55 protein-coding genes and 2 pseudogenes (2 of these 57 running past the window's edge) are annotated in these 57281 nt (G+C 59.7%); 20 read left to right on the plus strand and 37 right to left on the minus strand.

Annotation, left to right across the window (positions count from 1 at the left end; genetic code table 11):
- The 3 genes from MCB86_RS10415 to rnt all read left to right on the plus strand — a co-directional run.
- Positions 1–135, plus strand: the final stretch of a protein-coding gene (locus MCB86_RS10415) for a PqiC family protein (RefSeq protein WP_045160987.1). It extends 480 nt beyond the left edge of the window; only the last 135 of its 615 coding nucleotides appear in the window; its start codon lies off the left edge, out of view; its stop codon occupies positions 133–135.
- Between the two features lie 150 nt (positions 136–285).
- A complete protein-coding gene (gene pyrC / locus MCB86_RS10420; RefSeq protein WP_239610812.1) occupies positions 286–1329 on the plus strand; it encodes a dihydroorotase in 1044 nt (347 codons plus the stop codon).
- Positions 1326–2000, plus strand: a complete 675-nt coding sequence (gene rnt / locus MCB86_RS10425) for a ribonuclease T (protein WP_239610813.1) — start codon at positions 1326–1328, stop codon at positions 1998–2000. Before pyrC ends, rnt begins: the two co-directional genes overlap by 4 nt.
- A 106-nt stretch (positions 2001–2106) precedes the next feature.
- Here rnt and MCB86_RS10430 read toward each other — a convergent pair whose 3' ends face one another.
- The 8 genes from MCB86_RS10430 to MCB86_RS10465 form a co-directional block, all read right to left on the minus strand.
- Positions 2107–5106: an FAD-binding and (Fe-S)-binding domain-containing protein gene (locus MCB86_RS10430; RefSeq protein WP_239610814.1), complete on the minus strand. Its 3000-nt coding sequence runs from the start codon at positions 5104–5106 to the stop codon at positions 2107–2109.
- Between the two features lie 35 nt (positions 5107–5141).
- Positions 5142–6350, minus strand: a complete 1209-nt coding sequence (locus tag MCB86_RS10435) for an aminotransferase class V-fold PLP-dependent enzyme (RefSeq protein WP_045160983.1) — start codon at positions 6348–6350, stop codon at positions 5142–5144.
- Between the two features lie 69 nt (positions 6351–6419).
- On the minus strand, positions 6420–7607 hold the full coding sequence (locus MCB86_RS10440; RefSeq protein ID WP_239610815.1) for a CoA transferase: 1188 nt from the start codon (positions 7605–7607) through the stop codon (positions 6420–6422).
- Positions 7608–7639: 32 nt separating this feature from the next.
- Positions 7640–8434, minus strand: a complete 795-nt coding sequence (locus MCB86_RS10445; protein WP_045160981.1) for an enoyl-CoA hydratase/isomerase family protein — start codon at positions 8432–8434, stop codon at positions 7640–7642.
- Between the two features lie 52 nt (positions 8435–8486).
- A complete protein-coding gene (locus MCB86_RS10450; protein WP_045160980.1) occupies positions 8487–9773 on the minus strand; it encodes a TRAP transporter large permease in 1287 nt (428 codons plus the stop codon).
- A gap of 49 nt (positions 9774–9822) precedes the next feature.
- A complete protein-coding gene (locus MCB86_RS10455; RefSeq protein WP_045160979.1) occupies positions 9823–10356 on the minus strand; it encodes a TRAP transporter small permease subunit in 534 nt (177 codons plus the stop codon).
- 77 nt (positions 10357–10433) lie between these two features.
- The gene (locus tag MCB86_RS10460; protein WP_045160978.1) at positions 10434–11411 is read right to left on the minus strand and encodes a TRAP transporter substrate-binding protein; all 978 of its coding nucleotides are present in this window, start codon (positions 11409–11411) and stop codon (positions 10434–10436) included.
- 462 nt (positions 11412–11873) lie between these two features.
- Positions 11874–12335 (minus strand): heme-binding protein, encoded by a 462-nt coding sequence (locus MCB86_RS10465; protein ID WP_045160977.1) that lies wholly within the window; start codon positions 12333–12335, stop codon positions 11874–11876.
- 255 nt (positions 12336–12590) lie between these two features.
- Between MCB86_RS10465 and MCB86_RS10470 the strand changes: the two genes are divergently transcribed.
- Positions 12591–13250: a GntR family transcriptional regulator gene (locus MCB86_RS10470; protein WP_045160976.1), complete on the plus strand. Its 660-nt coding sequence runs from the start codon at positions 12591–12593 to the stop codon at positions 13248–13250.
- 192 nt (positions 13251–13442) lie between these two features.
- On the opposite strand, the gene thrC is transcribed toward MCB86_RS10470, so the two are convergent.
- From thrC to ffh, 10 genes are all read right to left on the minus strand, one after another.
- Complete coding sequence (thrC, locus tag MCB86_RS10475; RefSeq protein ID WP_045160975.1) at positions 13443–14852, minus strand: threonine synthase; 1410 nt, start codon at positions 14850–14852, stop codon at positions 13443–13445.
- 85 nt (positions 14853–14937) lie between these two features.
- Complete coding sequence (locus MCB86_RS10480; protein WP_239610817.1) at positions 14938–16242, minus strand: homoserine dehydrogenase; 1305 nt, start codon at positions 16240–16242, stop codon at positions 14938–14940.
- Positions 16243–16354: 112 nt separating this feature from the next.
- On the minus strand, positions 16355–16852 hold the full coding sequence (locus tag MCB86_RS10485) for a GFA family protein (protein WP_045160973.1): 498 nt from the start codon (positions 16850–16852) through the stop codon (positions 16355–16357).
- Positions 16853–16948: 96 nt separating this feature from the next.
- The gene (locus MCB86_RS10490) at positions 16949–17674 is read right to left on the minus strand and encodes a thioredoxin fold domain-containing protein (protein ID WP_045160972.1); all 726 of its coding nucleotides are present in this window, start codon (positions 17672–17674) and stop codon (positions 16949–16951) included.
- Positions 17675–17801: 127 nt separating this feature from the next.
- Positions 17802–18698 (minus strand): site-specific tyrosine recombinase XerD, encoded by an 897-nt coding sequence (gene xerD / locus MCB86_RS10495; RefSeq protein ID WP_239610818.1) that lies wholly within the window; start codon positions 18696–18698, stop codon positions 17802–17804.
- Between the two features lie 283 nt (positions 18699–18981).
- Complete coding sequence (rplS, locus tag MCB86_RS10500) at positions 18982–19332, minus strand: 50S ribosomal protein L19 (RefSeq protein ID WP_021208319.1); 351 nt, start codon at positions 19330–19332, stop codon at positions 18982–18984.
- 43 nt (positions 19333–19375) lie between these two features.
- Positions 19376–20128 (minus strand): tRNA (guanosine(37)-N1)-methyltransferase TrmD, encoded by a 753-nt coding sequence (gene trmD / locus MCB86_RS10505; protein WP_045160970.1) that lies wholly within the window; start codon positions 20126–20128, stop codon positions 19376–19378.
- 5 nt (positions 20129–20133) lie between these two features.
- The gene (rimM, locus tag MCB86_RS10510; RefSeq protein ID WP_045160969.1) at positions 20134–20670 is read right to left on the minus strand and encodes a ribosome maturation factor RimM; all 537 of its coding nucleotides are present in this window, start codon (positions 20668–20670) and stop codon (positions 20134–20136) included.
- Positions 20671–20674: 4 nt separating this feature from the next.
- A complete protein-coding gene (gene rpsP, locus MCB86_RS10515) occupies positions 20675–20926 on the minus strand; it encodes a 30S ribosomal protein S16 (protein ID WP_003282953.1) in 252 nt (83 codons plus the stop codon).
- A gap of 185 nt (positions 20927–21111) precedes the next feature.
- A complete protein-coding gene (ffh, locus tag MCB86_RS10520; protein WP_239610819.1) occupies positions 21112–22488 on the minus strand; it encodes a signal recognition particle protein in 1377 nt (458 codons plus the stop codon).
- A gap of 240 nt (positions 22489–22728) precedes the next feature.
- Between ffh and ccsA the strand changes: the two genes are divergently transcribed.
- Both ccsA and MCB86_RS10530 read left to right on the plus strand, forming a co-directional pair.
- Positions 22729–23529: a cytochrome c biogenesis protein CcsA gene (ccsA, locus tag MCB86_RS10525; RefSeq protein ID WP_045160967.1), complete on the plus strand. Its 801-nt coding sequence runs from the start codon at positions 22729–22731 to the stop codon at positions 23527–23529.
- Positions 23530–23569: 40 nt separating this feature from the next.
- A complete protein-coding gene (locus MCB86_RS10530) occupies positions 23570–24856 on the plus strand; it encodes an HlyC/CorC family transporter (protein ID WP_239610820.1) in 1287 nt (428 codons plus the stop codon).
- 24 nt (positions 24857–24880) lie between these two features.
- On the opposite strand, the gene purT is transcribed toward MCB86_RS10530, so the two are convergent.
- From purT to MCB86_RS10550, 4 genes are read right to left on the minus strand one after another with little or no spacing between them, the layout of a single operon-like run.
- Positions 24881–26062 carry a formate-dependent phosphoribosylglycinamide formyltransferase gene (gene purT, locus MCB86_RS10535; protein WP_045160965.1) on the minus strand — a complete coding sequence of 394 codons (1182 nt, stop codon included), beginning with the start codon at positions 26060–26062 and terminating at the stop codon, positions 24881–24883.
- A 56-nt stretch (positions 26063–26118) separates the two neighbouring features.
- Complete coding sequence (locus MCB86_RS10540; RefSeq protein WP_045160964.1) at positions 26119–26310, minus strand: DUF1289 domain-containing protein; 192 nt, start codon at positions 26308–26310, stop codon at positions 26119–26121.
- Positions 26307–26831 carry a gamma carbonic anhydrase family protein gene (locus MCB86_RS10545; RefSeq protein WP_045161105.1) on the minus strand — a complete coding sequence of 175 codons (525 nt, stop codon included), beginning with the start codon at positions 26829–26831 and terminating at the stop codon, positions 26307–26309. The genes MCB86_RS10540 and MCB86_RS10545 overlap by 4 nt, the downstream gene beginning before the upstream one ends.
- 2 nt (positions 26832–26833) lie before the next feature.
- On the minus strand, positions 26834–27448 hold the full coding sequence (locus tag MCB86_RS10550; RefSeq protein ID WP_239610821.1) for a CoA pyrophosphatase: 615 nt from the start codon (positions 27446–27448) through the stop codon (positions 26834–26836).
- 220 nt (positions 27449–27668) lie between these two features.
- Here MCB86_RS10550 and MCB86_RS10555 point away from each other — a divergent pair, with 220 nt between their 5' ends.
- From MCB86_RS10555 to MCB86_RS10570, 4 genes are all read left to right on the plus strand, one after another.
- Positions 27669–28223 carry an NUDIX hydrolase gene (locus tag MCB86_RS10555; RefSeq protein WP_239610822.1) on the plus strand — a complete coding sequence of 185 codons (555 nt, stop codon included), beginning with the start codon at positions 27669–27671 and terminating at the stop codon, positions 28221–28223.
- A gap of 26 nt (positions 28224–28249) precedes the next feature.
- Complete coding sequence (locus MCB86_RS10560; RefSeq protein ID WP_045160961.1) at positions 28250–28750, plus strand: L,D-transpeptidase family protein; 501 nt, start codon at positions 28250–28252, stop codon at positions 28748–28750.
- A 77-nt stretch (positions 28751–28827) separates the two neighbouring features.
- Positions 28828–29277: a MarR family transcriptional regulator gene (locus MCB86_RS10565; RefSeq protein WP_045160960.1), complete on the plus strand. Its 450-nt coding sequence runs from the start codon at positions 28828–28830 to the stop codon at positions 29275–29277.
- Between the two features lie 140 nt (positions 29278–29417).
- The gene (locus tag MCB86_RS10570; protein ID WP_045160959.1) at positions 29418–29846 is read left to right on the plus strand and encodes an organic hydroperoxide resistance protein; all 429 of its coding nucleotides are present in this window, start codon (positions 29418–29420) and stop codon (positions 29844–29846) included.
- Positions 29847–29919: 73 nt separating this feature from the next.
- Here the strand turns inward: MCB86_RS10570 and MCB86_RS10575 are convergent, their stop codons facing one another.
- The 6 genes from MCB86_RS10575 to MCB86_RS10600 form a co-directional block, all read right to left on the minus strand.
- Positions 29920–30237: a YqfO family protein gene (locus MCB86_RS10575; protein WP_045160958.1), complete on the minus strand. Its 318-nt coding sequence runs from the start codon at positions 30235–30237 to the stop codon at positions 29920–29922.
- Positions 30238–30439: 202 nt separating this feature from the next.
- Positions 30440–34336, minus strand: a complete 3897-nt coding sequence (gene purL, locus MCB86_RS10580; RefSeq protein ID WP_239610823.1) for a phosphoribosylformylglycinamidine synthase — start codon at positions 34334–34336, stop codon at positions 30440–30442.
- Positions 34337–34518: 182 nt separating this feature from the next.
- Entirely contained in the window at positions 34519–35295 is a 777-nt protein-coding gene (locus MCB86_RS10585) for an amino acid ABC transporter ATP-binding protein (RefSeq protein WP_045160956.1), read from the minus strand.
- An 11-nt stretch (positions 35296–35306) separates the two neighbouring features.
- The gene (locus MCB86_RS10590) at positions 35307–36404 is read right to left on the minus strand and encodes an amino acid ABC transporter permease (RefSeq protein ID WP_239610824.1); all 1098 of its coding nucleotides are present in this window, start codon (positions 36402–36404) and stop codon (positions 35307–35309) included.
- A gap of 10 nt (positions 36405–36414) precedes the next feature.
- Positions 36415–37599, minus strand: a complete 1185-nt coding sequence (locus MCB86_RS10595; RefSeq protein ID WP_239610825.1) for an amino acid ABC transporter permease — start codon at positions 37597–37599, stop codon at positions 36415–36417.
- Between the two features lie 88 nt (positions 37600–37687).
- Positions 37688–38716, minus strand: coding sequence for an amino acid ABC transporter substrate-binding protein (locus tag MCB86_RS10600; protein ID WP_045160953.1), 1029 nt, complete (start codon positions 38714–38716; stop codon positions 37688–37690).
- Between the two features lie 346 nt (positions 38717–39062).
- On the opposite strand from MCB86_RS10600, the gene MCB86_RS10605 reads away from it, so the two are divergent.
- From MCB86_RS10605 to rhlB, 3 genes are all read left to right on the plus strand, one after another.
- Positions 39063–39719 carry an alpha/beta fold hydrolase gene (locus MCB86_RS10605; RefSeq protein WP_239610826.1) on the plus strand — a complete coding sequence of 219 codons (657 nt, stop codon included), beginning with the start codon at positions 39063–39065 and terminating at the stop codon, positions 39717–39719.
- Between the two features lie 211 nt (positions 39720–39930).
- Positions 39931–40866: a GGDEF domain-containing protein gene (locus tag MCB86_RS10610; protein WP_239610827.1), complete on the plus strand. Its 936-nt coding sequence runs from the start codon at positions 39931–39933 to the stop codon at positions 40864–40866.
- A 119-nt stretch (positions 40867–40985) separates the two neighbouring features.
- The gene (gene rhlB, locus MCB86_RS10615) at positions 40986–42389 is read left to right on the plus strand and encodes an ATP-dependent RNA helicase RhlB (RefSeq protein ID WP_045160950.1); all 1404 of its coding nucleotides are present in this window, start codon (positions 40986–40988) and stop codon (positions 42387–42389) included.
- Positions 42390–42567: 178 nt separating this feature from the next.
- Here the strand turns inward: rhlB and moaE are convergent, their stop codons facing one another.
- From moaE to dmeF, 5 genes and pseudogenes are all read right to left on the minus strand, one after another.
- Positions 42568–43023 carry a molybdopterin synthase catalytic subunit MoaE gene (gene moaE, locus MCB86_RS10620; protein WP_239610828.1) on the minus strand — a complete coding sequence of 152 codons (456 nt, stop codon included), beginning with the start codon at positions 43021–43023 and terminating at the stop codon, positions 42568–42570.
- Between the two features lie 2 nt (positions 43024–43025).
- Positions 43026–43274, minus strand: a complete 249-nt coding sequence (locus MCB86_RS10625; protein WP_239610829.1) for a MoaD/ThiS family protein — start codon at positions 43272–43274, stop codon at positions 43026–43028.
- Positions 43271–43740: pseudogene (gene moaC, locus MCB86_RS10630) on the minus strand (cyclic pyranopterin monophosphate synthase MoaC). Before moaC ends, MCB86_RS10625 begins: the two are co-directional and overlap by 4 nt.
- Positions 43741–43866: 126 nt before the next feature.
- Positions 43867–45255, minus strand: a complete 1389-nt coding sequence (locus tag MCB86_RS10635; protein WP_239610830.1) for a PhoH family protein — start codon at positions 45253–45255, stop codon at positions 43867–43869.
- Positions 45256–45512: 257 nt separating this feature from the next.
- The gene (gene dmeF / locus MCB86_RS10640) at positions 45513–46493 is read right to left on the minus strand and encodes a CDF family Co(II)/Ni(II) efflux transporter DmeF (RefSeq protein WP_239610831.1); all 981 of its coding nucleotides are present in this window, start codon (positions 46491–46493) and stop codon (positions 45513–45515) included.
- Between the two features lie 135 nt (positions 46494–46628).
- Between dmeF and yaaA the strand changes: the two genes are divergently transcribed.
- The 3 genes from yaaA to MCB86_RS10655 all read left to right on the plus strand — a co-directional run bounded on the left by yaaA (position 46629) and on the right by MCB86_RS10655 (position 50198).
- Complete coding sequence (gene yaaA, locus MCB86_RS10645; protein WP_239610832.1) at positions 46629–47405, plus strand: peroxide stress protein YaaA; 777 nt, start codon at positions 46629–46631, stop codon at positions 47403–47405.
- A 749-nt stretch (positions 47406–48154) separates the two neighbouring features.
- Positions 48155–49600, plus strand: coding sequence for a mannose-1-phosphate guanylyltransferase/mannose-6-phosphate isomerase (locus MCB86_RS10650; protein WP_045160944.1), 1446 nt, complete (start codon positions 48155–48157; stop codon positions 49598–49600).
- Between the two features lie 388 nt (positions 49601–49988).
- Positions 49989–50198 (plus strand): hypothetical protein, encoded by a 210-nt coding sequence (locus MCB86_RS10655; RefSeq protein ID WP_239610833.1) that lies wholly within the window; start codon positions 49989–49991, stop codon positions 50196–50198.
- Positions 50199–50273: 75 nt separating this feature from the next.
- Here MCB86_RS10655 and MCB86_RS10660 read toward each other — a convergent pair.
- From MCB86_RS10660 to purU, 3 genes and pseudogenes are all read right to left on the minus strand, one after another.
- Positions 50274–51739: pseudogene (locus tag MCB86_RS10660) on the minus strand (helicase HerA-like domain-containing protein).
- 66 nt (positions 51740–51805) lie between these two features.
- The gene (locus tag MCB86_RS10665; RefSeq protein WP_045160941.1) at positions 51806–52006 is read right to left on the minus strand and encodes a hypothetical protein; all 201 of its coding nucleotides are present in this window, start codon (positions 52004–52006) and stop codon (positions 51806–51808) included.
- A gap of 27 nt (positions 52007–52033) precedes the next feature.
- Entirely contained in the window at positions 52034–52885 is an 852-nt protein-coding gene (gene purU / locus MCB86_RS10670) for a formyltetrahydrofolate deformylase (protein ID WP_025240687.1), read from the minus strand.
- Between the two features lie 435 nt (positions 52886–53320).
- Here purU and mvaT point away from each other — a divergent pair, with 435 nt between their 5' ends.
- Positions 53321–53698, plus strand: coding sequence for a histone-like nucleoid-structuring protein MvaT (gene mvaT / locus MCB86_RS10675; protein ID WP_045160939.1), 378 nt, complete (start codon positions 53321–53323; stop codon positions 53696–53698).
- An 87-nt stretch (positions 53699–53785) separates the two neighbouring features.
- Here mvaT and sbcB read toward each other — a convergent pair whose 3' ends face one another.
- Positions 53786–55213 carry an exodeoxyribonuclease I gene (gene sbcB / locus MCB86_RS10680; RefSeq protein WP_239610834.1) on the minus strand — a complete coding sequence of 476 codons (1428 nt, stop codon included), beginning with the start codon at positions 55211–55213 and terminating at the stop codon, positions 53786–53788.
- Between the two features lie 276 nt (positions 55214–55489).
- Between sbcB and MCB86_RS10685 the strand changes: the two genes are divergently transcribed.
- The 3 genes in view from MCB86_RS10685 to MCB86_RS10695 are tightly spaced (each overlapping or abutting the next) and all read left to right on the plus strand, a layout consistent with a single transcriptional unit that may run on beyond the window.
- Positions 55490–56191, plus strand: coding sequence for an RDD family protein (locus MCB86_RS10685; protein ID WP_045161102.1), 702 nt, complete (start codon positions 55490–55492; stop codon positions 56189–56191).
- Positions 56188–57171 (plus strand): stage II sporulation protein M, encoded by a 984-nt coding sequence (locus MCB86_RS10690; protein WP_239610835.1) that lies wholly within the window; start codon positions 56188–56190, stop codon positions 57169–57171. Before MCB86_RS10685 ends, MCB86_RS10690 begins: the two co-directional genes overlap by 4 nt.
- On the plus strand, positions 57158–57281 hold the beginning of the coding sequence (locus tag MCB86_RS10695) for a DUF4129 domain-containing protein (RefSeq protein ID WP_239610837.1). The gene runs 1448 nt beyond the window's last position; the window shows 124 of its 1572 coding nt (coding positions 1–124); its start codon is at positions 57158–57160; the stop codon falls past the right edge of the window. The genes MCB86_RS10690 and MCB86_RS10695 overlap by 14 nt, the downstream gene beginning before the upstream one ends.

Consider the following 57281-nt stretch of genomic DNA (forward strand, 5'->3'; position numbering starts at 1 on the left):
CACCAGCAGGCGGGCGTCGAGCTGGACAGCCTTGTGCTGGCCCACCAGCGCGCCATCGCCGGGCTGGCCGACAGCATTGCCCGGACGGCTCGGCATTGGGCAACGAATCCCAATGGCGATTGCCCGCGGCCCTGATGCCGGCCATGCGCCCACCATTGCGGTTCTTCGCGGCGCCCTGGCAACTTCACTGTTCCGCCCGATCGGCGCTTATAGTTTCAGGGGCTGAAGCGAGCCACCGAATTTTCCGGTAGCATTTGCGCACGTTTTACCCGCCTGGAACCCTGCATGTCTGACCGACTGACACTACTGCGCCCCGACGATTGGCACATTCATCTGCGCGACGGCGCAGCGTTGCCGTACACCGTGGCGGACGCCGCACACCAGTTCGCGCGCGCGATCATCATGCCGAACCTGGTTCCGCCGGTTCGCAATGCCGCGGAAGCGCAGACCTACCGCCAGCGGATCCTCACCGCCCGCCCAGCCGGAAGCGTATTCGAGCCGCTGATGGTGCTCTATCTCACCGATGGCACGCAGCCCGACGACATCCGCGCCGCCAAAGCCAGCGGCTTCGTTTATGCGGCCAAGCTTTACCCCGCCGGCGCGACCACCAATTCGGCGTCGGGCGTAACCCGCATCGACAACATCTTCCCGGTGCTGGAGACCATGGCCGAAATCGGCCTGCCGCTGCTGGTGCATGGCGAGGTCACGCGCTCCGAGATCGACATCTTCGATCGTGAGAAATATTTCATCGACGAACAGCTGAGTCGGATTACCGAGCGTTTCCCCAGCCTCAAGGTGGTGTTCGAACACATCACCACCCGCGACGCGGTGCAGTTCGTCGAGGCGGCCAGCGCCAATGTCGGCGCGACGATCACCGCCCACCATCTGCTCTACAATCGCAACCACATGCTGGTCGGCGGCATCCGTCCGCACTTCTTCTGTCTGCCGATCCTCAAGCGCAACATCCATCAGGAAGCCCTGCTCGACGCGGCCACCAGCGGCAATCCGAAGTTCTTCCTCGGTACCGACTCAGCCCCCCATGCCCAGCATGCCAAGGAAAGTGCCTGCGGTTGTGCCGGCTGCTACACCGCCTTTGCGGCGATCGAGCTGTATGCCGAGGCGTTCGAGCAACGCCAGGCGCTGGACAAGCTGGAGGCCTTCGCCAGCCATTTCGGTGCGGACTTCTATGGCCTGCCGCGCAACACCGAGCAGATCGCCCTGGTCCGTGAATCCTGGAGCGTGCCGGCCAACCTGCCATTCGGCGAGCACAACGTGGTGCCCCTGCGCGCCGGCGAAACCCTGCAGTGGCGGTTGGAGACAAGCGCATGAGTGACGAGCAGTTCGACGACGAACTCGAAGGCAACGTCCCTGGCAAGCCGCGCTCGCCCATGGCAAGGCGCTTTCGTGGCTTCCTTCCGGTTGTGGTGGACGTCGAGTGCGGCGGCTTCAATTGCGCCACCGATGCGCTGCTGGAAATCGCCGCGGTGACCATCGGCATGGATGAGCAGGGCCTGCTCTATCCACAGGAAACGCTGTTTTTCCGGGTAGAGCCCTTCGCTGGGGCCAACATCGAGGCCGCAGCGCTGGAATTCACCGGCATCAAGCTGGACCATCCGCTACGGATGGCGGTTCCTGAATCTCAGGCGCTGAACGAAATCATCCGCAGTGTACGCAAGGCGGTGAAGTCAGCCGGCTGCAAGCGCGCCATTCTGGTTGGTCACAACAGCAGCTTCGATCTGGGCTTCCTCAACGCGGCCATTGCGCGCTGTGACATCAAGCGCAACCCGTTCCACCCGTTTTCCAGCTTCGACACCGCCACCCTCGCCGGCCTCGCCTATGGCCAGACCGTGCTGGCCAAGGCCTGTCAGGCGGCTGGAATCGATTTCGATGGACGGGAAGCTCACTCGGCTCGCTACGACACCGAAAAGACCGCCGAGCTGTTCTGCGGCATCGTCAATCGCTGGAGAGAAATGGGCGGCTGGGAAGAGTTCGACGACTGAAGCGGACACTACCCCTGCTCGCCCAGCCGGGCATTGGCCGGCCCTCGCGCTAAATCCCGGGCGATCCGGCGTTGATATCGCGCGGGAGATCGCCCGCGTTGATACATCACGCCAATGCCCGCTCCAGCACCCTCGCCACATGCAAGGCTTCACGCTGGGCCCCGTCATGAATCTGGTGACGACAACTGGTCCCGTCGGCCACTATCAGATCCTCCGCTTGCGCCTTGCGCACCGCCGGCAACAACGCTAGTTCGGCCATCTGCACCGAAGCATCGTAGTGCTCGCGCTCGTAGCCGAAACTACCGGCCATCCCGCAGCAGGAGGTTTCGACGGTTCTAACCTCCAGATCCGGTATCCAGCGCAACACCTGCTCCACCGGCCGTAGCGCATCGAACGCCTTCTGATGGCAATGACCGTGCAGCAGCGCGCGCGATGCGTCCAGCCTCTTGAGTTGGAGCTGCAGATTACCGGCCGCCTGCTCCCTGACTAGAAACTCCTCGAACAGGAAGGATGCCTTGGACAGCATCTTGGCCTGCTCGCCGTAACCGTAGCGGAGGAATTCGTCGCGCATGGTCAACAGGCACGAAGGTTCAAGCCCGACGATGCTCACGCCACGTTCGACGAACGGCAGCAAATAGTCGAGCGTGCGCCGGGCCTCCGCCTTTGCTTTGCCGATCTGCCCCGACGCCAGGTAGGTGCGTCCGCAGCACAACGGCCGCTCTCGTGGCGCCTGGTTGAAGTGGACCCGATAGCCAGCCGCCTCGAGGACACGACAGGCGGCCCGCGCGTTCTCCGGTTCCATGTAGTTGTTGAAGGTATCAACGAATAGCAGGGCCTCCCGCGTATGCGTCGAACGGCTTGTCGGAGCGGTCGCCAGGAAGTTGCCCGCGAAGCGTGGCAGCGCACGCTGGCCAGCCAATCCCAAGGAGCGCTTGAGCCATTGCGACAGCAGCGGCATGCGCTCGACGATGTCCGTCAGGCCAGCCAAATGCCTGGCGTACGGTGCATAGCGCGGCATTTGCGCCACCAGGCGCTCACGCAGCGGCATCGGATGGGCTTTCGCCCAGGCTGCGCGGGCTTCGATTTTCATCTTCGCCATGTCGACGCCCGTCGGGCATTCACGCTTGCAGCCCTTGCAGGAGACACACAGATCGAGCGCAGCCTTGACGTACTCGCTGGCCAACCCATCGGGACCCAGTTGGCCGGATAGCGCCAATCGCAATGTGTTGGCACGGCCGCGGGTCAGATGCTGCTCATCGCGTGTCGCTCGGTAGCTGGGGCACATTGTGCCCGCATCGAACTTGCGGCAATGACCGTTGTTATTGCACATCTCCACGGCGCCGATCAGCCCACCGGTCGGATCGGCGCCGCTGCCGGGCGCACTCTGCTCGCCGGTAAGTGGATCGCGCAACACATTCCAGTCCGACCAGTCGAGCACCGGCGTCACCGGAATCGGCTGATAGGTTTTGGGGAAACGGAAGTAGCTGTGATCGTCCATGCGCGGGGTATCGACGATCTTGCCCGGGTTCAACAGGTTGTCCGGATCGAACAGCTGCTTAACCTCTTTGAACGCGGCATTGAGCTGCGGGCCGAACTGCCATGCCACCCACTCCCCGCGGCACAAGCCGTCCCCATGCTCGCCGGAAAAGGCCCCCTTGTAGGCACGCACCAGCGCCGATGCTTCTTCGGCGATGGCGCGCATCTTTTGCGCACCGTCGCGGCGCATGTCGAGAATCGGTCGCACGTGCAAGGTGCCAACACTGGCGTGGGCGTACCAGGTGCCCTCGGTGCCATGTTTGTGGAACACCTCGGTGAGCTTGGCGGTGTATTCAGCCAGGTGCTCCAGCGGCACGGCACAGTCTTCGATGAAGGACACCGGCTTGCCGTCTCCCTTCATGCTCATCATGATGTTCAGGCCGGCCTTACGTACGTTCCACAGGGCTGTCTGCTCCACCGCTTCGGTCATTTTGACCACGCTGCCGGGCAGACCGAGGTCAGCCATCAGCTCGCTCAGTCGGCCGAGCTGTTCCTGCAGACCGGCGACCTCCTCGCCCGCGAATTCAACCAGCAACAATGCCTCCGGCTGGCCGATCAATGCCTTCTCGATCACCGGCTTGAAGGACGGGTTTTCCATCGACAGGTCGATCATCGTGCGATCGACCAGCTCGACCGCTGTTGGGTCGAGCGTCACGATGTGCTGGGTCAGGTCCATGGCCTGATAGAAGGTCGGGAAGTTCACCACGGCCAGTACTTTGTGCTGGGGTAGCGGCACCAGTTTGAGCTTGATCCGCCGGGTGATCGCGAGCGTACCTTCTGAGCCGATCAGCAAATGGGCCAGGTTGACCTGCCCATTCGAATCGTAAGGAAGCGGGTTTTGGCAGTCGAACAGATCAAGGTTGTACCCGCCCACGCGGCGCAGCACCTTCGGGTAATACTCTCGAATATTGCGCTGCTCGCGCTCGGCAATTTGCTGCACCTCGCGGGCGATCTGGCGTACCCGATCGCCCTGCGCCAGCTCATGGAGCAGACCGAAGCGCGCCTCGCTGCCATCCGCCAGCAACGCATCGATGCCTAGAACGTTGTGCACCATGTTGCCGTAGCGAATGGAGCGCGAGCCGCAGGAGTTGTTGCCGGCCATGCCGCCCAGGGTGCATTGGGCCGAGGTCGACACGTCCACCGGAAACCACAAACCATGTGGCTTGAGCCAGCGATTCAGGTCGTCGAGCACGACCCCTGGCTCTACCACCACGGTCAGGGCATCCGCATCGAATTCGACGATCTGGTTCAGCCAACGGCTGGTATCGACCACCAGGGCATCACCCACCGTCTGCCCGCACTGACTGGTGCCGCCACCGCGCGCCAGCAGCGGCACCTTGGCATCTCGGGCGATATCCAATGCGACCAGCAAATCATGCTGATGGCGCGGAATCACCACGCCGACCGGCGTAATCTGGTAGATCGAAGCGTCCGTCGCGTAGCGACCACGTGACGCCGGATCGAACAGTACGTCGCCGGCGATCTCGCGCCGCAAGCGCTCAGCCAAGGCCGACGAGCGCTCCGATGACACCTTGCTCGCCGTTATTCTGGGTTCGGTAAACGAAGTCATCACGACCTCCCATGTCTGCCATCAAAGGGGAAATGTCAGTGCGACTCGTCTAGCGGGTTCGCTGCGAAGTAGTCCAGTGCGGCGAGCACCCCGCTGCCCGTGAGCGACACGCCGGACATCTTCAGGCCAGCCTCGCAACCACCGAGCGTGGCGATCAGGGTGAGGTCGTTGCAGTCACCGAGATGACCGATGCGGAACATCTTGCCCTTCGCCTTACCCAGCCCGGTCCCTAGCGAAAGGTCGAAACGGCGATAGATCAGGCTGCGCACCTCGTCGGCATCCACCCCCTCCGGCATCACCACACCGGTCAGCACCGGCGAATAGACGCTTGGCTCCTGACACTGCACCTCCAGGCCCCAGGTCTCGACGGCCTTGCGAACCCCGGCCGCCCAGCGCTGATGCCGCGCAAAGACATGATCGAGGCCCTCTCCCAGCAACATGTCGAGCGCTTCGTTCAGCCCGTACAGCAAATTGGTGTTGGGCGTGTAGGGCCAATAGCCGCTGCGGTTGAGCTCGAGTATTTCGTCCCAGGCCCAGAAGCTTTTCGGCAATTTCGCGCTGCGGCTGGCTGCGATCGCTTTTTCCGAGACCGCGTTGAAGCTGATACCCGGGGGCAGCATCAAGCCCTTCTGCGAACCGGAAATGGTCACGTCCACGCCCCAGGCGTCGTGCTGATAATCAGCGCAGGCCAGGCCGGAAATGGTATCGACCAGCAGCAGTGCCGGATGCTTGGCCGCATCGATGGCGCGGCGCACCGCCGCGATATCGCTGGTCACACCGGTGGACGTCTCGTTGTGCACCACGCAGACGGCCTTGATCGTGTTGCCGCTGTCTTCCTTCAAGCGCCGCTCGATCATTTCCGCCTGCACGCCACGGCGCCAGCCTTCATAACCCGGCAACCCGATGAATTCAGGCTCGAGCCCCAACCGTCGCGCCATTTTTTCCCATAGGGTGGCAAAGTGGCCGGTTTCGAACATCAGTACCCGGTCACCTGCCGACAGCGTATTGACCAGCGCCGCCTCCCACGCGCCGGTACCGGACGCGGGGTAGATCACCACTGGCTGCTGGGTCTTGAACACTTGCCGAACCTTGCTCAGCAGTTCGCGACCCAGGGCGCCGAATTCAGGACCACGGTGATCGATGGTCGGCAAGCTCATGGCGCGCAAAATACGATCCGGTACTGGAGAAGGCCCCGGGATCTGTAGGAAATGGCGACCGGACGGGTGGAAATCGAGCTTCAGCATGACGGTTCTCCAGGACGCTTGATCTTGTATTTTGAGTTTTGAATTCAATACCACATAGAACTAAACAGTTCAGCGGATGCAGCCCTCACTACGTAGCCGGCTGATGTCTTCGCCGGTCATACCGATTTCATGCAGTACCTCGTCGGTGTGCTCGGCAAACAGCGGAGCAGGTCGGCGAATCCGTGAAGGCGTGCGGGAAAACTTCGCGGGAAAGCCAATGGTTTTCATATTGCCGATCACAGGGTGGCTGACCTCCTGAACCATGCCGCGCTCCAGGTAGTGTTCGTCGTGCATGGCCTGCGCGAAATCATTGATCGGCCCTGCCGGCACCCCTGCCGTCTCGCACAGGCCGAGCCAATGCGCCATGGACTGCTGGGACAGGATCGCTTCGAGGATCTCTTCGAGCGCCTCGACGTTGCGCGCGCGGTCGCTGTTGGTGACGAAGCGCTCGTCGCCAAGCAGGTCCTCGCGCGCAATCACGTCGCGACACAGGCGTTCCCAGGTCCGCTGATTGGCGCAGCCAAGCATCAGGTAGCCGTCTCGAGCCTTGACTGCCTGATAAGGCGCGGAGATGCGATGACGCGATCCCGTGGGCTGCGGCACGGTACCCTCGGCGAAGTAGGCGGCCGCTTCCCAGGCGAACCAAGGCAGCCCGCATTCGGTAATAGCGATGTCAATGTGCTGTCCTTCACCGGTGCCCTGCTTGTGAATATAAGCAGCAAGAATCGAATAGATAGCGGTGAGGCCAGCGCCGATGTCATAAACCGCAATGCCGGTTTTCAAGGGGCGCTTGCCAGGCTCGCCAGTCATAGACATCAGGCCGCTCATTCCTTGCGCTACAAGATCGAACCCGCCTTTGTTGCGGGAGGGACCGGTCTGGCCATAGCCTGAAATCGAGCAATAGATGATCCCGGGATTCAGGGCACGGATCGTCTCGTAATCGATTTGAAGCGACTGCGTCACTCCCGGCCGGTAGTTCTCGACGATGACGTCCGCATCCAAGGCCAGCCGATAGAAAACGTCCCGGGCCCGCTCGTCCTTGAGATTCAGCGAGATGCTTTTCTTGTTCCGGTTGATCTGAAAAAAGCAGGTGGACTCGCCGTTGACGTAGGGCCCCATTTGTCGGCTGTCGTCACCACCATTGGCTTTCTCGACCTTGATGACCTCGGCTCCGAGGTCACCCAGCACCATGGTGCAGTAAGGGCCCGCCATGATTTGCGAGATATCCAGGATTTTCACGTTGCTCAGCGGAAGCATGCTTGGTTCTCCAACACGGGGATCGGCAAAAGCTACTCACCGGTCCATTCGAACGGGGTCTTGCTGACGAATTTGTCGACCGCAGCCTTGAAGTCACGGCTGCCGTAACAGGCGCGTATCCAGTCATCGCTGGCGTCCGCCGGCGTACGCCGGTGCGCCAGTACTCGGTTGATGGTCTCCTTGGTCGCCTGCACGGTCAGCGGTGCGCGACCGGCAAACGCCTGCGCTTTGCGAGCAACCTCCGCGCTGATAACGTCGGGCTCGAATACAGCGCTGACCAGTCCGGCCGTTAACGCCTCTGGTGCTTCGATAAGTTCGGCCGCCATCAGCACCTCCTTCGTGCGAGGTACGCCGAGCAGATCCATGAGACGTGATACGTTGGTCACCGAGAGGCAGTTGCCCAGGGTCTCGGCGATCGGAACACCAAACTTCAGCGACGGTGTGCAATATCGAAAATCGCAGGCCAGCGCGATGGCCGCGCCGCCGCCGACACAGAAGCCTTCGAGCAAGGCAATGGTCGGCTTGCGCAGGTTCTCCAGCCCCGCGATTACGCTATCGATGCGGCGCTCGTAATTCACGCCCGCCTCGCCGCCTTCGAACTCAGCGAATTGCTTGATATCGGTGCCGGCCACGAACGCCTTCCCACCGCAGCCATGAAACACCACGGCGACGACGTTCGAGTCCGCCTCCAACTCCCGACACAAGCGCTCCAGCGCGTCGTACATTTGCCAGGTCATCGCGTTACGGCTCTCCGGCCGGTTGAAGCCGACCCAGGCGACGCCTTGGTCGACACGACAGTCGACTTGTCCTTGAGACACGTCACTCATCTTTGTCTCCTCCTGCCCGCCGCCTGCTTGGCAGTGGGGCATCAAATAGCGGTCAGGCGCCGTAGATCAGGTTCACCAGCGCCAAGGCAAACGCAGGCACATAGGTATTGATCAGCAGGATCACGAAGAGCACACCGAGGAACCACAGGTTGGTCCGGGAGGTGGCCCAGATATCGGACTTTGCGATCGAGCAGGACGCGATCAGCACGCTGGCAACCGGTGGTGTCTGTTGCCCGATCGCCAGGTTGAGCGTGACGATCAGCCCGAAGTGGATCGGGTCGATGCCGACAGCCAGCACCAGCGGCAGCACGATAGGGACGACCAGAATGATCGCCGCCGCTGAGTGCAGAAAAACACCGAGAATCAGAAAGATGATGTTGAGTAGCGCCAGAATCACATACTTGTTGCTGGTCCACTCGCTGATGGAACTGGCCAACTGCTGTGGCAGTTGCGTTTCGGTCAGGTAGAGTCCCACCACCGCGGAGCTCGCTACCAGCAACATGACCACCGCGGTTTGCACGCCGGCGTCCAGGCACGCCTTGTAAAAGGTGCGCAGCGTGAACTCGCGATAGACGAAGGCGCTGATGAAGATCGCCACCACCACCGCCAGCGCAGCTCCTTCGGTGGCCGTGACGATCCCGCCAAAGATGCCTCCGAGGATGATCACCGGAATCGACAGCGCCCAGATCGCTCCTTTGAACGCCTCCCACAACCGCTTGGTCTGGAACGCTCCCTCGGACGGAAAGTCGTTCTTCCTAGCCAGGTAGTAGCACATGCCTGCCAACCCCATCGCACCAAGCAATCCAGGGAAGATGCCGGCAACGAACATCTTCACCACCGACTCTCCCGACATTACGGCGTAGAGAATCATCGGAATCGACGGCGGCAGAATGATCGCGAGACTGGCGGCCGAGGACGACAACGCGGCGGAGAATTCCTTTGAATAGCCCTTGCTGGTCATCGCCGGGATCATGATGCTGCCGATAGCCGATACGCCCGCGACCGCCGAGCCGGAAATCTCCGCGAAGAAGATCGAGGCACCGATGGTCACCATCGACAAGCCGCCCTTGATGAAGCCGAGCATCGCCGAGGCCAGGTCGATCAGGCGCCGCGAGATGCTCGAGGCGTTCATGATCGCGCCGGCCAGGATGAACAGCGGAATGGCGATCAGCGGGAAGCTGGTCGTGCCGTCGAACATCACCATGCCGATATTCGGAAGGGCCAGTGCGCCGTAGCTGGAGAAGATCGCCACCGCACCGACGATGCCCAGCGAAATGGCGACCGGGACATTGATCAGGATGAGCAGTATCAACCCTGCGAACATGTAAAAGATGGTCATCGTTATTCTCCCGAGCGCCGCAGCAGGCACTCGCTCTGGATTGTCCCGGTCATGCCTTCGCGGGCCTGACCCCCGCTTCTTCCAGCTCGTGATCGACGAAACCATCGCCTTTCGCGCTTTCGATCACCTCAGGCAGGCGCAGGATCTCGGCAATGATGAAAAGCACCGAGCCAATGGGCAGCACCGATTGCGTCAGTTGCAGCGAAACGTGCGTGAGGCTGACCAGTGAAGACCCCTCCAGGATGAGCACCACCTGCGTGCCGGTGTAGGCCAGCAGCACGAAGAACCCGATGGTGATCGCCTCGGCGAGCAGAGCGATCGGCACGCGCAGCTTCGGCGGGAAGTAATTGACCACGGTGGGGCAACCGATGTGGGCGCCCTTGGCCGCCGCCAGGGCGGCACCGTAGTAGGTGAGCCAGGCCAGGCCGACCGATGCCACCTCGTCGTACCAGCTGAACGGCGAGCCAGCCAGTCGCGACGCAAAGCCAACCGTAACGACCAACGTCAATGCGATCACATTGGCAACCACGATGATTTCCAAAAACTTGGAAAAGCCCTTTCTGAAAGCGGTGAAAAACCCCATCGGCTCTCTCCGGTCGGCCTGTAGCACCGCAGCGCTCAGGCGTTAGTCAGGATGCGATCTCTGCGACAGGCAGGTGGCTACATCTGGCGAAGCTGTTCGACCTCGTCGAGCATTGCCTGGCCACCTTCGACCTCTTCGGCGAACTTCGCGTAGATATCCTTGGAGCCGTCGATGAAGGCCTGCTGGTCCACCTCGTTCACCTCCATGCCTGCCTCCTTCATTTTCTTGACGAGGCTTTCATCCAGCGCTGCGCCCTGCTCCAGCGCGAAAGCTTCGGCTTCCAGCGCCGCCTCGCTCAGAACCTTCCTGACGTCCTCAGGAAAGCGCTGCCAACTGGCGCCCGCGAGAACGAAAGCCGGGGTGTAGACATGGTTGGACAGGGAGAGGTACTTCTGGACTTCGTGAAAGCGCTGGGAATAGATCTGCACCAGAGGGTTTTCCTGACCATCCATGGCGCCGGTCTGCAGCGCCACGAAGGCTTCGGAGAGCGCCATCGGAGCCGGGTTGGCGCCGTAGCTCTTGAACATTTCGACCCGCCATATCCCGTTGGGCGTACGCAACTTCAAGCCTTTCAGATCGGCCGGTACGACGATCGGCCGGGAGTTGTTGGTGATCTGCCGAACTCCGTTTTCCCATACGCCGATGATCCGGTAACCCTTGCCTTCGGCGGCCTTGTACATCACGTCGCGAACCAGCTCGTCGCGAACGCGCTGCATGTGCTCGCGATCGGTGATCAGGTAAGGCATTTCGAACAAGGAAAACTCCGGCGCCACGCTGCTCATCACCGTCGAGGGCAAAGCCAGATCGAGCGAACCCAGTTTGAGCTTGTTGAGCATCTGCGAATCGCTACCCAACTGGCTGGAGCCATAGGTCACCACCTTGGCTTTACCCTTGAGCTTCTCATTGACGGTCTCGGCGAATTTATTGGCGGTGATTTCGAACAGGGAACCCGGCCCACCCACGTGGCCGAATTTGATCTGTAGTTCGGCCGCCTGCACTGCAGAGGTGGCGAGACCTAACAGGGATGCGATCAAGGCTGTCTTCAAGACTTTCATGCTGACCTCCACTCTTGTTTTTATTGAGGCGTACCGCAAAACCTTCTTTCACAATCGGGCTGACCCATTGCTCCAACGACAGCGCCGGCAGCGGCGGGAACCGGCTAACGGGACGTGAACAACAAAAATGAATTCATTATTCATAACCCGATCCAGACCTTAGACCAGCTTTTTGCGGTACGCCAGAAACGAGCCAAGAAAAACTGCCACCGTCCGTCCGCTCCTCCCAAACGGGCGGGCGGATCCAGGCGAAAAAAGAAGGTGGGGGCCAGCGCTCTATCGCCATCTGGCCAGGGGAGCTCAAGAAGCCCCCCGCCGGAGATCAGTCAGCCCAAGCAGGCTGAACGGGAGGCCACGATGAAATGAACGCCTAAATGCTGCATCAGAGCGATGCCGATGGCCGAACGCGACCCTGCCCGCACGAAGCAGTTGGTGGCTGCGCCGACCGCCAAATGCATGAAGTCAGGCTGGAACGATACCGGCGCGCAAGCCAGCCGTTTCTATTCCCACAACCGCGGCTTGTTCGTCTTCATCGGAAGACGCGCCGCTAGCGCCCACGGCGCCGATTACCTCGTCATCATTCGAGAGAATCAAAACGCCGCCCGGCACGGGAACGAAATGCCCGTCGGAAGCCGCCGCCACCGAGGCCAGAAAAGCGGGGCGCGATTCGTTTCGCTCGCCCACCGTGCGGCTGGATACGCCGTTGCCCAGCGCTGCGAAGGCCTTGCCCCTGGCAACCGAAAAGCGCAACGGGGCACAACCATCTTCGCGCTCGGCTGCGATAAGGTTGCCGCCCGCGTCCATGACGAAGAGGGTCAGCGGTTCCATGTTTTGCACTCTTGCCTCGGCGAACGCTGCATCGATAATTTGCCGGGCTTGTACTCGTGTTATGACTACGCTCGAACGATAGACCTTGCCAGCCATGTGATTTTTCTCCGATAGCCGGGTGCTAGACCAGGCGAAACTGATCAGGGCACCGTTGCAAAACGACGGGACGGTGTTGGAGGCTGGCGAGACGACGTTGCGCCAACCACTTTTTGCTCTTGCATGTTTAGCTTATGTCGTATTTCTGACCTATTTTGTATTCTTAATTCAAAACGCTAGCAGACCTCTCGCTGATATCAATTGCAGGCAAGATTTTGCGTGTCGGTCTGGCCGCCTCAACCAGGAAAAACAGCCTTGGAAAAAATCCAGCACAAGATTCTTTATCAGGAAGCTGCCAATCGAATCCGTGAGCTGATCGAACACGGTTCGCTGGTTGCAGGCGAAAAGATTTCCGAAAAGCAGCTTTGCGAGACGTTCGGTATTTCCCGGACGCCGCTTCGCGAAGCGCTGAAAGTTTTGACGTCAGAAGGGTTGGTGGAAATTCTGCCGAATCGGGGCGCGCGCGTGAGCCGTCTGTCCCTCAGTGACGTAGAGCATACGTACGACGTAATGGCAGCGCTGGAGGGGTTGGCCGGTGAAGCCGCCTGTCTGCACCTGGACGACGAGGCGTTGGCACGCATCTGCGAGCTTCATCAGAGGATGATCGACCACTACGAACGCAAAGACTTGCAGGCTTATTTCCAAGTCAACCAGCAGATCCATGAACGAATTCTGCTGGCGTCTGGCAACCCGATACTGCTGGAGATGTATAACAACCTCAGCCAGCGAGTGAAAAGAGTCCGCTACACGATGGAGATGAATGAGGACTTCTGGCGCAAAGCGGTGAATGACCACGTGGAAATGATCGAGGCGCTGCGGGATCGTGATGGTAAGCGCTTGGGCAACATTCTTAGAGGCCATCTCAGCCACAAGCTGGAAGCGGTCAATCTCGACGGTGTGATCGTCGCCGACTGATATGGCGATACGGCCAGACAGCCCATATGAGCGAGCGTAGCGCAGGGCCCCGGTAGCCAATCAGGGATTTGCCGAGAGATATCGTACCTCGTCAGCCCAGGTAAAGCCTGTCACGAGCGGGAACAGTGAAGCGGATTGCGCTTGGTTGCGATAAACCAAGCGCATGCCATCGAGTCGATCAGCGGCGCTGGATCATAGCGGCTTGCCGCGATTGCCGTGCTCACCGACAAAAGCCTGCATGGCCTTCAGATCGTTGGCCAGCACCGTGCAACGCTCCGGCCGCTCGAACAGGTCGGCGAGATGGGCTGGCAGCTCCAGCGCCTTGCCGACGCCCGCCTTCTCAACCGCCTCGGGGAACTTTACCGGATGCGCAGTTGCGAGCGTCACCATCGGTATCGACAAGCTGCGACGACACTCACGCGCGGCATGCACACCGATGGCCGTGTGGGGATCGAGCAACTCGCCAGTGGTCTCAAAAATTTCGGCAATGGTCTTGCAGGTCTGCTCGTCATCCACGGCCAGCGAGTCGAACAGTTTGCGTGCCTCAGTCCAGCGCTCTTCTTCCACTGACAGCTTGCCACTGGATTTGAAAGCGCTCATCAGCTCGGCCACGGCGGCACCGTTACGTCCGTGCAAATCGAACAGAAGACGCTCGAAGTTCGACGACACCATGATGTCCATCGAAGGCGACAGCGACGGGTGCAGCGTATCTTTGTCGTAACGGTTGCCGCTCATGAAGCGGTGCAGGATGTCGTTGCGGTTGGTCGCCACCACCAGCTGGCTGATCGGTAAGCCCATATTGCGCGCCAGGTAGCCGGCGAAAATGTCTCCGAAGTTACCAGTCGGCACGGAGAACGCCACCGAACGCGCCGGTCCGCCCAGCTGCAGCGCCGCATGGAAGTAATAGACGATCTGGGCCATGATCCGTGCCCAGTTGATCGAGTTGACGGCGACCAGGCGAGTGCCCTTGAGGAAGCCTTGGTCAGCGAAGCTGTCCTTGACCATTTCCTGGCAATCGTCGAAGTTGCCTTCGATTGCGATATTGTGGATGTTGTCGCCAAAGATCGTAGTCATTTGCCGACGCTGCACTTCCGATACACGGTTGTGTGGGTGAAGAATGAAGATATCGACATTATCGCAGCGACGGCAGCCTTCGATCGCCGCCGACCCGGTATCACCGGACGTCGCGCCGATGATCACCACACGTTCACCACGCTTGGCCAGCACGTAGTCGAGCAGGCGCCCCAGCAGTTGCAGGGCGAAATCCTTGAACGCCAGAGTCGGACCGTGGAACAGCTCCAGCACCCACTCGTTGCCGTTCAGCTGACGCAGCGGCGCGACGGCGCTGTGGGCGAAAACACCGTAGGTCTCTTCAAGAATCTGTTTGAAATCGGCATCGGGAATGCTGCCGGCAACGAACGGTCGCATCACCTTGAAAGCCAGCTCATGGTACGGCAGGCCCGACCAGGACGCGATTTCCTCGACGGTGAAGCGCGGCAGGTTTTCCGGAACGTAGAGACCGCCATCGCTGGCGAGACCGGCGAGCAGAACATCCTCGAAATTCAGGGCCGGCGCTTGGCCACGGGTACTGATATAGCGCATGTTTTCAAACCTTCGTTTTGAGCCGTTGGCCTTAGACTGAAGCAGAGCAATCCGCTCCAGCTTCCAGCTCCGGATTCAGCTCAGATTAATTCAGCTGTTCCACTCGGATTCTCACGACGCTGCCAACCACGTCAGTCAGCGATTCCAGCGCCGTGATCGCATCATCGATACGCTGCTCTACCACCCGGTGGGTGACGAGAATGACCGGAACCAGGCCATCATGCACCTCGGCTTCCTTCTGCATGATCGACTCGATGTTGATCCCGCGCTCGGACAGGATGGTCGCGACCTGAGCCAGCACACCTGGATGATCTTTGGCCTGGATACGCAAGTAATAGGCGCTTTCGCAGGCGCCAATCGGCAGGATCGGATGGGCCGATAGCGAGTCGGGCTGGAACGCCAGATGTGGGACGCGGTTGTTCGGGTCGGTGGTGAGCGCTCGCGCCACATCGACCAGGTCTGCCACTACCGCAGAAGCCGTCGGCTCCATGCCGGCGCCGGCACCGTAATACAGGGTCGAGCCGACCGCATCACCGTTGACCATGACCGCATTCATCACGCCGTTGACGTTGGCGATCAGCCGATCGGCCGGAATCAGCGTCGGATGGACACGCAACTCGATACCCGAATCAGTGCTCCGCGCGACACCCAGGTGCTTGATGCGATAACCCAGCGCCTCGGCATAGTTGACGTCGGCAGTGGTCAGACGGGAAATGCCCTCGGTGTAAGCCTTGTCGAACTGCAGCGGCACCCCGAAAGCGATGGACGCGAGGATGGTCAGCTTGTGAGCGGCATCAATGCCTTCGACATCAAAGGTCGGATCGGCTTCGGCATAACCCAGCTCCTGCGCTTCCTTGAGCACGTCCTCGAACGTACGGCCCTTCTCACGCATCTCAGTGAGGATGAAGTTACCGGTGCCATTGATTATGCCGGCCAGCCAATTGATCTGGTTGCCCGCCAGGCCTTCGCGGATCGCCTTGATTACCGGAATGCCACCAGCGACCGAGGCTTCGAATGCCACAATGACGCCTTTTTCACGGGCCTTGGCGAAGATCTCATTGCCGTGCACGGCGATCAGCGCCTTGTTCGCCGTGACCACATGCTTGCCATTCTCGATAGCCTTGAGGACCAATTCACGGGCCAGGGTATAACCGCCGATGAGTTCGACGACGATGTCGATCTCGGGGTTGTTCGCCACCTCGAAAATATCGGCGGTGATTGGGGTGTCGCCGGGGTTGCATCTAGGGTTCGCATGACGAGCCGCAATCTGTGCGACTTCGATTCCTCGCCCGGCACGGCGGGCAATTTCCGCAGCGTTGCGCTCGAGCACATTGAAGGTACCGCCACCGACGGTCCCCAGCCCACAGATGCCAACTTTCACCGGTTTCAAGCTGCACTCCCCATTACCAGCGAACGGCCCCGCACAGCGGCCGAACAAAAGAGTCGCACATTACGAAGCGCACGAGATTTAGTCAAATCGACAGAGGCGCCGAAAATCTCCGTTAACCGGGTTCGCTCTGCAATCCCAGGCGCTGATGCCACTGGGCGAGCGACTCGTCTGGATATTGGTCGAAGCAGCGGTCGTCCGGTCCAATCTGCGGCTCAACCCATGACGCCTTCGAAGCCAGCATCAAATGCGTAGACTCCGGGGGCACCGGCAGATCGGTATCGATAGCCGATGCATGCGGGTGGACCAGATCCGGCCAGTTGGGGTCCCACAACCAGAGCGCGCTGCCGCATAGCTTGCAGAAATGACGCTGACCGTCGCTGACGCGGATCGCGCCCGTTGCCGGATCGACCATTTTGGCTTGGTAGATGCTTAGATTCTCGCGGCCTTCGACAGCCAATGTCCGCTGATCGCCGCCCAGGTTGATTGCATAGCCACCCGCCCCGGCGGTCTTGCGACAGATGGAGCAGTAGCAACGCATGAACGGATAGGGTTCAGCCGATTCGAGCGAGAACCGCACAGCCTTGCAATGACAGGAACCTTCAAGCTTCATGTTCACATCTCCTCGGAATGCCTTCAGCTTTTGAACGTGAGGAGCGGAACAGTTCAGTAGCGCACGGGGCAGCACCCTCAGGATGCTGCCAGGGCCTTAATGGGCTTTCAGAGCGAGCTCAGCAAGCTGGGGTGCAGGCTGGTAGCCAGGGATGACCTGCCCATCAGCCAGAATGATCGCCGGAGTCCCCTGAACACCGATCAGCTGACCCAGCTCGTACTGTTTCGCAACGGGGTCGTCGCAGCTGGCATCGGGTACTTCCTCACGCGCCTTGGCTTTATTCATCGCCGCCTGACGATCCTTGGCGCACCAGACGTTGGCCAGGGTATTGGCGCCATGGCTGCCCATACCCTGCCGCGGAAATGCCATATAGCGAACCTCGACACCCAAGCGATTAAGCTCCGGCACTTCGCTGTGCAGTTTCTGGCAATAGCCACAATCGGTATCTGTGAAAACCGTGATATGAGTCTTCGGCTTCTCTGGCGAGAAGACCACCATCTCATTAGCGGGAATGGCGTCGATCATCTTGGCAACCGAGCGACTCTGGGCCTGCTCGGTCAAGTTGACGGCCTGTCCGTCCTTGAACTGGAACATGTACCCCTGGATCACGAATTGCCCATCGGCGCTGGCGTACAGCTGGCGCCCGCCCTTGAGCTGGACCTGATAGACACCGTCCATGGGGCTTTCGGCAATCGCTTCGATCGGCATGCCGGGCTGCACGGATTGCAGCGATTCACGAATTGCCTTGTCGGCATCGGCGGCCAGGACGACGGTGCTGGCAAGACCGAGGGTCGCCGCAGCAAATAAACGAATCACGCGCATGGAATCTCCTGGCGACTTCGATCGAGGGAAGGCCGCAGATTAACATAGCCACTTCGCCCCAGCGCATGGCATTGGGCGTTTGGTCGCGGATTTTGTGGCCTGCTGCGCAGGCTCACGGGACCTGTGGTCAGCCACGCGGATGATGCTGCGCGTGGAGCTCCTGCAGCCTCGCGCGCGCGATGTGCGTGTAGATCTGTGTAGTAGACAAGTCGCTATGACCGAGCAGCATCTGCACGGTCCGAAGATCCGCGCCATGGTTGAGCAGATGCGTGGCGAACGCATGACGCAACGTGTGAGGTGAAATCGATGCCGCAATCCCAGCCTGCCGAGCGTGCAGCTTGATTCGATGCCAGAACGTCTGCCGCGTCATCAGATCACCACGCCGACTGAGAAACACCACGTCACTCGCCTTGCCCGCCAGTAGGGTATCCCGAGCGTCACGCAGATAACGCGTCAACCAGTGCATGGCCTCCTCTCCGAGCGGCACCAGACGCTCCTTGTTGCCCTTGCCGAACGTGCGCAGCACGCCCTGGCGAAGATTGACTTGCTCCAGACTGAGACTCACCAGCTCCGTCACACGCAGGCCGGTCGCATAAAGGACTTCAAGCATCGCCCGGTCGCGCAACCCCAGCGGATCGCTAAAATCAGGTACGGCCAGCAATGCTTCCACGTCGGCTTCGGACAACGCCTTGGGTAGCGGTCGCCCAAGCTGCGGCAGCTCGACGCGCAGCGTGGGATCTACCGAGATCTCCCCTTCGCGAAGCAGAAACCGATAAAAACCGCGAAGCCCGGAAAGCAGCCGTGCGGTGGAACGCGCCTTGTAGTTATTGGCCAATCGCCAAGCAAGATGATCGAGAATCGCCTCCCGGCCGGCGTCCATCAGTCGAGCGCCTCGCGCGTTGAGCCAGCCATTGAACAGGGCCAGATCGCTCCGATAAGCCTCACGGGTATTATCCGATAGCCCTTTCTCGAGCCAGAGGGCATCGAGGAAACGGTCGATCATTGGATCATCGAGTGCGGGCATGAAAACTCATCGGCAGGTAAAAGCATGTTTGTTCCATAGAGCACCAGACGCGTCAGATCGGCCCGCTCTGTAGCGGTGAACATGAGCAGCTTATCCTGCACGCATCATTGGATGCCCGAAGCGCTCAATCACAATGCCATGGGCGCTTATTAGGCTGAAAGTGTACGAAGGAACACCAGAACCCAAAAGCCAGGACAGCCGAATCGCAGCGATGATACTGAAAGCAACTGACCGGCGAAAAAAAAGCAGCCCGAAGGCTGCTTTTTTTTGAAGGACGCTTTCCTCAGGAAAGCTTTTCCTTGATGCGGGCTGCCTTGCCGGACAGCGCGCGGAGGTAATACAGCTTGGCCTTGCGAACATCGCCACGGCGCTTGACGCTGAGGCTGTCAACCATCGGGCTGTAGTACTGGAAAGTACGCTCGACACCCACACCGTTGGAAATCTTGCGAACGGTGAATGCACTGTTCAGACCGCGGTTACGCTTGCCGATCACAACGCCTTCGAACGCCTGCAGACGCTCACGCTCGCCTTCCTTCACTTTCACCTGGACGACAACGGTGTCGCCCGGGGCAAACGGAGGCAGTTCTTTGGTCATCTGCTCAGCTTCGAGCGCCTGGATAATCTTGTTGGTCATGCTGTGCTCCTAAGACAGGCCTTCGTGGCGTGCCATCGATACGTTAACTATCGTCCCGCTGACGGATATACTCCGTCAGCAGCTTTTGTTCTTCTCCAGAAAGCGAGCGGCTATCCAGAAGATCAGCGCGGCGTTCCCAGGTTCTTCCGAGGGATTGCTGCAAACGCCAGCGCCGGATGTGCTCATGATTGCCGCTAAGCAGCACTTCAGGAACACGTTTATCCGCATACACTTCCGGTCGCGTGTAGTGCGGGCAATCGAGCAGGCCGTCGGTAAACGAATCCTCCTCGGCGGAATCAGCATGACCCAGCGCTCCGGGGAGCAAGCGGGTCACAGCATCAATCAGCACCATGGCCGGCAATTCACCGCCGGACAACACGTAATCGCCAATCGACCATTCCTCATCGACATGCGCCTCGATGAAGCGCTCGTCGATACCTTCGTAGCGACCGGCAATGAGAATAAGCGCCTCTTCCTTCGCCAAGTCGCGGACGTCAGCCTGTTTCAACTGCCGCCCCTGAGGCGACAGGTAAATCACCTTCGCCTTCTCGCCAGCGGCCTGTCTGGCGTCTGCCAGTGCAAGCTCCAGCGGCTTGATCTTCATCACCATGCCGGGGCCGCCGCCAAAGGGACGATCATCCACGGTCTGGTGACGATCTTCGGTGTAGTTCCGGGGATTCCAGCAACGCAGCTGGAGCAGCCCCTGCTTCACCGCGCGACTGGTAATACCATAGTCGCGGACGGCAGCGAACATGTCCGGAAACAGACTGATCACTTCGACACGAAAGCCGGACATGTCAGTCAGAAATCCGCATCCCATTCGACGTGCATTTCGGCTGCATCCAGATCGACCTTCAACACGCAGGGGTCGGTATAGGGCAGCAAGCGCTCACGATCATCCAGGCTGCCGTCAAACGGCTTGACCACCAGGACATCATTAGCTCCGGTTTCCAGCAGATGATCCACCCGCCCAAGCACTTGCCCGAGCTGATTAATGACCGTCAGGCCCTGAAGCTGGAACCAGTAGTACTCTTCGCCAGCCAAGTCAGGCAGTTCACTGCGGGGTATGCAGATCTCGAAGTCGGCGTATGTACGCGCCACTTCACGATCAGTCAGTCCGCCCAGCGTAGCCACCAGAACCTTGCCCTGGAGGCGCCCCTTGACCAACTCGACCTGCTTGACCTCGTCGCCTCGCCTGAGCGTCCAGCGGCGATAACCCAGCAGATTGTCGATCGGATCGGTAAAGGAATAGATCTTTACGTCACCACGCACGCCATGCACCGAAACGATTTTACCGATAACGATCAGGTCTTCGGCCGGAACAGACGTTGCGTTCATGTATTTAGGCAGCGGCCTTGGCAGCTTCCTTCAGCAGCTGAGCAACGCGCTCAGACGGCTGTGCGCCCTGGCTCAGCCAGTAAGTAGCACGCTCCTGGTTTACAGAAAGCTTCACTTCCGCACCCGAGGCGATCGGATTAAAGAAGCCGATACGCTCAACGAAGCGACCATCACGCGGATTGCGGCTGTTGGTCACGGTCAGGTGGTAGAAAGGGCGCTTCTTGGAGCCGCCACGGGCGAGACGAATAGTTACCATGTGAACATCGTTCCTGTAGTCGGTACAGCAAATCTGAATGCAGGGCCCAAGGCCCGAAAGGCCGCATATTCTAAGGATTATCCGGACTTTTGCAAATGGCTTTTTTAAAAACAGCTACAGGCCTCGGCAGCGGGCCTGCCCAGCTTCAGCGGTGCCCAACAAAATGGCACGCCGAGAGCTCTGGGTTAGAACTTAGGCATCCCGCCGCCCGGAAGCATCCCACCCATACCGCGCATCATTTTGGCCATCCCCCCCTTGCCACTGACCTTCTTCATCATTTTCTGCATCTGCTTGTGCTGCTTGATCAGGCGACCGATATCCTGCACCTGCGTACCAGAACCCATGGCGATGCGGCGCTTGCGTGAACCACTGATGATGTCAGGGTTGCGCCGCTCGACAGGCGTCATCGAATTGATGATGGCTTCCATCTGCTTGAACTGCTTCTCGGCTGCGCCCTGGGCATTACCCATCTGCGATAGATTTACACCGCCGATTGACGGCAGCTTATCCATCAGACCACCGAGGCCACCCATGTTTTTCATCTGCTGAAGCTGGTCGCGGAAATCTTCTAGATCGAAGCCCTTGCCCTTCTTCAGCTTCTTGGTGAGTTTCTCGGCCTTTTCTCGGTCCAGCGTCTGCTCGGCTTGTTCGATCAAGCTGAGCACATCACCCATACCGAGGATGCGCGAGGCAATTCGGTCCGGGTGGAACGGTTCGAGCGCGTCGCTTTTTTCTCCCATGCCGAGGAATTTGATCGGCTTACCGGTGATGTGACGGACCGACAATGCGGCACCGCCTCGCGCATCCCCGTCGACCTTGGTCAACACGACACCGGTCAATGGCAGCGCTTCGCCGAATGCCTTGGCGGTGTTGGCCGCATCCTGACCCGTCATGGCATCGACGACGAACAGCGTCTCGGCCGGATTGATCGCCGCATGGACGGCCTGGATCTCGGCCATCATCTCGGCATCGATGGCCAGACGGCCGGCGGTATCGACCAGTACCACATCAATGAACTTGAGCTTGGCCTCGCGAATCGCTGCCTGAGCGATTTCGACAGGCTTCTGGCTGGTATCGGAGGGAAAGAAGGTCACGCCCACTTCCGCAGCCAAGGTTTCGAGCTGCTTGATCGCCGCAGGGCGGTAGACGTCCGCGGAAACAACCAACACCGACTTCTTCTTGCGCTCCTTTAGGAACCTCGCCAGCTTGCCAACCGTAGTGGTCTTTCCCGCCCCCTGCAGGCCGGCCATCAGCACAACGGCCGGGGGCACCACGCTCAGGGCAAGATCTTCATTGGCCGCGCCCATCAGCTCTTCCAGCTCGGCGCGAACGATCTTCACGAACGCTTGACCAGGTGTCAGACTCTTGGAGACCTCGGTGCCGACGGCCCTGTCCTTGACCTTGGCCACGAACTCCTTGACCACCGGCAGTGCGACGTCAGCTTCTAGCAGCGCCATTCGCACTTCGCGCAGGGTGTCCTTGATGTTGTCCTCGGTCAGCTTGGCCTTGCCGGTAACATGGCGAAGTGTCTGGGAGAGGCGGTCGGTTAGGTTTTCAAACATGTGCCGTTTCCACGCTGGGTGTGGTTAAGGCACCGATTATAGAAGCTGTGAGGCCCAGGCCGGTACCCCGCCGTCGAGCCTTTTCATCGCACAGGTGAGCCAACCCCGAAGACTATCGGCGCTACATTGGGCAACACACTGCAGGCCGCCCGCCGGGGCAGTACCCACCGCCATACGCACGCTTTTGTGCGACCAGCGTTTGTGCCACACTCAGCGCCTTTCGAGCCTGCTAACAGACCTATGCACCCTCTGCTACCGAGCCTAGCTGCCGCCTGCCTTTACGCCGGCGTCACCGGATACCAAGGCCTGCGCCTAGTGCAACGCACCGTGCCGGACAAACGTCTTCTTCTCGTCCTGGGCGCCTTGGCGCTCGTTGCGCACGGGGTGAGCCTGTTCATTCAGCTGCTGTCGCCCAGCGGATTGCATCTGGATTTCTTCACGGCTTCGAGCCTGATCGCTGCCGCCGTCATCCTGCTGATCCTGCTTGCCCTCTACCGCATGCCGGTCGAAAACCTTCTGCTGTTGCTCTTTCCACTCGGCTGTCTGACGGTACTGTTCGCCCAGTTCGCGCCCTCCGGAACGGTACCGGCCATTGCCGAAGAGCCGGGCATCCTGGCTCACATCCTGTTCTCCATACTGGCTTACGGGATGCTCACCATTGCGGTCTTCCAGTCGTTGCTGCTGCTTTTGCAGGACCACCACCTGAAGCACAAACACCCATCCGGGCTGATCAAGAACTTCCCACCGCTACAGACCATGGAGAGTCTGCTGTTCGGCTTTCTGCTCGCCGGTTGGCTGCTGCTGTCGGCATCCTTGATCTCCGGCTGGCTGTTTCTGGAGAACCTGTTCGCCCAACATCTGGTGCACAAGACACTGTTGTCGGTGGTCGCCTGGGTGGTTTTCGGCCTGTTGCTGTGGGGACGGCACCAGCTTGGCTGGCGCGGCTACAAGGCCATTCGCTGGACATTGGCCGGCTTCTGCCTGCTGATGCTGGCCTATTTCGGCAGCAAGCTGGTCCGCGAATTCATCCTGCACGTCTAGCAGCGCACGACGAAACATCAACAGACTCTAGGACCACCAAGTGGAACATCTACACCCCGGCTTCCTGGTCGGCATGCTGGTTTTCCTGCTTTTGTGCTCGGCGTTCTTTTCCAGTTCCGAAACCGGGATGCTCAGCCTCAACCGCTACCGCCTGCGCCACAAGGCCAAAGACGGGCACCGCGGGGCAAAGCGGGCAAGCGCGTTGCTCGAGCGGCCGGACCGGCTGCTCGGGACAATTCTGGTCGGCAACAACTTCGTCAATATCCTCGCCTCGTCGATCGCCACGGTGCTGGCAATCAAGCTATGGGGCGAAGCCGGAATCGCGATTGCGACCATCGGCCTGACCATCCTCCTGCTCATATTCGGAGAGATAACGCCGAAGACGCTCGCCGCCCTGCGACCGGAAACCGTTGCGTACCCGGTCAGCCTTCCGCTGCTGTTGCTGCAGAAAGTGCTGTATCCGCTGGTGGCGTCGCTCAATTGGATCAGCAATGGCCTGCTCAAACTGCTCGGTGTCGACCTGTCCAACAAGGGCAACGACAGCCTATCCACAGAGGAACTACGCAGCGTGGTCCGTGAATCGGGCAGCGACATGCCGATGAATCGGCAAAGCATGCTGCTCGGCATCCTGGACCTGGAAAAGGTCACGGTCGACGACATCATGATCCCCCGTAACGAGGTCGCCGGTATCGACCTCGAGGACGACCTTGAAACCATCGTGACCCAACTGCGCACCACACCCCACACGCGCCTCCCGGTATTTCGCAAGGACATCAATCAGATAGAAGGCATCGTGCACATGCGCCAGATCGCGCGACTGCTCAGCCACGACCAACTGACCCGAGAAAGCCTGCTGGACGCTTGCAATGAGCCCTACTTCATTCCCGAGAACACCCCACTGTCCACTCAGCTGGTCAATTTCCAGAAGCAGAAACGGCGCATCGGCATCGTCGTCGACGAATACGGAGATGTGCTGGGCATCGTGACGCTGGAAGACATTCTCGAAGAGATCGTCGGTGAATTCAGCAACCAGGACGCATTACGCAGCCCGGACATCCACCCGCAGGACGACGGCACCCTGGTGATCGATGGCGCGGCCTACCTGCGCGAAGTCAACCGGGCGCTGGGCTGGCAGCTGCCCTGCGACGGCCCCAAGACCCTTAACGGGTTGATTACCGAGGCGCTGGAGCATATTCCCGATAGCGGTATCTGCCTGCAGATCAACCAGTACCGGCTCGAGATCCTGCAGGCGGCGGACAACCGCGTCAAAAGCGTACGCGCCTGGGTGATCGAAGACGTTCCGGACGCAACGGGCGACACGCCCTGATGGGCGTCACGCACCCCTGGATCATCAGAACGCTGTATCGATTGCCGCAGCTGCCCGTAACGCCTTGGCGCGTGAAGCATCGATCGAGACGTCGCGAGCCAGCGCGACACCCATACGCCGCTGCCCGCTGACGCCCGGCTTGCCAAACAAACGCAGCGCCGTGTCCGGCTCGGCCATAGCGGCCGCCAGATTGCCGAAGCTCACCTGATCGGACTCGCCCTCAACCAGCACCACCGCCGAAGCGGACGGACCGAACTGGCGAATTGCCGGAATCGGCAGTCCCAGAATCGCTCGCGCATGCAGGGCGAATTCGGAGAGATCCTGAGAGATCAAGGTCACCAGACCGGTATCGTGTGGCCGCGGTGAGACCTCACAGAACCAGACCTTGTCGCCTTTGACGAACAACTCGACACCGAAGATGCCGCGACCACCCAGCGCATCGGTGACGGCCAGGGCAATGCGTTCGGCCTCCGCCATCGCGCCCGGCGTCATTGGCTGGGGCTGCCACGACTCTTGATAATCGCCCTTTTCCTGCCGATGCCCGACCGGCTGGCAAAACGTCGTCCCGCCCGAATGGCGGACGGTCAGCAGCGTGATCTCGTAGTCGAAATCGACGAAGCCTTCAACGATCACTCGTCCCTTGCCGGCACGCCCGCCTGCCTGGGCGTATTCCCAAGCCGCGAGAATCTCTGACTCGTCCCGCAGAACCGACTGGCCTTTACCGGACGAGCTCATGACGGGCTTGATCAGACACGGAAACCCGAGCGCCGAAATAGCCGCGCGACATTCTTCCAGCGAATCGGCGAAGCGATAGGGCGAGGTCGGCAGCCCCAGCTCTTCAGCCGCCAGGCGGCGAATACCCTCACGATTCATGGTGAGCTGCGCGGCCCGTGCAGTCGGGATGACGTTATAGCCCTCGCCTTCCAGCTCGACCAACGTCGCGGTGGCAATCGCTTCGATTTCCGGCACGATGAAATGCGGCTTTTCCTGCTCGATAACCGCTCGCAACGCAGCGCCATCGAGCATATCGATGACATGGTGACGATGCGCCACCTGCATGGCCGGCGCATTGGCATAACGATCAACCGCTATGACCTCGACGCCCAGGCGTTGAAGCTCGATAACCAGTTCCTTGCCGAGCTCGCCGGAACCGCAAAGCAGTACACGGGTCGCGCTGGCGGACAGCGGCGTGCCTATTCGGGGCATGGGATTCCTCGTTATACGGATTGTGATGAGCGGGCGGAGGCGCACCGCACCTCGAATTAGAGCAGCAGTCCGCTGGCGCGTGCCCGGTCGTGGCAACGCAGCAGCACCTGACGCCGCTCCTGATTGTCCATACGGCTCCAGCGACGAATCTCATCGATGCTGCGCTGGCAGCCCGTGCATAAATCGTCCTCATCCAGTGCGCAGATGCTGACGCAGGGAGAAGCGACCGGCTTTTCCTCGTCGCTCAATCGTCCTGCTCCGCCAGATCACGGGCGTAACGCTGGGCATTGTGCACGTAGTGCGCCGCGCTCGCTTCGAGCATTTTCTTCTGTTGTTCAGTCAATTCACGCACCACCTTGCCGGGTGAGCCCACCACCAGTGAACCGTCTGGAATCTCCTTTCCTTCGGCAATCAAGGTATTGGCGCCGATGATGCAGTACTTGCCAATCTTTGCGCCATTGAGGATTACCGCGTTGATACCGACCAGGCTGTAATCACCGACGGTGCAGCCATGCAGCATGGCATTGTGTCCAACAGTGACTCCGGTACCCAATGTCAGTGGATACCCCATATCGGTGTGCATCACGCTACCATCCTGCACGTTGCTGTTTTCGCCAAGATGGATCAGCTCGTTATCCCCGCGCAGCACCGCACCGAACCAAACGCTTGCACCAGCATCCAGTCGGATCTTGCCGACCAGCGTGGCATTTGGCGCGACCCAGCTTTGTGGATCGGCTTCAACACGGGAATCACCCAGGCGATATTTCACGGTCATGACCTCTTCTGGCTCAGATCGACGTAGGAAATGGGGGGACGGCGCATTTCGATCCCGGCGTCGTACACCAGGTTCACCAGCTCGACGATCATGATGGCCGTCAGGCCCCAGATCTTGTATTCGCCGTACCGGTACGACGGGACATACCAGGCGTCACCTTGGTAATCGATACGGTGGGTAACCTCTCGCGTGTCCTGGCAAAAGAAGTCCAGCGGCACGGAAAAGACCGAAGCGATCTCGGCATCGTTGGCGCGATATTCGACATAGTCAGGCACGACGCCGACATAAGGCGTGACATGAATGCCATGGAGCGAAACCAGGCTACTGAGCGGCCCGACGACTTCTACCATCCCCGGCGCCAACCCCACTTCTTCTTCGGCTTCGCGCAGTGCGGTATGGATCAGATTTCGATCCTCTGGATCGCGGCGTCCACCGGGGAACGCTACCTCACCGCCGTGGGTGGATAGGCCGCTGGCGCGAAGGGTCAACACCAGCTCCGGCGAATCACTACGAGTAATCGGCATCAATACCGCCGCCTCGGGCATCCGGCCTTCCGGCTCCAGGAGATGCGGGGAATAGTCACGCACCCGTTGGAGAATCTTGTCCAGCATGAAACATCTCTTTCAGTCTTTGACAGGCATCATGGCATGAATCACCAAGGCGCCCAAGACGGGCAAGGGCAAAATCCGGCAGCTCTGACTCGACGACTACGAACACAACCAAAGAGACCCAACTGTCGCTGGCAAGCTTTTCGCGGCAAACTAGATTTCAGCAATAACGCAGCCCGTCGCCCCGGGCTGTGGGAATGATCCGTATACCGAAGGAAGCGCGATGAAATTCTGCAGCCAGTGCGGCGGTTCGATCACCGAGCGGGTCCCTGATGGGGATAATCGGACCCGATTTGTCTGCACATCCTGCGATACGATTCACTATCAGAACCCACGCATCGTCGCCGGTTGTCTGCCTATATGGGAAGACCACGTATTGCTCTGCCGCCGGGCGATAGAACCGCGACGCGGTTATTGGACGCTGCCGGCCGGCTTTATGGAGAACGGTGAGACCGTACAGCAGGCGGCGGAGCGGGAGACTCTGGAGGAAGCGTGCGCTCGAGTCACGGACTTGCAGCTCTACACGTTGTTCGACCTGCCACATATCAACCAGGTCTACATGTTCTTTCGCGCAGAATTGGTGGACGAACGATTCTGCGCGGGAGACGAGAGCCTCGAAGTCAGGCTTTTCCGACAGGCTGACATCCCTTGGTCAGAGCTGGCTTTTCCGACGATTGGCCGTACCCTAGAATACTTTTTCGCCGACCGGGTGCAGCAGACCTTCCCGGTGCGCAACGAAGCCATCGAAGCAATGCGAGTGGCGCGCAAACAGGTCTGATGCCGTAAGGATTCAGGAAAGCTCCAATGCGCTGGCTGTTAGCGATCTTCTGCTTCACATTTGCTGCCCTCTCACATGCTACCGCCGCGCCAGTATTCGATGATGCTTTCATCGACAAGGTGCTGGTGGTCAAGTCCGAGCGCCAGCTTCACCTCATCAGCCGCGGCGTTACCATGAAGAGCTACCGCGTGTCCCTGGGCAAGCAACCAGGTCCCAAGGAGCGTGAAGGCGACCAGCGGACACCCGAGGGGTTTTACTGGATCGACTGGCGCAAGACCTCCGACAAATACAACCTGGCGATGCACATCTCCTATCCGAACGCCAAGGACCTGGCACGGGCCAGCCGCGAAGGCGAGCGCCCGGGAAGCATGATCATGCTTCACGGCACACCGCTCGATGAAGAATATCCGGAGTGGTTTTTCCATACTCTCGACTGGACCGAGGGGTGCATCGCGCTGAAAAACGATGATATGCGCGAGATCTGGAATCTGGTGAAGAACGGTACGCTGATCGAGATCCGCCCCTGACAAATACGCGCCGAGCTTGGCACCAGGCGAGGCCGCACGTTAACGTGAAAGCCATTTCTCCTGCCATTCGGCCAGCCATGACGAAGACGCCTTCAGACGAGCAGCTGCAGCTGGATAATCAGCTGTGTTTTGCCCTGTATTCCGCCTCGCTGCAGATGACCAAAGCTTATAAGCCCTTGTTGCAAAGCATCGGTCTGACCTACCCGCAGTATCTGGCGATGCTCGTGCTTTGGGAGCGCGACGGGCTCACCGTCGGGGAAATCAGCGCTCGGTTGCTGACCGAGCCCGGTTCGCTGACGCCATTGCTCAAACGCCTGGAAGCCGAAGGTTTGATCAGCCGGACCCGCAGCAGCAGCGATGAACGAGTAGTCGAACTGCATCTCACTGACGCGGGGCGTGCCATGAAGCAACGCGCCCTGCACTTCCCCGACTGCATGCTCGAATGTACCGGGCAGTCACGCGATGCGCTGTTGGTGCTACGCAATCAACTTGTCGCCCTTCGCAGCGCATTGCTGAAAGGTAACTAAGCGCCGCCGGGCGCGGCGCTACCCTCGCCAGTGACTCCGCAGACGCTGCTCAAGCAGTCGCGATCGGATTTATCTTGTGCGATAAATATTATCGCGATAAGTTAAACCGCAACTGAACGCCACTCCCGAGGAAACGAAACATGCAAACCATCAAGGCCCTCTATACCGCAACCGCCACTGCCACCGGAGGTCGCGATGGCCGTGCAGCATCGTCCGACGGCCTGCTCGATCTAAAGCTCTCCACTCCCAAAGAACTCGGCGGGCAAGGCGGCGAAGGCACCAACCCGGAGCAACTGTTTGCCGCTGGCTACTCAGCCTGCTTTATTGGCGCGCTGAAGTTCGCCGCTAGCCAGTTGAAACAGCAACTGCCGATCGATACAGCGGTCACCGGCCAGGTGGGCATCGGTCAGATTCCCGGCGGATTCGGGCTCGAAGTCCAGTTGAACGTCAGCCTGCCAGGTCTTGAGCGATCAGCTGCCGAGCAACTGACCGAAGCCGCTCACCAGGTATGCCCCTACTCCAACGCCACCCGCGGAAATATCGAGGTTCGCCTGAATGTCGCTGTCTAAGCCGGTTCACGTCTGACGCGCACAAAAAACCCGAGTGGTCAGTGGCGACTCGGGTTTGTTCGTAACGCACCAATCAGAACTGCAAATCGGACAGCCGCCACACCTCGAATGCGGGCGTCTCGTACGGGTGGGTACGCTTGAGTGCCTTGACGCTGTCATGAATCAGCTCGTCAGCCACCACCAATTCAACCTTCCATTCCGACAACGAGTGCACCTGGCCAAGTTGCCCAAGGAATGGCTTGCTGCCCTCCAGCGGGCGGTACTGACCGTGCCCGAGCACCTGCCAGCAGCAACTGTCGTATGCACCGATGCGCCCGGCACCGGCAGCGAAGACTGCCTTCTTGACTGCGTCCAGGTGGCTTTCCGGAACATAGAAACACAGCTTGTACATCAACGTCTCCGCAAGAACAGACGGCGGAGCACCTCTCCGCCGAGACAACCGATTCGCCGACCGACTCGGCATCTCTGCATTGCCGATATCAGACGTTGCCACTGATGCTTGGTTCAGCAGGCATCGTCGACCGAATCACAGTTAACAAAAAAGCCCGGGGCGCCTGTACGCCTCCGAGCTTTCCGTTCCGTCCAGGGTCAGGTCAGTCGACCCAGACTCGCGCATTACGGAACATGCGCATCCAGCCACCATCGTCCTGCCACTCGTCCGGGCGCCAGGAGTTGGTCACGGCGCGGAACACCCGCTCGGGGTGCGGCATCATGATGGTCACCCGGCCATCGCGGGTGGTCAGCCCAGTGATCCCGCGCGGTGACCCGCCCGGGTTGGCCGGATAGCGTTCGGTGACCTTGCCGTGATTGTCGATGTAGCGCAGCGCGACGGTGCCAGAGAGATCGGCTTCGAGTAGCGCTTCTTCGCTTTCGAATTCCGCGTGACCTTCGCCGTGCGCGATAGCGATAGGCAAGCGTGAACCGGCCATGCCCTGGAGGAAGATCGACGGAGAGTCCTGGACCTGGACCATGGCCACACGCGCTTCGAATTGCTCGGAGCGGTTACGCACGAAGTGTGGCCAGGACTCGCTGCCAGGCACCAGCTCATGCAGGTTGGACAGCATCTGACAGCCGTTGCAGACACCAAGTGCGAAGCTGTCCCTGCGCTCGAAGAAAGCGCTAAAGTCTTCACGGGCACGGCTGTTGAACAAGATTGATTTGGCCCAGCCTTCGCCGGCGCCGAGGACGTCGCCATAGGAGAAGCCGCCACACGCGACCAGCCCCTTGAAGCGCTCGAGGCTGATACGCCCGGACAGGATATCGCTCATGTGCACATCGACCGCGGCGAAACCGGAACGGTCGAAAGCGGCCGCCATCTCGGTCTGGCCGTTGACGCCCTGCTCGCGCAGAATCGCCACCTCGGGTCGCGCGCCACGCTTGATGTAAGGTGCGGCGATATTTTCATTGACGTCGAAGCCCAGCGTGACGCTCAAACCAGGATTATCTTCTTCCAACAGCGCGTCGAATTCCTGATCGGCACAGTCGGCGTTGTCGCGCAGACGCTGGATCTGATAACTGGTTTCGGACCACTGGCGCTGCAGCAGGCGACGATCACCGGCGAACACATCCGCGCCATCGAACCTGATCGCCACGTGGCCATTGTTGACTGGCTGCCCGATAACCGAAACGCAGTCGGCGAGGCCCGCCGCGCTGAACTGCGCGAGCACGACCTCGGTATCGCCCTGGCGCACCTGAATCAGCGCACCCAATTCCTCGTTGAACAGTGCAGCCGGGATTTGCGCCGCGCTCTCCACCAGACCATCGAGGTTGAGGTTAAGACCACAGTGTCCAGCAAAGGCCATTTCCAACGCCGTGGTCAGCAAGCCACCGTCCGAGCGATCGTGGTAGGCCAACAACAGCCCATCGACATTGAGCCCCTGGATTACTGCGAAAAACGCCTGCAGATCTTCGGCGTCATCCACGTCCGGCGCCTGACGTGCCATCTTGCCGTAGACCTGCGCCAAGATCGACGCCCCCATACGATTCTGGCCGCGGCCGAGGTCGATCAGCACCAGATCTGTTTCGCCCTTGTCCAGTCGCAGCTGGGGGGTCAGGGTATGACGTATGTCCACTACCGGCGCGAAACCGGACACGATCAGCGACAACGGCGAGGTCACACTTTTCTCGGCGCCCTCGTCAGTCCAGCGGGTCTTCATCGACATCGAGTCCTTGCCGACCGGGATGGTGATCCCCAGCTCCGGACACAACTCCATGCCCACCGCCTTGACCGTGTCGTACAGACGCGCGTCTTCACCTGGATGGCCGGCTGCGGCCATCCAGTTGGCGGACAGCTTGATATCGGAAAGCTTCTCGATCCGGGCGGCGGCCAGGTTCGTCAGGGTTTCGCCAATCGCCATGCGTCCTGATGCAGGCGCGTCGAGCAGGGCCAGCGGCGTCCGCTCGCCCATGGCCATGGCTTCACCGGTATAAACATCGTAACTGGTGGCGGTCACCGCACAGTCCGCCACCGGGACCTGCCAAGGGCCGACCATCTGATCGCGTGCCACCATGCCAGTGATGCTGCGGTCACCAATGGTGATCAGGAAGCTCTTGCTGGCCACTGCCGGATGATGCAACACACGGTCGATCGCCTCGGACAGTTCAACTTGGTCAGCTGCGAAATCATCGCCAAGCTCGGCCTCACGGACAGCGCTGCGGTGCATGCGCGGCGCCTTGCCGAGCAACACGTTGAGCGGCATATCGACCGGATCGTTGCCGAAGTGGCTGTCAGAAACGGTCAGATGCGGTTCGGCTGTGGCTTCGCCTACGACGGCGAAGGGGCAGCGCTCGCGCTTGCAGATAGCTTCGAAACGCTCGAGATCGGCGGCATCGACCGACAGCACGTAGCGCTCTTGGGATTCGTTGCACCAGATTTCATGTGGCGCCATGCCCGGCTCGTCGTTGGGGACCTTGCGCAGCTCGAAGCGCCCGCCACGACCACCGTCGTTGACCAGCTCCGGGAAGGCGTTGGAGAGGCCACCGGCGCCGACATCGTGAATGAACTTGATGGGGTTCTTGTCGCCCAGCTGCCAACAACGGTCGATGACCTCCTGGCAGCGGCGCTCCATTTCAGGGTTGTCACGCTGCACCGATGCGAAATCGAGATCCGCCGAGCTGCTGCCGGTTGCCATCGACGAGGCAGCACCGCCGCCGAGGCCGATCAGCATTGCCGGACCACCGAGCACGATCAGCTTGCCACCAACCGAAATCTCGGCCTTTTGCACGTGACCTTCACGAATATTGCCCATGCCGCCGGCGAGCATGATCGGCTTGTGGTAGCCGCGAACCTCATCGCCACGCGGGGTGCTGATCGATTGCTCGAACGTGCGGAAGTAACCGTTCAACGCCGGCCGGCCGAACTCATTGTTGAACGCCGCGCCACCCAACGGGCCTTCGATCATGATGTCCAGCGGTGTGACGATACGCTCGGGCTTGCCGTACGGGACTTCCCAAGGTTGCTCGAAGCCAGGGATGTTCAAGTTGGAAACGGTGAAGCCGGTAAGGCCCGCTTTGGGCTTGGCACCACGGCCGGTGGCACCCTCATCGCGGATTTCGCCGCCGGAGCCAGTGGCAGCACCAGGAAAGGGGGCGATCGCCGTCGGGTGGTTGTGGGTTTCCACCTTCATCAGGATATGCACCGGCTCCTGGCTGGCCGCGTATTCGCCGGTGTCGGGATTCGGATAGAAACGCCCCGCCACGTTGCCCACGATCACCGCGGCGTTGTCCTTGTAGGCGGACAGCACCCCTTCGCCATGCAGCTGGAACGTGTTCTTGATCATGCCGAACAGGGACTTGTCCTGATTCTCGCCATCGATGTCCCAACTGGCGTTGAAGATCTTGTGACGGCAATGCTCGGAATTGGCCTGGGCGAACATCATCAGTTCGATGTCATGGGGGTTGCGCCCCAACCCGGTGAAACTCGTCACCAGATAGTCGATCTCGTCTTCAGCCAGCGCTAGGCCCAGATCCACGTTGGCCTGCTCCAGCGCAGCGCGCCCGCCGCCCAGCACATCAATCGCGGTCAGTGGCTTCGGCTCGGCATGGCTGAACAGGTTCGCGGCTTCCTCGAAACGCGCGAGCACCAATTGGGTCATGCGGTCATGCAGGGCGGCGGCGATCTGTTGGGCCTCAGCGTCGGAGAAGTCCCCTGCCACGTAGTAAGCGATGCCACGCTCGAGGCGCTGAACCTTGGCGAGTCCACAATTGCGGGCGATATCGCTGGCCTTGCTCGACCAGGGGGAAATCGTTCCGAATCGCGGAATAACGAGGAACAACCGACCCGCGGGCTCCTGAACGGGAACGCTTGGACCGTACTTCAGCAGCCGGGAGAGCACGAGTTCCTCATCCGCGCCAAGCGTGCCGGATACTTCGGCGAAATGAGCGAACTCGGCGTACAACCCGCTCACGGCGGGGACCTTCGCGGTCAATTGTGCCAGGAGCTTGCCGTGACGGAAGGCGGAAAGAGCGGGAGCGCCGCGCAGGATCAACATCGTCGGAACAGCCTCGGAGGGGGGAGCAGTCGGGCCGCGTATTCTAGCCCATGACAGCGTCCGAGGCTAAGCCTGCTGCAAGCTCCACGCACGCAGGGTGGATCACGGGTCTGCAATCCACCGCTCACACGGTGGATGCGAAAGACGCCATTCACGCTCGTCTGGAATGTGCCGCTGCGCGCTTAGTGCAGTATCTGACTCAGGAACAGCTTGGTGCGCTCGTTCCTCGGATTGGTGAAGAAGGTTTCGGGATCGGCTTCTTCGACGATCTCGCCCTTATCCATGAAGATCACCCGGTCGGCTACGGTGCGAGCGAAGCCCATTTCATGGGTCACGCACAGCATGGTCATCCCGCTTTCGGCGAGGCCGACCATGGTATCCAGTACTTCCTTGACCATTTCCGGGTCCAGCGCCGAGGTGGGTTCGTCGAACAGCATGATCTTCGGCTTCATGCACAGTGCCCGAGCGATCGCGACCCGTTGCTGCTGGCCGCCCGACAGCTGTCCCGGAAACTTGTCGGCCTGCTCCGGAATCCGCACACGCTCCAAATAATGCATGGCGATTTCTTCGGCCTGACGCCGCGGTAGCTTGCGCACCCACATTGGGGCCAGGGTACAGTTCTGTAGCACCGTGAGGTGCGGGAACAGGTTGAAGTGCTGGAACACCATGCCGACTTCGCTGCGGATCGCCTCGATCTGCTTCAGATCGTTGGTCAGCTCCACGTCGTTGATCACGATCCGGCCCTGCTGATGCTCCTCGAGACGATTGAGACAGCGGATGGTGGTGGACTTGCCCGAGCCCGAAGGCCCGCATAGGACGATGCGCTCGCCCTGGGTAACGTTGAGATTGATGTCCTTGAGCACATGGAACTGGCCGAACCACTTGTGCACGCCCTGCATCTGGATGACAGGCTCACCAGCTTGCTCGGGCTGATCGGATCGCAGAGATGTTTCGTTCATGATGCTTTTCCTTAATTCCGGTGGCCGGTGTCGAGCTTGCGCTCCAGGTGCATGGAATAGCGCGACATTCCAAAGCAGAACATCCAGTAGACCAGCGCCGCGAAGACGTATCCCTCGGTCGACATACCGAGCCAGGCAGGGTCCGACGTCGCACGCTTGATGCTGTTGAGGAAGTCGAACAAGCCGATGATGATCACCAGACTGGTGTCTTTGAACAGCGCGATGAAGGTATTGACTATCCCGGGGATGACCATCTTCAGTGCCTGCGGCAGGATTACCAGCACCATGCTGCGCCAATAGCCCAGCCCCATCGCCGCGGCCGCCTCGTACTGCCCTTTGGGGATCGCCTGCAGGCCGCCACGCACCACTTCAGCGATGTATGCCGCCTCGAAGAACACCACCATCACCATGGCCCGCATCAGCTTGTCGAGATTCATCCCCTCTGGCAGAAACAGCGGCAGCATCACCGAGGACATGAAAAGCACGGTGATAAGGGGTACACCACGCCAGAACTCGATGAACGTCACGCAGAGCACACGGATCGCCGGCATGTTGGAACGCCGACCGAGCGCCAGCAGAATACCCAGCGGCAAAGCGCCAGCAATGCCCACGGCAGCGATGACGATAGTCAGCATCAACCCGCCCCAACGGCTGGTCGGCACCGTTTCCAGACCGAGGAAACCACCGTGCAACAGCCAGTAGGCAAGCAGCGGATAGATCACTAGATAGGCAATACCGTAGCGCGCCTTGTGTCGCATTTGCCTAAGGAACAGAGGCGCAGCGCCAATGATTGCGAGCCAGCCCGTCAGGTCCACCCGCCAGCGCAGCTCTGCCGGGTAGAAGCCGTACATGAACTGGCTGAAGCGTGTCTGCACGAACACCCAGCACGCCCCTTCTCGAGTGCAATCGGCTCGTGACTCGCCACTCCAATCGGCCTTGATGATTGCCCATTCAATGATGGGCGGAACGACTAACCCGATCAGGTACAACCCGACAAGCGTCAGCAGTGTGTTGATCCAGCTGGAGAACAGATTGGCCCGCATCCAGGCCACTGCACCGATATTGGTGGAAGGCGCCGGCAGGTCCGGTTTGAAAGTATGGGTCGTCATGCGCTCGTCCTTACCGCTCGATCAGCGCGATGCGCTTGTTGTACCAGTTCATCAACAGCGAAATGCTGATGCTGATGGCGAGGTACACGCTCATGGTAATGGCCATGGTTTCGATCGCCTGTCCGGTCTGGTTGAGCACCGTGCCGGCAAACAGCGAGACCATGTCCGGATAGCCGATCGCAGCCGCTAGCGACGAATTCTTCGCCAGGTTGAGGTACTGGCTCGTCAGCGGCGGAATGATCACCCGAAGTGCCTGGGGAATGATGACCAGGCGCAGCACACGGCCGGGCCGGAGCCCGAGCGACGCCGCCGCTTCGGTCTGTCCATGGCTGACCGACTGGATGCCCGCTCTTACGGTTTCACCAATGAATGCGGCGGTATAAATCGACAGCGCCAGCACGATCGACACCAGCTCAGGGATTACCACCCAACCGCCACGGATGTTGAACCGCTGCAGTTCGGGGATTTCCCATAGGAACGGCCCGCCGAAGAGCAACGAGGACAGCCCCGGCACCGCGATGAACAGTGCCAGGCTGCTCCAGAACACCGGGAAAATCTGTCCCGTGGCATGGCGTCGGGCCCGAGCCCAGCGGTTGAGCATGACGATCGCCACCAGCGCCAGGAACATCGCAATCCAGAACGGCCAGAAGCCCTCCCCCGCACTCGGTGAAGGCATTTGCACGCCACGGTTGTTGACAAAAATGATGTCCCACAAGCTCAGGCTGTCACGCGGTCCCGGCAACGGGCTGAGCACGGCGAAGTAGACGAAAAAGATCTGCAGCAGCGGCGGGATATTGCGGAATGTCTCGATATAGACAGTGGCGATCTGGCGGATCAACCAGTTCGGCGACAATCGGGCGACGCCAAGAATGAATCCGATGATAGTCGCCAGGATAATCCCGATGACGCTGACCAGAAGCGTGTTGAGCAAGCCGACCCAAAATACGCGTCCATAAGAATCGCTTTCGCTGTAGTCGATTAGATGTTGGGAGATGCCGAAACCGGCAGCGTTGTCGAGAAAACCGAAGCCTGAAGTAATGCCCCGGTGGGCAAGATTGGTCTGGGTATTGTCGAACAAAAACCAGCCGATCCCTACTACTGTGATGACGGCGATGACCTGGAACACCCAGGCACGTGCCTGCGGATCCGTGAGCAGCGAGCCGCGCGCTGCCCCCGTTTTGGCGATGGTTCGCATCAAGAAACCTCATACGGCGCTGCCGATGCGGGCGCACCGGCAACACTCATCCTTGAAACAAGGCCAGCTTCCCGCTGGCCCGGCGTGGTCAGCGCACCGGAGGTGCGTACTGCAGACCTCCATTGGTCCAAAGCGCGTTCAGTCCGCGCTCGATCTTCAGCTCGCTACCGGAACCAACGTTGCGATCGAACACCTCGCCATAATTGCCGACCTGTTTAACGATTTGCACTGCCCAATCCTTGGGCAGCTTCAGGTCCTTACCGTATTCGCCTTCCGCTCCGAGCAGACGCGCCACGTCAGGGTTCTTGGTGCTCTTGGCGGTTTCCTCGACGTTAGCAGCAGTCACGCCCAACTCCTCGGCATTGACCATCGCCAGCAACGACCAGCGCACGATATCGAACCACTCCTCGTCCCCCTGACGCACGGCCGGGCCGAGCGGTTCCTTGGAGATGACTTCGGGTAGCACGACATAGGCGTCCGGCTTGGCCAGCTTGATGCGCTGCGCGTACAACTGCGATTGGTCGGAGGTGAGCACATCGCAGCGACCGGATTCCAGCGACTTGGCGCTTTCGTCGGAGGTGTCGTAAGTGATTGGGGTGTACTTGAGGTTGTTGGCGCGGAAATAGTCGGAGAGGTTCAGTTCGGTGGTGGTCCCCGCCTGAATGCAGACTGTGGCACCGTCGAGCTCCTTAGCGCTGGATACGCCGAGCTCCTTGTTTACCAGAAAGCCCTGCCCGTCATAGTAGGTAACCCCGGTAAAGTTAAGCCCCATGGCCGCGTCCCGCGAACTGGTCCAGGTCGTGTTCCGCGAAAGCACATCGACTTCGCCCGATTGCAGAGCGGTAAAGCGTTCCTTGGCGGTCAACGGACTGAACTTGACCTTTTCTGCATCGCCGAATACCGCAGCCGCTACCGCACGGCAGACATCCACATCGATTCCTTTGTACTCGCCCTTGGCGTCAGTGTAGGAAAAGCCCGGCAGCCCGTCGCTGACGCCGCACTGCACGAAGCCCTTGCTCTTTACTGCATCCAGAGTCGCCCCTGCCTGCGCCAAGCCGCTGGTGCCCAAAAGTGTCGCGGCACCAAGCACGGCCAGTGTGGATTTAACCCTTATCATCGAAACCTCCAGTTTGCTTTTATTCTGCGGGGTCGGGGTCTTCTACAGCGTTGCCGCGGGCCAGTCGACACGCGTCAACCGCTGCGGCAGAAGAACCTGACCTGAGTCTAGCCGCCGATTGATTATCGGCAACTCCTCCCGATGCGCTTGTCTGCAAGGACGCAGACGACACCGGCACATATGACGCATCGGAGCAAAGCAAGCGGCATACCAATCCTTCAGCGCGCACTCGGCGCGCCTGCCCGCTTCATTGAGAGCCCTCGTAAAGGTACTCTCGCCGCATATTGCTGCATCTACCCTTCGCGACCGCCCCAATATGAGGCGATCGCCCCAGACGGAGCCTGACATGAGTGCCCCCCTGATCATCGAACCGGAAACAACCGCCGACTCATGCGTCATCTGGCTACATGGCCTCGGCGCTGATCGTTATGACTTTCTACCTGTAGCCGAGGCTCTGCAGCAGCGGCTACTGAGGACACGCTTCGTGTTGCCCCAGGCGCCGACCCGAGCGGTGTCCATCAATGGCGGCTGGGCGATGCCAAGCTGGTACGACATCCTCGCCATGAGCCCGGCGCGGGCGATCGATCAGGCACAGCTCGAACAGTCGGCACAGACTGTGATAGCGCTGATCGAGGCGCAGCGTGATAGCGGCATCGATCCTCGACGCATCTTTTTAGCTGGCTTCTCTCAAGGCGGCGCCGTGGTCTATCACACCGCGTTCCTGCGCTGGGCCGGCCCGCTCGGTGGCGTCCTGGCCTTGTCTACCTATGCACCCACTTTCGGCGCCGATCTTGGCCTGTCGCCACTGCAGCAAAGCCTGCCGGTCCTCTGCCTGCATGGTTCGGACGACGATGTCGTTCCGTCCGCGATGGGACGTACCGCTTACGATTGCCTGGTACAAAATCAGATCGCAGCCGAGTGGCGCGAATATCCAATGGCTCACGAAGTGGTGCCGGACGAGATTCGCGACATAGGCGACTGGCTCGCTGCACGTCTCGATTGATCGGCATTACGGCGGGCGGGGCATCGAAGAAATGTGACGCCGCACGCCTGTCCGTACGGTCAAATAAGGCTACGCTTTGCATGGGTGGACACTATCTCGATGCGCCTGCTGTTGCAGCGCTCATCGCGGCCAGACGGGGCCGACCCAGCCAGTAGTCACGGGGCGCAGCGATAGTCATGACGAAGAGGTCATCCAACTGGATGTTGCGGTCATGAGGCTTGCCGAATGGCGGGCTGAAAAGCAGCACCTCAAGCGAGCGCGCTTGCTGGACCATGTTGACGAGCCCTGCCTGCGCTTGCTCCAGGAGGCCTTCGAGCCATGCCTGATCGCAACCGGCGATATCCTGCTTTCGCCGCTCGAGCACAACCATTACCTCTACCTAGTGCTCGATGGCGAGCTTGCCGTCCATCTCGATTCACTCGACGGTCAACCAGTACGAGCCATCGGGCCTGGGGACTGTGCGGGTGAGATCAGCTTCATGGACAACCTGCCGCCGTCAGCCTATGTCGTTGCCCTCGAACCCTCGGTGCTGCTGCGGCTGCATCGACGTTCGATGCAACTGCTCACCCGCTCGCCCAAGCTGATGCAGAACCTTGCCGAACTGCTTTGCCAGCGGGTTCGCCTGAGTGACCGGCTGATCATCAATAGCGAGCAGAACGCCAACGTCGACACCCTCACCGGATCCTTCAATAGGCGCTGGCTCGAACACATCTATAACCGCGAGAGCGCCCGCTGCGTTTTCAATAACCAACCCCTCTCCCTCCTAATGCTCGATGTCGATCGATTCAAGGACTATAACGACAAGCATGGCCACCTAGCCGGTGACCATGCCTTGTGCTTGGTTGTCGACACCTTGGGGAAATTGCTCCGTCCAACGGACAGCCTGGTGCGCTACGGTGGAGAGGAGTTCGTGATTCTGCTTCCCGATATGGCGCTGTGGGATGCGCGCGGGGTCGGCGAGCGCCTGCGCCAGAGCCTCGATGAGATCACCTCCTTCCGTTCGCCGATAGGCATCTTGCCTGGCGTGACGATTTCCATCGGTGTTGCACCGATGCAGCCCAACGACGATTTGAAAGCGCTGATCCAGGTTGCCGACCAAGCGCTTTACCAAGCCAAGGCGCAAGGACGAAACCGCGTGTGCGGCTAAGCAGGCGCAGCATGTGCAGCGCGCCCCGGGCAACCGCAGTGCCGGCCTGAGCAAGTCTTCGCCGTATCTGCTTCTTGCATTACACTGGCGGGCGAACCTTTTTAGACAGAGAAGAAACCGTGCTCAAAGCACTTAAGAAAATCTTTGGCAAAGGCCCGGCAGAGCTACCTACCGCCCAGCCCGCCAGCGACACCTCGAAGCCTACCGATACGCCTGCGCAACTCGAAGCGAGAGCGGACGCACCTGCAGCAACGGAAACCAAGCCCCGCCGGGAGCGTTCACGCAAACCCGCCGCACCACCCGCGCCAGCTTGGAAACTGGAAGACTTCCAAGTCGAGCCAGCCGAGGGCAAGACCCGTTTTCACGACTTCAAGCTCGCCCCCGAGCTGATGCACGCCATCCACGATCTCGGTTTCCCTTACTGCACACCAATCCAGGCGCAGGTTCTGGGCTTCACGCTCAAAGGCAGTGATGCGATCGGTCGCGCCCAGACGGGCACCGGCAAAACCGCTGCGTTCCTAATCTCGACGATCACCCAGTTGTTGCAAACCCCACCACCCAGCGACCGCTACATGGGTGAGCCTCGCGCGCTGATCATCGCGCCGACACGCGAACTGGTGGTGCAGATTGCCAACGACGCGCTGAACCTGACCAAATACACCGGTTTGAACGTGATGAGCTTCGTCGGCGGAATGGACTTCGACAAGCAACTCAAAGCGCTGGAAAGTCGCTATTGCGACATTCTGGTTGCCACACCGGGGCGGCTACTGGATTTCAACCAGCGCGGCGAAGTGCACCTGGACATGGTCGAGGTACTGGTCCTTGATGAAGCCGACCGCATGCTCGACATGGGCTTCATTCCACAGGTTCGCCAGATCATCCGCCAAACCCCGCCGAAGAGCGAACGCCAGACACTGCTGTTCTCCGCCACCTTCACTGAAGACGTGATGAATCTGGCCAAACAGTGGACCACTGACCCGGCGATCGTTGAAATCGAAGCGGAACATGTGGCCAGCGACACCGTCGAGCAACACGTTTACGCCGTAGCGGGCAGCGATAAATACAAACTGCTCTACAACCTGATCACTCAGAACGACTGGACCCGCGTGATGGTATTCGCCAACCGCAAGGACGAGGTTCGCCGTATCGAGGAACGCCTGACCCGCGACGGAATCAGCGCCGTACAGATGTCTGGCGACGTACCCCAGCACAAACGTATCCGCGCACTGGAAGGCTTTCGCGAGGGCAAGATTCGCGTCATGGTGGCGACCGATGTCGCGGGCCGTGGCATTCACGTCGATGGCATCAGCCACGTAATCAATTTCACCCTGCCGGAAGTGCCTGACGATTACGTGCACCGCATCGGCCGCACCGGTCGGGCCGGCGCCACCGGAACCTCGATCAGCTTCGCCGGCGAGGATGACGCCTTTGCCTTGCCGGCGATCGAAACATTGCTAGGACGCAAGATCAGCTGTGAGATGCCTCCAGCCGAACTTCTGGCTCCCGTCCCGCCCAAGCGTTAGACACCAATAGCACCTAACTATGGCAGTAAAAAAGGCGAAGCCACTGATGGCTTCGCCTTTTTTATTGCCTTGCGCAATCGCCGTTCAAACCCGCCACATGTTTCTGAACCCAATCAGTGCTGTCCGGCGAATGCCTTAGCTGAAATAAGTCGTGTACTTCATTAGCTTGGCTGACCCACTACGACTGATCCCACCGCTGCGCCGCAGCCTGATCGCTGCAGCGGCCTTCGACCCAACGCGGGCCTGACGGGGTGTCTTCTTTCTTCCAGAACGGCGCGCGGGTTTTCAAGTAATCCATCACGAATCGGCAGCCATCGAACGCCGCCTCACGATGGGCGCTGGCGGCGCCGACGAAGACGATTGGCTCCCCCGGCTCGAGTCGTCCGACCCGGTGCAGAATCTCCAGCTTGAGCAAAGGCCAACGTGCGGCTGCCTCCTCAATGATCTTCAGCAATGCCTTCTCCGTCATTCCGGGCGCGTGCTCGAGAAACATCCCTGCTACGTCCTGGCCATCGTTGAAATCGCGGACGTAACCGACAAATCCGGTCACTGCACCGATACCGAGGTTCGACGCATGTAACGCGTTGAGTTCGGCGCCTGGGTCGAAAGGGATCTGCTGTACACGCACGCCCATGGTCAGCCTCCGGTCACAGTGGGGAAAAATGCGACTTCATCGCCGTCTGCCAGCGGCTCGTCCAGGTCGCATAGCTCCTGATTGCGAGCGCACATCAGGTTTTGCTCGCCTAGCACCGCCCATTCGTTGCCCCGCGCCAATAGCAGCAAGCGTAGGTCGTCTACGTGTTGCAAAGAGGCATCCCACTCCAATTGCTCCGCATCGAGCCCAAGCGCCTCACGATAGCGGGCGAAATACTGCACCTGAATCATGCCGGCACCTGCCAATGGCCGCTCTTTCCACCGAGTTTTTCCAACAGCCGAATGCCCTCGACGATCATGCCTTTGTCGGCAGCCTTGCACATGTCATAGATCGTCAGCGCAGCGATGCTTGCGGCGGTCAACGCCCCATTTCCACGCCGGTCTGGCCAGCCAGTTTGCAGCGAGCCTCGATCCGTACGCAGTCGTCGCCCAGCGGTTGCAGCTCGACCTTGATGCTGGTGAGCAGCAACGGATGACACAGAGGAATCAGTTCATGGGTTTTCTTCGCGGCCTGGATGCCGGCGATACGGGCGACCGCAAAAACGTCGCCCTTGGGATGTCCACCCTGTTGGATCATCTGCAAGGTTTCGGGGCGCATACGGACCTTCGCCTCCGCCACCGCTTCACGTGCCGTAACGGCTTTGGCGGTGACGTCGACCATGTTGGCCCTGCCCTGGGAATCGAGGTGGGTGAGCATTTGCAATCCTGCTGAAACGGTCGGGTCCCCGAGTTTAGCTCAGCTGGAAGCTGGAAGCTGGAAGCTGGAAGCCAGTGTGCTCGATACCGCCTTAGCACGCGGTTGGCTTCCAACTTCCAGAAGCCGCTACATATGAGCCTCGGCGTATTCCGCCAATATCGAGCGGGGGACACCCTGCAGGGTAATGTGCATGCCGTGCGGAAAGTCCTTGAAGCGCTCCGTGAGATAGGTCAGCCCGGAACTTGTGGCCGATAGATAGGGCGTATCGATCTGCGCCAGATTCCCCAGACAGACGACTTTAGACCCACTGCCAGCCCGCGTGATGATGGTTTTCATCTGGTGTGGCGTGAGGTTCTGGCATTCGTCGATCAGTATCAAACTCTGCTGGAAGCTGCGGCCACGGATGTAATTCAGCGATTTGAACTGCAAGGGCACCTTCTGCAGGATGTAGTCCACGCTGCCGTGGGTGCTTTCGTCGTCCATGTGCAGCGCCTCGAGGTTATCGGTGATTGCGCCGAGCCAGGGTTCCATTTTTTCCGCTTCGGTGCCCGGCAGGAAGCCGATGTCCTCGTCCAGCCCCTGCACGCTACGCGTTGCGATGATTCGACGGTAACGCTTGCTCACCACGGTCTGCTCGATAGCCGCAGCCAGTGCCAGGATGGTCTTGCCGGACCCTGCCGCACCTGAAAGGTTGACCAGGTGAATGTCCGGATCGAGCAAGGCGAACAGCGCCAGGGCCTGATGGATATCACGCGGCCGCAGGCCCCAGGCTTCTTGGTGCAGCAGCGGTTCCTGGTGCATGTCGAGCAGCAGCAGCTCGTCAGCCTTGATGCCCTTGATCCAGCCGACGAAGCCCTGCTCATCGAGGATGAACTCGTTGACATGCACCGCTGGCAGGTTGTCGATCAACTGAACACGATGCCAGGTCCGCCCGTGCCCCTGATGCGTATCGACCTTGCTGACGCGATCCCAGAACGACCCGCTCAGGCTGTGATAGCCACGTGACAGCTGCCCTACATCATCTACCAGCTTATCGGTGTGGTAATCCTCCGAAGCAACACCACAAGCACGCGCCTTCAGTCGCATGTTGATGTCATTGGTCACCAGCACCACCGGAACGCCAGCCCTACGCCGCTGCAGGTCCACAACCTGGTTGATGATCTTGTTGTCGTTGAGATCCTCAGGAAGCGCACTGGAGTCAGCGCCCTTGCTCATGAGGATGGAAAGGCTGCCGCACGGCCCACTCTTCTCGCGCTGAATCGGCACGCCGAGCTCGACCTCTTCGGGGGTGGCGTCGCCTAGCACCTTGTCGATCAGACGGATCGCCTGCCGGCACTCGGCAGCCACAGAGTGCTTGCCAGTCTTGAGCTGGTCCAGCTCTTCCAGCACGGTCATTGGAATCGCGACCTGGTGTTCCTGGAAATTCAATAACGCGTTGGGATCGTGAATCAGAACGTTGGTATCAAGAACGTAGAGCGTGGGCTGCGTTGCGCGGGGTCTGCCGTAATCATCCATACGCGATCACCTTTTCGGAGCCGGGACGACGGAGGGCCAAAAGCTCTCCGCCGAAGAGAAAACCACCGTGCGCAAGGTGAGCGGACTTGGGAGGCAGGGGCTTGGGGCCACCCAGAGGCCGCCACCTGTGAGTGCAGGTTTCGGCGGTCTTGATGAGGTAATACCGCAAAACAGATGACAGTAAAAAGTCTTTTTCTACCCAGTGAGGTTTTTTTATGTAAATGACGAATTGCCCTTGGCGCAGCTCTAATGGATCGCTAGGCTGAGTAATCAACCTGTGCGTTTTTGCCACACCGATTCACTTCCGCGGTCACGTGAACCAACTCTGAGAAGCCTGCCAGTTCGGCCTTGTAGCGATCCGCCGAGTACTCTTGGTGAGTAACGATGGTGACAATGCAGCTGTATTGCGCTCGCCCTACTCGCCACAGATGCAGGTCGGTCACTTCGGTATCGGGCACCGCCTCCAGTTGCCTCTGCACACGCCGCACCAGCGGATCGTCCATTTCCCGATCCAGCAACGCCTTTCCGGTGTCGCGCAACAGGCCCTTGGCCCAAACCAGAATGACGATCGCCCCGATGATACCCATCAGTGGGTCCAGCCAGTTCCAGCCCAGATACTTGCCTCCCAGCAAGGCGACAATTGCGGCTACCGAGGTCATCGCGTCAGTCAGCACGTGAATGAATGCAGCATGGCGATTAAGGTCACGTCCTGGCGCCTCCGAGTGATCGTGATCGTGATCGTGATCGTGATCGTGATCGTGATCGTGATGAGCATGGTGGTCGTGCTGATCTCGCAACAACCAGGCCGACAGCAGATTGATCAGTAGCCCGATCACGGCCACCCATAACGCTTCATCGAAGCCGATCAGCGCTGGCGACCAGAAGCGCGACAGCGACTCGATGATCATCATCAGCGCCACCACCACCAGCAGCACCGCACTGGAGAAGCCCGCCAGGACCTCGATCTTCCAGGTCCCGAAGGTGAAGCGCCGATCATGAGCATAGCGACGGGCCAAGAGATAGGCGATCGCTGCCATGCCGATAGCCACCATGTGCGAAGCCATATGCCATCCATCGGCAAGCAACGCCATGGAGTTGAACAAGTAGCCGGCGAAAATCTCGGCCGCCATGGTCAACCCCGTCAGTCCCACTACGGCCCAGGTCTGCCGCTCGGCGCCTTGCTCGAGGGGGCGGTAGTCATGGGATTGCTCCCAATGAGAATGATTGCAGTCGGTCATAATTGCTCCTTTTCCACCAGCAAGTTTGGCCCCCTGCGCCGCGGCAAGGTCAACCTTTCTTCTCAATCGAATCCATAGGTAGAGCCCGGCCAGGCTTAACGCCTAAAATCAGCGCACATTAAAGGAGACCGATGCATGCTGATGGTGATTTCGCCGGCCAAGACTCTGGATTACGACACCCCACCGACGACCAAACGCTTCACCCAACCCGAACATCTCGACCACGCTCAGCAATTGATCGATCAACTGCGCGACCTGTCACCGCAGCAGATCAGCGAACTCATGCACCTTTCGGACAAGCTCGCCGCACTCAACGTCGCCCGCTACGGAAGCTGGACGGCCGAATTCACCCCGACCAACGCTAAGCAGGCGCTCCTTGCCTTCAAGGGCGACGTCTATACCGGATTGAATGCCATTGATTTTTCCGAGCAGGATTTCGATTTCGCCCAGAAGCATCTGCGAATGCTGTCAGGGCTCTACGGCGTTCTGCGTCCGCTCGACCTGATGCAGCCCTATCGGCTGGAAATGGGAACCAAGCTGCCCAACGCTCGTGGCAAGGATCTGTATGCCTTCTGGGGCGAGCGTATCAGCGGCTGGCTAAACGAGGCGTTGGCGATACAGGGCGATGACGTACTGCTCAACCTGGCTTCGAATGAATATTTCGGGGCCGTAAAACGTAACGCCTTGAACGCGCGGATAATCGACGTTGATTTCAAGGACATGAAGAACGGCCAGTACAAGATCATCAGCTTCTATGCCAAGAAAGCGCGAGGTTTGATGAGCCGGTACGTGATCAAGGAGCGCATCCACCAGCCCGAGCAGCTAAAGCATTTCAACTACGATGGCTATCGCTACAGCCCTGATAATTCATCGGCTGATCATCTGGTATTTCTGCGCGACCCGCATGTCTGAAACCTCGTCGACTGGATCACTTTCGCCCCCTCGTTAAAAAAAGCCGCGGGGGTTCTCCTGCTCTTCCCCGTTCCAGCTTTTCTGATCCTGATTCATTTCACAGCACCATTCATCGCTGACTTGCCACGCCTGTAATTTCCCGTGTCGTCTGCAATGCGGGCTAGCGTGTGCGCTGACCCTACCCGCAAAAACTCTCCGATCAGCGGCAATTGCCCAGGGAACTATCCGAAGGCGTCAGCAATCATAAGCGCGTACCGGCATTTCCAGGCGGAAAGGGACGTCGCACATGAACGTGCAGTGGAATTCACAACAGAGTTTTCAATGTGTCAGCCAAGACAATCCTCGGAGATCGTCGGGTGTGACCAGTCGAGGCCAGACAGGCCGAATCAAAGCAGGGTCGACGCTCATCGCACTTTGCCAACCGCACCAACCCAGTCAGACGGAACGCCATCGAAGTCAGCGCGCATCCACCTGCGCCAGATCGATAGGGGGCCTGCAGCCATTCCATTTCAAAGCGGCAATCAGTGCCGCAGCTTCACCTTCGGCGGTTATCGGCCAGTCGACAGAATTTCCCCGTTCAGGCTCGGAGCAAGCAGTTCGCCCCGAAAGCAGTTTCCCTGCTGGAGAACGGAGCTTGACGGCGCACGCCGCCTGAAGGCTCGACTCAGAAGCGTACGGCGAGCACCAGACCTCTGGCCGCCCAAATGGACAAGAAGAAATCCCCTTCTCAACGATTCAGGAGAAACACTATGATTCCGGTCATCCTCTCAGGCGGTAGCGGTTCCCGACTCTGGCCTCTCTCTCGCAAAGCATTCCCCAAACAATTCCTCGCGTTGACGGCTGAACAGACGCTGTTCCAGCAAACCATCGAACGACTCGCTTTTGAAGGTATGCAGCCGCCTCTGCTGGTTTGCAACCAGGAGCATCGCTTCATCGTCAAGGAGCAACTGGCGGCACGCAAGCTGGGTATTCAGGGCCTGATGCTCGAGCCCTTCGGCCGCAACACTGCCCCAGCCATCGCGATTGCCGCGATGAAATTGATCGAGGATGGCCGTGACGAACTGCTGCTGGTACTGCCCGCGGATCATGTAATCGAAGATCATAAGGCGTTCCAGCGTTCCCTAGCTCTTGCCACCAACGCCGCGGAAAACGGTGAGATGGTGCTGTTCGGCATTCCTGCCACCAGTCCTGAGACCGGTTACGGCTATATCAAGTGCGACCATACCGAGCGTAACGGCCTGCCCGAAGGCGTCAACCGTGTCACCAACTTCGTCGAGAAGCCAGACGAAGCGCGTGCCCAGCAATACGTCGAGTCAGGCGACTATTACTGGAATAGTGGCATGTTCCTGTTCCGCGCCAGCGTATTCCTGGAAGAATTGAAGAAGCACGACCCGGATATTTACGACACCTGCTGGGTTGCGTTGGAGCGCAGCGCCAAGAACGGTGACGAAGTACTGATCGACCCGGCGACCTTCGCCTGCTGCCCCGACAATTCAATCGACTACGCGGTCATGGAAAAGACCGAACTGGCCTGCGTGGTGCCGATGTCCGCCGGCTGGAGCGACGTGGGCTCCTGGTCCTCGCTATGGGATGTGCTTGAAAAGGACGAAAACGGCAACGTGACCAGAGGCGACGTGATCGTCGAAGACAGCCGCAACTGCCTGGTCCACGGCAACGGCAAGCTGGTCACCGTCGTGGGGCTGGATAACATCGTTGTGGTCGAAACCAAAGACGCGACCATGATCGCGCACAAGGACAAGGTTCAGGACGTCAAGAAGCTCGTGAACAAGCTCGACGCCATGAAGCGCTCCGAAACGCAGAACCACTGCGCGGTTTATCGCCCCTGGGGCTGGTACGACTCGGTCGACATGGGCGGCCGCTTCCAGGTCAAGCGAATCTGCGTCAACCCAGGCGCACAGCTGTCACTGCAGATGCACCACCATCGTGCCGAGCATTGGATTGTCGTCTCTGGCACCGCCCAGGTCACCTGCAATGACAAGACCTTCCTGCTGACCGAAAATCAATCGACCTATATCCCGGTGACCTCTATTCACCGGCTCGCCAACCCCGGCAAGATTCCGTTGGAGATTATCGAGGTCCAGTCGGGTAGCTATCTCGGTGAAGACGACATCGAACGGCTGGACGACGTTTATGGTCGCGCCCATGATACAGTCGCGAGCCAATCGGCGCGCTGAATCGGCCATGCAATGACAAAAACCGCGCCCTCCGGCGCGGTTTTTTTTGAGAACAGGTCAGAACGCAATAGCGTTGAACCGGAAAGCTTCAAGCAAGAATAGTTGTGACAGCGAAAACTGACGTGACAGGTGCGATTCCAATTTCAGTGTCTTTCGACGAGCGCAAGCTGCACCGGTGCCTCTTATTTGCTTCAGGTTGCCAACAGGCGCACCAGCCTGCCATTCGCCGATTTAACTTATGCACACACTTGTTTTCACGACCTGCTTGCAATGGCATGAGCCAAACCATTAAATAAGCAACCGCCAGACATTCTCTAACTGCGCTGCAATCGGCATTCCGTTTGCCAGCCGCTGGCGTCAATTTTTCAAGAAAAGGAAAAGCTCAAGAGTGACGAAAGAAGAACTACGTGCCGAACTGGAAAGACAGGCCAACAGGTTCAAGACCGTATACGGGGGCGAGATAACCACTTACGCGGCACAACCCGATCCTGAACGAAAGCCTTGGCGCAAGAAGCAGACCGTCCACGATCAGGTTTTCAAGAAAGAATTGGAAAAGATCGAGAAAGAGATGGCGAAACAGTCTTCCGACTGCCAATAAATCGGGAGCGAAGACTTTTCTTGGGCGAACGCTCAATACAACGAGCGATCGAATGGCCAGCTACTCGATTTCAGGTCAACGTTTCCCGCCTAATAGGGAGCCCATCAGGCCCCTTACCAGTTGCCGCCCCAGCTGAGAGGCCGCCTGGCGCACAGCGCTCTTGAACACTCGTTCGGCGAGATCGCCGAAGGCGCCCCCTACGTCATTCTTGGCCGTTGCAGCTTTCCCCTGCGGCTCGACCTCTATTGCTCGATGCGCTCGATCGAGCAGAATCTCATACGCGGACTCACGATCCACGGCCTTATCGTAGCGCGCCCGCAATGGTGAGTTCGCGATCAGGGCGCGCCTTTCATCCTGGTCCAGCGGCCCTATGCGTGATCGGGGCGGAGCAATGGACACACGCTGCACCATGGCTGGCGTTCCCTTGTCTTCCAACCCTCCGACCAGCGCTTCTCCGATACCCAAGTCAACCAGCGAGTCCAGCGCAGAAAACGCAGGATTGGCTCGAAAGCCTTCCGCCACCGCACGCAGCGACTTCTGCTCCTTGATCGTATACGCCCGCAATCCGTGCTGAATGCGCAGGCCCAGCTGAGCTAAAACCTCATTGGGCAGATCGGACGGCGACTGGGTGACGAAATAGACACCTACCCCTTTCGAACGAATCAGCCGAACGACCTGCACCAGCCGATCCTGCAGTGCCTTCGGGGTGTCGTTGAACAGCAGATGGCCTCGTCGAAGAACAACGCCAGCAGCGGACGATCCGCATCGCCTCGTTCGGGCAACTGCTCGAACAGCTCGGCCAACAACCACAGCAGGAATGTCGCGTAGACTTTAGGGGCCTGGTGTACGAGCTGGCTGGCGTCGAGCAGATGGATCCTGCCTCGCCCATCGCGCCCGGGCTCCAGGATGTCTTCAAGCGCCAGCGCCGGTTCGCCGAACAGCGCATCGGCACCCTGCTGCTCGAGGGTGGCCAGCCGTCGCAACAGTGCCTGGGAAGACGCACTGGTCAACAGCGCAGCGTCATCGCCGAGCACCTCGGGACTCTTTTTGAGGTAGCCGAGCAGTGACTTCAGATCCTTCAGATCCAGCAGCAGCAAACCTTCGCGATCGGCCACCTTGAACGCCGCGTAGAGCGCAGCCTGCTGGCTATCGGTCAGTTCGAGCAGGCTACCCAAAAGGAGTGGCCCCATTTCGGTGAGGGTGGTCCGCAATGGATGACCGCTAACACCGTATACGTCCCATAGGGTGACGGGATATGCCTGCGGTTGATGCTCGAGCCAAGGCATGCTGGCGATGCGCTCGGCGATTTTCCCCTGAGGCGCCCCCACGGCCCCCAGCCCACACAGGTCGCCCTTGATGTCGGCGGCAAAGACAGCGATACCAGCTTCGCTGAACTGTTCTGCGAGTCGCTGCAGAGTAACCGTCTTGCCAGTCCCGGTCGCGCCAGCAACCAAACCGTGACGATTGATCAGCCGAAGCGGGTGAGTATTGGGTTCACCGGTAGCATCGGCGCCAAGCACGAAGCGATCATTATCTGTCATCTGGCGATCTCCAGAGCGGGAAGCAGAGGGCGAACGAGCAGCACCCGGTGCCCCGTTCATGTTTGTTCAATCGCCATCCGGAACCGTCGAAACAGTGCATTCGACCGTCAACTCGGCAGCGGATTGGTGATGCTTCCACAGCGCTTCGGCATCTGGGAAATCGGTGCCGAGCTCCGGTCCGAGGCGCTCCGGATCGTAACGCTGCGTACAACCATTCCCAATAATTGGCGGCGCGTTCGCGACAGCCTTCTCCAACGGATCGACCATGCATTCCTCCCGCGCCACCGGCGACGATTAATTGAATACCAGCGTCTTGTTGCTATGGACCAGCACACGCTCTTGCAAGTGATAGCGCAGACCGCGCGATAGCACCATCTTTTCCACGTCCTTGCCCAGCCGAACCATGTCTTCGATGCTATCGCGATGGCTGACGCGCACGACGTCTTGCTCGATGATCGGGCCGGCGTCCAGCTCCTCGGTCACGTAATGGCAGGTCGCGCCGATCAGCTTGACCCCGCGTAGCGAAGCCTGATGGTAGGGCTTGGCGCCTGCAAACGAAGGTAGAAAGCTGTGATGAATGTTAATCACCCGCTGCGCATATTCTTCACACAGTTCGGGTGGAAGAATCTGCATATAACGGGCAAGCACAATCACATCGGCCTGCTGCTCACGCACCAGACGCGATACCTCGGCAAACGCCTCGTCCTTGCGCCCCGGCTCGACCGGAACGTGGAAATAAGGAATGCCGTGCCACTCGACCATACTGCGCAAGTCGTTGTGGTTGGAAATAACGCAGGGAATATCGCAATCCAGTTCGCCGCTGTGCCACCTGTGCAGCAGGTCCGCCAGGCAGTGCGATTCCCGACTGGCCATCAGCACGACTCGCTTGCGCTGTTCCGAATCGGTAATCCGCCACTCCATCGAAAACTCACGCGCTATAGGCGCAAACGCCTGCCGGAAGCCAGCGAGATCAAACGGCAGCGAGTCGGCACGAATTTCATGGCGCATGAAAAACCAGCCGCTCTGGTGATCCGAGTGATGATTCGCTTCGGTGATCCAGCCGTTGTACGTGGCCAGGAAATTGCTGACCTTGGCGACAATGCCAACGCCATCGGGGCAGGCAATAACCAGCCTGAACGTGCGCATTAAAATAACTCCAGCTTAAAAAGGTGCCGCATTCTAGCGCAGCGAATAATTCTGCAGCCAGAGTATTGGGTCGGGCCAAGCCTTAGCCCGCTGCTACAGGCTGGCTCAAGCAACCGATAACGCCGTCATCGCGCAGTAACAATAAGGTTATCGACTCGAGGCAACCGTACACATGGCCAATTAGACCGCCCCGCAACCAAGGCGGATGATTAACACCGCGGGGTTTCGTACCGATATATCAGCCAAGCATCGTTCCAGACGCTATTTTCCAAGAGAGTCTCGATTTTCCTTCATGAAACTAACTGAGCGACATTAGCCATCAACGCAAAAGCGGAAGAAAACCGTAGCTAATCTTTATCAAAGCCATATTTACTTGTGCATGGTGGCTGTCTATGATTGCTAACACTTGCGTTCAACCTATACCAAGGAAGTGACATGTCGCTAATCAATGAATACCGCGCCACAGAAGAAGCTATCAAGGAGCTCCAGGAACGCCTGAAGTCTCTTTCTGCAGATGACAAGCTAAAAAAAGAGCTTGAGTTCGAAGGCAAACTGCGCGAACTGATGGGTGAATATCAAAAATCGCTTCGCGATATCATCGCCCTGCTCGATCCGGACGCTAGAAATAGCAAAACACAACGCACCGCAAAGACGCCAGCAGCTACCAAGCGCGCGCGCCGCGTAAAGCAGTACAAGAACCCACATAACGGCGAAGTGATTGAAACCAAAGGTGGCAATCACAAGACTCTGAAAGAATGGAAAGCCCAGTGGGGTTCCGACGAAGTTGAAAGCTGGGCCACCTTGCTCGGTTAAATTTCGGCGCGGGACCTAAAGCCATCCGACGCTGCATGCCGAGCATGCCGCGTCAGATGGCTTTTTTGCGGGCGTTTGATAAGAAGCTCAGCGAATGTAGCGCTCACGCAGACCACGGGCATGCACGGCCCATTGCTGCAGTAGCTGCATCTGGTTCGAACTGGCTGAAGCCAGTAATGCCTGCAGCGAACTCTCGAATTGATCCAAGGTGTTTGGCGCGCCAAACTCGGGCGCGGTTAAACGCTGCCGACAAAACTCCTGCCACTGCAGTTGTTCCGCAGCCGAAAGGCATTCGGGAAAATTCCGAGCACGGTAACGAAAATGCAGTTCCGGTAGACGGGCATCATCAAACGACGGCACTCCACTCGAACCAGATGAGGGTACAAAGCTTCTGACTTGCTCGCATAACCGGCGATCTCGCTCACCCAGAAAGCCTTCATAGAGTTGCTGTTCCGGATCCGACAAGCCGGTGAACGCCTGCTCCTGATAGACGTCAGCAAGTTTCGCGCTCCATTCTGCTTGTCGACCACGTAGATCGCTTGCCCTGGACTCGCAACATTGCAAATCCAGATTCAATCGCTCGATATCCGACTTGCGTAAGACATTCATCGGTACAAGTACCGGGCAGCGATTGACGTGCACCAGTTTCAACGGAGTCGGCAGCTTCTCACCGAGATCCTCACGGCGGGGATACAGCCGCTCGCGGAGATCTTCGGCCGTGTCCTCCCATAGCGGCGAGCATTCGGCATTGAGGTCGCAGACGATCAGTGCGTTGCGATTGCGCGGATGCCAGGCCAGTGGCAGCACCACGGACAAATAGTGCCGCGCAGCGGAGAAGCGCCCGGAGACATGCACCATTGGTTTCAAAATCTCGACCTGTTCGACTACCGCGTTCTTACGCCGCAGTTTGTACAGGTAGTCATACAGCCTCGGCTGGCGTTCCCGTATCAATCGAGCCAGCGCAATGGTCGCCCGCACGTCCGACAGGGCGTCGTGCGCCTGCAAATGCTCGAGCCCGTTGGCGACACTGAGACGCTCCAGCTTGAGCGTCACGCGGCCGTCTTCCTCAGGCCAAACCAGCCCCTCGGGACGCAACGCATAAGCGGTGCGGACCAGATCGATGAGATCCCAGCGACTATTGCCACCCTGCCACTCGCGCGCATAGGGATCGAAGAAATTGCGGTACAGGCTGTAGCGCAGCACCTCATCATCGAAACGCAAGGTGTTATAGCCAGCGCTACAGGTGCCCGGTTGTGACAGTTCCTGATGCAGCCGAGCGATGAACTCCGCTTCGCATACCCCCTTTTCAGTCAGGGTGGCCGGAGTAATGCCAGTCACCAGGCAAGCGGCCGGGTGCGGCAGGATGTCGTCGCTGAGCCGGCAGTAAATATTCAGCGGCTCGCCAATTTCCTCCAACGCCTCGTTGGTGCGGATCCCGGCGACCTGCAGCGGTCGGTCGCAACGCGGCGAGATGCCAGTGGTTTCAAAGTCGTACCAGAAGATGCTGGATGTCACGGGAGCCTCCCTCTCGGCCTTTGCACACCAGTCTAACGCGCTTGAACGACCGCCGGCCGCATCGCCCGACTCCTTGTGCGACAGGTCCGCGCAACGGGGCGATCACAGCGTATGAATGATGGCATTTCGATTGAAAATGCCGAGCAGGTTCTGGCCGAAAACCACGTTCGATGATTACATAGCCGCGATATCGCCTGGCCAACGCGCCCGATCGGTTGATCGGCCATGAGCAGCAGCCTCGCACCAGCCCACCAGATCGATCGTCGAGCACAACCATTGCCTTCCGCTCTAACAGCACCGCTGGACAATACGCACAGGGTCGAAACGCCGGAGGGTATTGATCTCGTGCTTCGTCCGGCCGGCCTCGTGCCTCGCGCTCTGGCGTTCGCCCTGGACCTGCTGATTCGGGTCGCGCTATTTCTGACCCTGGCGCTGGGTCTCGGCTCGTTAGGCACGTTTGGCATAGGCGCTGGCGCCCTGCTGCTGTTCGTCGTGCAATGGTGGTACATGGTGTTGTTCGAAGTGCTCAATGAAGGCAGCACGCCTGGCAAGCGCTGGCTGGGCCTGAAGGTGATCCATGATGACGGTACGCCGATCGGCTGGGCGTCGTCTCTGACACGCAACCTGCTGCGTTTCGTCGACATGCTGCCATTCGGCTACTTTGTGGGGGCGATCAGTTGCCTCTGGCACCCCTCCTTCAAACGCCTTGGCGATCTGGCCGCCGGAACGCTGGTGGTGTACCACGAGCACGGCGCAGCCGCAGCGACGCTTCCGATCGTCGACGCCATTGCACCACCCTTCCCGCTGGAACTGGCCGAACAGCGCGCGCTGATCGGCTTCGCCGAGCGACAGTCGAATCTGTCGCCGGAACGCCGGCAGGAACTGGCTGCAATTCTGGCGACGCCCCTGCAGGTAGCCCCCGAGCAGGCCGAGGCGCGCCTAAACGGCATCGCTCGCGGTCTGGTGGGGCCAGCATGAAACAGAGCCAGTTCGAGCGCCTTCACCGAGCCGAATGGCAAGGGTTCAGCGAAACACTCGATGCCCTCGAGCGCCGCAAGAAGCCTTCATCCGTTTCGATCGTGGCATTTCCGGCCGCCTATCGACGCATCTGCCAACAGCTGGCGCTGGCTCAAGCACGCGGCTACAGCACCCATGCGATCGATAATCTGCAGGTGCTGGTGCAGCGCGGACATCAGCAGCTCTACCGTCACCGAAGTCCCCTGGCAGGTCGTCTGCTCGGTTTCATCCTTGGCGGGTTCGGCCGGTTGGTTCGCGAGCAATGGCGCTACGTGGCAGCCGCCAGCCTGTTGTTCTATATCAGCCTGCTAGGCATGGCGGCACTGGTCCTGGCGTTTCCGGAAATGGTTTACAGCCTGATCAGTCCTGAGCAGATCGCACAGATGGAGGCGATGTACGATCCCGATGCCAGCCGCCTCGGTCGCTTTGGCGAGCGTGGATCCAGCGAAGACTGGGTGATGTTCGGCTACTACGTCATGCACAATATCGGCATCGCCTTCCAGACGTTTGCCGGAGGGCTTCTGTTCGGGTTGGGAAGCTTGTTCTACCTGTTGTTCAACGGGCTGACCATCGGCGCGATCGCGGGCCACCTGACCGGAGTTGGTTATCACCAACCGTTCTGGTCATTCGTCATCGGTCACGGTGCCTTCGAGCTGACAGCCCTCACCCTGGCCGGAGGCGCCGGGCTGAAACTCGGCGGCGCGCTCATCGCCCCCGGCAACCTTACCCGCGGGGAAGCCTTGCGGCTGGCCGCCAGCAAGGCGGTACGGCTGGTCGCCGGCGCCACCTTGCTGTTGCTGATCGCCGCATTCGTCGAAGCCTATTGGTCATCGATGACCTATCCTTCCGCGTCGGTCAAATATGCCGTGGGCGCGCTGCTGTGGCTGTTGGTCGGCCTGTATCTCTTGCTGAGCGGCAGGAACAGTCATGCGCCTGAGTGACGCGACCATGGAGATCCGCCCGCGCAGTGCCTGGGAATCGCTGGATCTCGGCATCCTGCTGGCACGCCGGCAAGCGCGCCTACTGATGACCAGCTGGGCGCTGCTGACCC

The organism is Pseudomonas sp. KSR10, from assembly GCF_022355455.1.
Lineage (GTDB): Bacteria > Pseudomonadota > Gammaproteobacteria > Pseudomonadales > Pseudomonadaceae > Stutzerimonas > Stutzerimonas stutzeri_E.

Coding starts and splice junctions, on each gene's coding strand:
- MCB86_RS10665 (WP_045160941.1), bottom strand. CDS start 52,006: ATGGTCGATCCGTTGGAGAAGGCTGTCGCGAACGCGCCGCCAATTATT.
- MCB86_RS10465 (WP_045160977.1), bottom strand. CDS start 12,335: ATGGCTGGCAAGGTCTATCGTTCGAGCGTAGTCATAACACGAGTACAA.
- MCB86_RS10590 (WP_239610824.1), bottom strand. CDS start 36,404: ATGACGACCCATACTTTCAAACCGGACCTGCCGGCGCCTTCCACCAAT.
- MCB86_RS10585 (WP_045160956.1), bottom strand. CDS start 35,295: ATGAACGAAACATCTCTGCGATCCGATCAGCCCGAGCAAGCTGGTGAG.
- thrC (WP_045160975.1), bottom strand. CDS start 14,852: ATGCGCTATATCAGTACCCGTGGCCAAGCGCCGGCCCTGAATTTCGAG.
- MCB86_RS10650 (WP_045160944.1), top strand. CDS start 48,155: ATGATTCCGGTCATCCTCTCAGGCGGTAGCGGTTCCCGACTCTGGCCT.
- MCB86_RS10485 (WP_045160973.1), bottom strand. CDS start 16,852: ATGAAGCTTGAAGGTTCCTGTCATTGCAAGGCTGTGCGGTTCTCGCTC.
- MCB86_RS10460 (WP_045160978.1), bottom strand. CDS start 11,411: ATGAAAGTCTTGAAGACAGCCTTGATCGCATCCCTGTTAGGTCTCGCC.
- MCB86_RS10595 (WP_239610825.1), bottom strand. CDS start 37,599: ATGCGAACCATCGCCAAAACGGGGGCAGCGCGCGGCTCGCTGCTCACG.
- rimM (WP_045160969.1), bottom strand. CDS start 20,670: ATGAACGCAACGTCTGTTCCGGCCGAAGACCTGATCGTTATCGGTAAA.
- pyrC (WP_239610812.1), top strand. CDS start 286: ATGTCTGACCGACTGACACTACTGCGCCCCGACGATTGGCACATTCAT.
- mvaT (WP_045160939.1), top strand. CDS start 53,321: ATGTCGCTAATCAATGAATACCGCGCCACAGAAGAAGCTATCAAGGAG.
- MCB86_RS10625 (WP_239610829.1), bottom strand. CDS start 43,274: ATGATTCAGGTGCAGTATTTCGCCCGCTATCGTGAGGCGCTTGGGCTC.
- MCB86_RS10445 (WP_045160981.1), bottom strand. CDS start 8,434: ATGAGTGACGTGTCTCAAGGACAAGTCGACTGTCGTGTCGACCAAGGC.
- rpsP (WP_003282953.1), bottom strand. CDS start 20,926: ATGGTAACTATTCGTCTCGCCCGTGGCGGCTCCAAGAAGCGCCCTTTC.
- MCB86_RS10430 (WP_239610814.1), bottom strand. CDS start 5,106: ATGACTTCGTTTACCGAACCCAGAATAACGGCGAGCAAGGTGTCATCG.
- MCB86_RS10455 (WP_045160979.1), bottom strand. CDS start 10,356: ATGGGGTTTTTCACCGCTTTCAGAAAGGGCTTTTCCAAGTTTTTGGAA.
- MCB86_RS10555 (WP_239610822.1), top strand. CDS start 27,669: ATGAAATTCTGCAGCCAGTGCGGCGGTTCGATCACCGAGCGGGTCCCT.
- MCB86_RS10690 (WP_239610835.1), top strand. CDS start 56,188: ATGAAACAGAGCCAGTTCGAGCGCCTTCACCGAGCCGAATGGCAAGGG.
- MCB86_RS10570 (WP_045160959.1), top strand. CDS start 29,418: ATGCAAACCATCAAGGCCCTCTATACCGCAACCGCCACTGCCACCGGA.
- dmeF (WP_239610831.1), bottom strand. CDS start 46,493: ATGACCGACTGCAATCATTCTCATTGGGAGCAATCCCATGACTACCGC.
- MCB86_RS10490 (WP_045160972.1), bottom strand. CDS start 17,674: ATGCGCGTGATTCGTTTATTTGCTGCGGCGACCCTCGGTCTTGCCAGC.
- ccsA (WP_045160967.1), top strand. CDS start 22,729: ATGCACCCTCTGCTACCGAGCCTAGCTGCCGCCTGCCTTTACGCCGGC.
- xerD (WP_239610818.1), bottom strand. CDS start 18,698: ATGCCCGCACTCGATGATCCAATGATCGACCGTTTCCTCGATGCCCTC.
- MCB86_RS10550 (WP_239610821.1), bottom strand. CDS start 27,448: ATGCTGGACAAGATTCTCCAACGGGTGCGTGACTATTCCCCGCATCTC.
- yaaA (WP_239610832.1), top strand. CDS start 46,629: ATGCTGATGGTGATTTCGCCGGCCAAGACTCTGGATTACGACACCCCA.
- rnt (WP_239610813.1), top strand. CDS start 1,326: ATGAGTGACGAGCAGTTCGACGACGAACTCGAAGGCAACGTCCCTGGC.
- ffh (WP_239610819.1), bottom strand. CDS start 22,488: ATGTTTGAAAACCTAACCGACCGCCTCTCCCAGACACTTCGCCATGTT.
- moaE (WP_239610828.1), bottom strand. CDS start 43,023: ATGGGCGTGCGTGTACAGCAGATCCCTTTCGACCCAGGCGCCGAACTC.
- MCB86_RS10565 (WP_045160960.1), top strand. CDS start 28,828: ATGACGAAGACGCCTTCAGACGAGCAGCTGCAGCTGGATAATCAGCTG.
- purU (WP_025240687.1), bottom strand. CDS start 52,885: ATGCGCACGTTCAGGCTGGTTATTGCCTGCCCCGATGGCGTTGGCATT.
- purT (WP_045160965.1), bottom strand. CDS start 26,062: ATGCCCCGAATAGGCACGCCGCTGTCCGCCAGCGCGACCCGTGTACTG.
- MCB86_RS10435 (WP_045160983.1), bottom strand. CDS start 6,350: ATGCTGAAGCTCGATTTCCACCCGTCCGGTCGCCATTTCCTACAGATC.
- trmD (WP_045160970.1), bottom strand. CDS start 20,128: ATGTCCGGCTTTCGTGTCGAAGTGATCAGTCTGTTTCCGGACATGTTC.
- rplS (WP_021208319.1), bottom strand. CDS start 19,332: ATGACCAACAAGATTATCCAGGCGCTCGAAGCTGAGCAGATGACCAAA.
- MCB86_RS10450 (WP_045160980.1), bottom strand. CDS start 9,773: ATGACCATCTTTTACATGTTCGCAGGGTTGATACTGCTCATCCTGATC.
- MCB86_RS10605 (WP_239610826.1), top strand. CDS start 39,063: ATGAGTGCCCCCCTGATCATCGAACCGGAAACAACCGCCGACTCATGC.
- MCB86_RS10575 (WP_045160958.1), bottom strand. CDS start 30,237: ATGTACAAGCTGTGTTTCTATGTTCCGGAAAGCCACCTGGACGCAGTC.
- MCB86_RS10610 (WP_239610827.1), top strand. CDS start 39,931: ATGAGGCTTGCCGAATGGCGGGCTGAAAAGCAGCACCTCAAGCGAGCG.
- MCB86_RS10635 (WP_239610830.1), bottom strand. CDS start 45,255: ATGGATGATTACGGCAGACCCCGCGCAACGCAGCCCACGCTCTACGTT.
- purL (WP_239610823.1), bottom strand. CDS start 34,336: ATGTTGATCCTGCGCGGCGCTCCCGCTCTTTCCGCCTTCCGTCACGGC.
- MCB86_RS10440 (WP_239610815.1), bottom strand. CDS start 7,607: ATGCTTCCGCTGAGCAACGTGAAAATCCTGGATATCTCGCAAATCATG.
- MCB86_RS10600 (WP_045160953.1), bottom strand. CDS start 38,716: ATGATAAGGGTTAAATCCACACTGGCCGTGCTTGGTGCCGCGACACTT.
- MCB86_RS10560 (WP_045160961.1), top strand. CDS start 28,250: ATGCGCTGGCTGTTAGCGATCTTCTGCTTCACATTTGCTGCCCTCTCA.